44 protein-coding genes and 1 pseudogene (1 of these 45 running past the window's edge) are annotated in these 57,671 nt (G+C 72.3%); 25 read left to right on the forward strand and 20 right to left on the reverse strand.

The window, feature by feature from the left end; all coding sequences use genetic code 11:
• A partial coding sequence (locus tag FLX08_RS07830; protein ID WP_208761317.1) for a sugar ABC transporter substrate-binding protein occupies positions 1–861 on the reverse strand: 861 nt, incomplete at its 3' end.
• Positions 862–1,246: 385 nt separating this feature from the next.
• Entirely contained in the window at positions 1,247–1,825 is a 579-nt protein-coding gene (locus FLX08_RS07835; protein WP_208761318.1) for a TetR/AcrR family transcriptional regulator, read from the reverse strand.
• A gap of 215 nt (positions 1,826–2,040) precedes the next feature.
• On the opposite strand from FLX08_RS07835, the gene FLX08_RS07840 reads away from it, so the two are divergent.
• Together FLX08_RS07840 and FLX08_RS07845 are read left to right on the forward strand one after the other, a co-directional pair.
• Positions 2,041–3,474, forward strand: a complete 1,434-nt coding sequence (locus FLX08_RS07840) for an MFS transporter (RefSeq protein WP_142617549.1) — start codon at positions 2,041–2,043, stop codon at positions 3,472–3,474.
• 27 nt (positions 3,475–3,501) lie between these two features.
• The gene (locus tag FLX08_RS07845) at positions 3,502–4,404 is read left to right on the forward strand and encodes an oxidoreductase (protein WP_142617550.1); all 903 of its coding nucleotides are present in this window, start codon (positions 3,502–3,504) and stop codon (positions 4,402–4,404) included.
• A 14-nt stretch (positions 4,405–4,418) separates the two neighbouring features.
• Here the strand turns inward: FLX08_RS07845 and FLX08_RS07850 are convergent, their stop codons facing one another.
• From FLX08_RS07850 to FLX08_RS07880, 7 genes are all read right to left on the reverse strand, one after another.
• Positions 4,419–6,113 carry an AMP-binding protein gene (locus FLX08_RS07850; protein WP_142617551.1) on the reverse strand — a complete coding sequence of 565 codons (1,695 nt, stop codon included), beginning with the start codon at positions 6,111–6,113 and terminating at the stop codon, positions 4,419–4,421.
• 59 nt (positions 6,114–6,172) lie between these two features.
• The gene (locus FLX08_RS07855; protein WP_142617552.1) at positions 6,173–7,438 is read right to left on the reverse strand and encodes a TIGR02679 family protein; all 1,266 of its coding nucleotides are present in this window, start codon (positions 7,436–7,438) and stop codon (positions 6,173–6,175) included.
• Complete coding sequence (locus FLX08_RS07860) at positions 7,435–11,883, reverse strand: SbcC/MukB-like Walker B domain-containing protein (protein ID WP_142617553.1); 4,449 nt, start codon at positions 11,881–11,883, stop codon at positions 7,435–7,437. Before FLX08_RS07860 ends, FLX08_RS07855 begins: the two co-directional genes overlap by 4 nt.
• Positions 11,880–13,430, reverse strand: coding sequence for a DUF2398 family protein (locus FLX08_RS07865; RefSeq protein WP_244312479.1), 1,551 nt, complete (start codon positions 13,428–13,430; stop codon positions 11,880–11,882). The genes FLX08_RS07860 and FLX08_RS07865 overlap by 4 nt, the downstream gene beginning before the upstream one ends.
• The gene (locus FLX08_RS07870) at positions 13,427–15,058 is read right to left on the reverse strand and encodes a TIGR02677 family protein (RefSeq protein WP_142617554.1); all 1,632 of its coding nucleotides are present in this window, start codon (positions 15,056–15,058) and stop codon (positions 13,427–13,429) included. Before FLX08_RS07870 ends, FLX08_RS07865 begins: the two co-directional genes overlap by 4 nt.
• Positions 15,059–15,309: 251 nt before the next feature.
• Entirely contained in the window at positions 15,310–16,170 is an 861-nt protein-coding gene (locus FLX08_RS07875) for a haloalkane dehalogenase (protein ID WP_142617555.1), read from the reverse strand.
• Positions 16,171–16,237: 67 nt separating this feature from the next.
• Entirely contained in the window at positions 16,238–17,053 is an 816-nt protein-coding gene (locus FLX08_RS07880; RefSeq protein ID WP_142617556.1) for an SDR family oxidoreductase, read from the reverse strand.
• Between the two features lie 191 nt (positions 17,054–17,244).
• On the opposite strand from FLX08_RS07880, the gene FLX08_RS07885 reads away from it, so the two are divergent.
• The 6 genes from FLX08_RS07885 (at position 17,245) to FLX08_RS07910 (ending at position 25,174) form a co-directional block, all read left to right on the forward strand.
• Positions 17,245–18,150 carry an ABC transporter ATP-binding protein gene (locus FLX08_RS07885; protein ID WP_142617557.1) on the forward strand — a complete coding sequence of 302 codons (906 nt, stop codon included), beginning with the start codon at positions 17,245–17,247 and terminating at the stop codon, positions 18,148–18,150.
• Between the two features lies 1 nt (position 18,151).
• Positions 18,152–18,892 carry an ABC transporter permease gene (locus FLX08_RS07890; protein WP_142617558.1) on the forward strand — a complete coding sequence of 247 codons (741 nt, stop codon included), beginning with the start codon at positions 18,152–18,154 and terminating at the stop codon, positions 18,890–18,892.
• Complete coding sequence (locus FLX08_RS07895; RefSeq protein WP_142617559.1) at positions 18,889–20,115, forward strand: sensor histidine kinase; 1,227 nt, start codon at positions 18,889–18,891, stop codon at positions 20,113–20,115. Before FLX08_RS07890 ends, FLX08_RS07895 begins: the two co-directional genes overlap by 4 nt.
• On the forward strand, positions 20,108–20,767 hold the full coding sequence (locus FLX08_RS07900; protein ID WP_142617560.1) for a response regulator: 660 nt from the start codon (positions 20,108–20,110) through the stop codon (positions 20,765–20,767). The genes FLX08_RS07895 and FLX08_RS07900 overlap by 8 nt, the downstream gene beginning before the upstream one ends.
• 307 nt (positions 20,768–21,074) lie before the next feature.
• Entirely contained in the window at positions 21,075–22,532 is a 1,458-nt protein-coding gene (locus FLX08_RS07905; RefSeq protein WP_167530311.1) for a family 43 glycosylhydrolase, read from the forward strand.
• Between the two features lie 188 nt (positions 22,533–22,720).
• Positions 22,721–25,174, forward strand: coding sequence for an N-acetylmuramoyl-L-alanine amidase (locus FLX08_RS07910; RefSeq protein WP_142617561.1), 2,454 nt, complete (start codon positions 22,721–22,723; stop codon positions 25,172–25,174).
• A gap of 195 nt (positions 25,175–25,369) precedes the next feature.
• On the opposite strand, the gene FLX08_RS07915 is transcribed toward FLX08_RS07910, so the two are convergent.
• The 5 genes from FLX08_RS07915 to FLX08_RS07935 form a co-directional block, all read right to left on the reverse strand.
• The gene (locus FLX08_RS07915; RefSeq protein ID WP_142617562.1) at positions 25,370–28,021 is read right to left on the reverse strand and encodes a DUF7824 domain-containing protein; all 2,652 of its coding nucleotides are present in this window, start codon (positions 28,019–28,021) and stop codon (positions 25,370–25,372) included.
• Positions 28,018–30,678, reverse strand: coding sequence for a DUF7824 domain-containing protein (locus tag FLX08_RS07920; RefSeq protein ID WP_142617563.1), 2,661 nt, complete (start codon positions 30,676–30,678; stop codon positions 28,018–28,020). The genes FLX08_RS07915 and FLX08_RS07920 overlap by 4 nt, the downstream gene beginning before the upstream one ends.
• Positions 30,675–32,030 carry an SWIM zinc finger family protein gene (locus tag FLX08_RS07925; RefSeq protein WP_142617564.1) on the reverse strand — a complete coding sequence of 452 codons (1,356 nt, stop codon included), beginning with the start codon at positions 32,028–32,030 and terminating at the stop codon, positions 30,675–30,677. The genes FLX08_RS07920 and FLX08_RS07925 overlap by 4 nt, the downstream gene beginning before the upstream one ends.
• Positions 32,031–32,208: 178 nt before the next feature.
• Positions 32,209–32,862 carry a hypothetical protein gene (locus FLX08_RS07930; RefSeq protein WP_142617565.1) on the reverse strand — a complete coding sequence of 218 codons (654 nt, stop codon included), beginning with the start codon at positions 32,860–32,862 and terminating at the stop codon, positions 32,209–32,211.
• A gap of 142 nt (positions 32,863–33,004) precedes the next feature.
• Positions 33,005–33,628 (reverse strand): DUF6461 domain-containing protein, encoded by a 624-nt coding sequence (locus FLX08_RS07935; RefSeq protein ID WP_142617566.1) that lies wholly within the window; start codon positions 33,626–33,628, stop codon positions 33,005–33,007.
• Positions 33,629–33,799: 171 nt separating this feature from the next.
• Here FLX08_RS07935 and FLX08_RS07940 point away from each other — a divergent pair, with 171 nt between their 5' ends.
• From FLX08_RS07940 to FLX08_RS07950, 3 genes are all read left to right on the forward strand, one after another.
• The gene (locus tag FLX08_RS07940; RefSeq protein ID WP_142617567.1) at positions 33,800–35,080 is read left to right on the forward strand and encodes a M3 family oligoendopeptidase; all 1,281 of its coding nucleotides are present in this window, start codon (positions 33,800–33,802) and stop codon (positions 35,078–35,080) included.
• Positions 35,081–35,197: 117 nt separating this feature from the next.
• Positions 35,198–35,704, forward strand: coding sequence for a hypothetical protein (locus FLX08_RS07945; RefSeq protein ID WP_142617568.1), 507 nt, complete (start codon positions 35,198–35,200; stop codon positions 35,702–35,704).
• A 112-nt stretch (positions 35,705–35,816) separates the two neighbouring features.
• The gene (locus tag FLX08_RS07950) at positions 35,817–36,044 is read left to right on the forward strand and encodes a hypothetical protein (protein ID WP_142617569.1); all 228 of its coding nucleotides are present in this window, start codon (positions 35,817–35,819) and stop codon (positions 36,042–36,044) included.
• Between the two features lie 186 nt (positions 36,045–36,230).
• Here FLX08_RS07950 and FLX08_RS07955 read toward each other — a convergent pair whose 3' ends face one another.
• Complete coding sequence (locus FLX08_RS07955) at positions 36,231–37,268, reverse strand: glycoside hydrolase family 11 protein (RefSeq protein ID WP_142617570.1); 1,038 nt, start codon at positions 37,266–37,268, stop codon at positions 36,231–36,233.
• Positions 37,269–37,635: 367 nt separating this feature from the next.
• On the reverse strand, positions 37,636–38,034 hold the full coding sequence (locus tag FLX08_RS07960; protein ID WP_142617571.1) for an ACT domain-containing protein: 399 nt from the start codon (positions 38,032–38,034) through the stop codon (positions 37,636–37,638).
• A 657-nt stretch (positions 38,035–38,691) separates the two neighbouring features.
• Between FLX08_RS07960 and FLX08_RS07965 the strand changes: the two genes are divergently transcribed.
• The gene (locus FLX08_RS07965; RefSeq protein WP_142617572.1) at positions 38,692–40,251 is read left to right on the forward strand and encodes an alpha-L-arabinofuranosidase B; all 1,560 of its coding nucleotides are present in this window, start codon (positions 38,692–38,694) and stop codon (positions 40,249–40,251) included.
• 148 nt (positions 40,252–40,399) lie between these two features.
• Here FLX08_RS07965 and FLX08_RS07970 read toward each other — a convergent pair whose 3' ends face one another.
• Positions 40,400–41,497 (reverse strand): hypothetical protein, encoded by a 1,098-nt coding sequence (locus tag FLX08_RS07970; protein WP_142617573.1) that lies wholly within the window; start codon positions 41,495–41,497, stop codon positions 40,400–40,402.
• Complete coding sequence (locus FLX08_RS07975; RefSeq protein WP_244312480.1) at positions 41,494–41,880, reverse strand: PadR family transcriptional regulator; 387 nt, start codon at positions 41,878–41,880, stop codon at positions 41,494–41,496. Before FLX08_RS07975 ends, FLX08_RS07970 begins: the two co-directional genes overlap by 4 nt.
• Before the next feature lie 116 nt (positions 41,881–41,996).
• On the opposite strand from FLX08_RS07975, the gene FLX08_RS07980 reads away from it, so the two are divergent.
• From FLX08_RS07980 to FLX08_RS08000, 5 genes and pseudogenes are all read left to right on the forward strand, one after another.
• A complete protein-coding gene (locus tag FLX08_RS07980) occupies positions 41,997–42,566 on the forward strand; it encodes a TetR/AcrR family transcriptional regulator (protein ID WP_142617574.1) in 570 nt (189 codons plus the stop codon).
• 30 nt (positions 42,567–42,596) lie between these two features.
• Positions 42,597–43,586: pseudogene (locus tag FLX08_RS07985) on the forward strand (GDSL-type esterase/lipase family protein); the annotation flags it as partial.
• A 231-nt stretch (positions 43,587–43,817) separates the two neighbouring features.
• The gene (locus tag FLX08_RS07990) at positions 43,818–45,167 is read left to right on the forward strand and encodes a TrkH family potassium uptake protein (RefSeq protein ID WP_142617576.1); all 1,350 of its coding nucleotides are present in this window, start codon (positions 43,818–43,820) and stop codon (positions 45,165–45,167) included.
• A 1-nt stretch (position 45,168) separates the two neighbouring features.
• Positions 45,169–45,822, forward strand: coding sequence for a potassium channel family protein (locus FLX08_RS07995; protein WP_240971594.1), 654 nt, complete (start codon positions 45,169–45,171; stop codon positions 45,820–45,822).
• Positions 45,823–46,051: 229 nt separating this feature from the next.
• A complete protein-coding gene (locus FLX08_RS08000; RefSeq protein ID WP_142617577.1) occupies positions 46,052–47,092 on the forward strand; it encodes a PP2C family protein-serine/threonine phosphatase in 1,041 nt (346 codons plus the stop codon).
• Between the two features lie 109 nt (positions 47,093–47,201).
• Here the strand turns inward: FLX08_RS08000 and FLX08_RS40460 are convergent, their stop codons facing one another.
• Positions 47,202–47,384 (reverse strand): hypothetical protein, encoded by a 183-nt coding sequence (locus FLX08_RS40460; RefSeq protein WP_167530312.1) that lies wholly within the window; start codon positions 47,382–47,384, stop codon positions 47,202–47,204.
• On the opposite strand from FLX08_RS40460, the gene FLX08_RS08005 reads away from it, so the two are divergent.
• The 6 genes from FLX08_RS08005 (at position 47,377) to FLX08_RS08030 (ending at position 54,433) form a co-directional block, all read left to right on the forward strand.
• Positions 47,377–48,330, forward strand: a complete 954-nt coding sequence (locus FLX08_RS08005; RefSeq protein ID WP_167530313.1) for an MFS transporter — start codon at positions 47,377–47,379, stop codon at positions 48,328–48,330. The two genes, FLX08_RS40460 and FLX08_RS08005, sit on opposite strands and share 8 nt — an antisense overlap.
• A 52-nt stretch (positions 48,331–48,382) precedes the next feature.
• A complete protein-coding gene (locus FLX08_RS08010) occupies positions 48,383–50,149 on the forward strand; it encodes a thiamine pyrophosphate-dependent enzyme (protein WP_142617579.1) in 1,767 nt (588 codons plus the stop codon).
• Positions 50,150–50,370: 221 nt separating this feature from the next.
• On the forward strand, positions 50,371–51,624 hold the full coding sequence (locus tag FLX08_RS08015; protein WP_142617580.1) for an MFS transporter: 1,254 nt from the start codon (positions 50,371–50,373) through the stop codon (positions 51,622–51,624).
• A gap of 102 nt (positions 51,625–51,726) precedes the next feature.
• Complete coding sequence (locus FLX08_RS08020) at positions 51,727–52,614, forward strand: NAD(P)-dependent oxidoreductase (protein WP_142617581.1); 888 nt, start codon at positions 51,727–51,729, stop codon at positions 52,612–52,614.
• The gene (locus tag FLX08_RS08025) at positions 52,611–53,378 is read left to right on the forward strand and encodes an SDR family NAD(P)-dependent oxidoreductase (protein ID WP_142617582.1); all 768 of its coding nucleotides are present in this window, start codon (positions 52,611–52,613) and stop codon (positions 53,376–53,378) included. The genes FLX08_RS08020 and FLX08_RS08025 overlap by 4 nt, the downstream gene beginning before the upstream one ends.
• Positions 53,379–53,485: 107 nt before the next feature.
• A complete protein-coding gene (locus FLX08_RS08030) occupies positions 53,486–54,433 on the forward strand; it encodes a WD40 repeat domain-containing protein (RefSeq protein WP_142617583.1) in 948 nt (315 codons plus the stop codon).
• A 189-nt stretch (positions 54,434–54,622) separates the two neighbouring features.
• Here the strand turns inward: FLX08_RS08030 and FLX08_RS08035 are convergent, their stop codons facing one another.
• Positions 54,623–55,480 (reverse strand): AraC family transcriptional regulator, encoded by an 858-nt coding sequence (locus FLX08_RS08035; protein WP_244312481.1) that lies wholly within the window; start codon positions 55,478–55,480, stop codon positions 54,623–54,625.
• A gap of 116 nt (positions 55,481–55,596) precedes the next feature.
• Here FLX08_RS08035 and FLX08_RS08040 point away from each other — a divergent pair, with 116 nt between their 5' ends.
• Positions 55,597–56,655 (forward strand): LacI family DNA-binding transcriptional regulator, encoded by a 1,059-nt coding sequence (locus tag FLX08_RS08040; RefSeq protein ID WP_208761320.1) that lies wholly within the window; start codon positions 55,597–55,599, stop codon positions 56,653–56,655.
• Between the two features lie 284 nt (positions 56,656–56,939).
• Positions 56,940–57,671 carry the 5' end (the start) of an alpha-galactosidase gene (locus tag FLX08_RS08045; RefSeq protein ID WP_208761321.1) on the forward strand. It continues 1,503 nt past the right edge of the window, so 732 of the gene's 2,235 nt are visible here — the first part of the coding sequence; it begins with the start codon at positions 56,940–56,942; its stop codon lies off the right edge, out of view.

Here is a 57,671-nt window from a genome sequence, read left to right on the forward strand (position 1 = left end):
GCCCGTCTTCTTCGCGTTGGCGAGCTGCCAGGTGCCGTTCTCGCCGAAGGCGAAGTCTCCGGTCGCGAACTCCTGCCAGCTCGTGGTCTGCGTGTTGTTGATGACCGAGTTGGGCGCATAGCCCTTCTTGAGCCAGTCGGCCCACAGGGCCACCGCCGAGACACCCTCGGGTGAGTCCAGTTTCGTGAGATTCGCTCCGGAGCCCCAGAACCAGGGCAGGAACTGGAAGCTGCCCTCCTCGGTGCCGATCGCCGAGAACGTGATGCCCTTCTTGCCCGCCGCCTTCACCTTCTCCAGCGCCGCCGTCAGCGACGCCCAGTCCTTCACCGCGTCGGCGTCCACCCCGGCCTTCTTCAGCACCTCCTTGTTGTAGTAGAGCGCGAGCGTGTTGGCCCCGATCGGGATGCCGTACGTCTTGCCGCCGAGCTGACCGGCCGCGAGCAGGTTCGGCGCGATGGATGCGACGTCGAGCTTGTTCTCCTCGGTCGTCGTCAGCACCCCGGCCTCGGCCAGCGTCGAGACCACCGGGTTGTCCACGATCAGCACGTCCGGCGAGTTGCCCTGCTGGGCCGCCAGCAGCGCCTTGTTCGTCAGGTCGGTGGTGTCGTAGCCGGTCCGCTCGACCGTGACTCCCGCCTGGGTGCCGCACGTGTCCAGCAGCTTCACCCAGTCGGAACTCTTGTCGTACTGGGGGTAGGGGTCCCAGATCGTGTAGGTCCCGCCCCCGGCGGCCTGGCTCGCACCCGCCGAGGAGGCGCCGGTGCCGTCGGGCTGTGACGAGCAGGCGGCCAGCCCGGTTGCGGCCACGAGGACCGCCGCACCCATCCCGGCCGCACGCCGGCCGCTTGACCCTGGTCTCATGCGTGACCTCCTAGCGTTACGCGCCTGTTTCCGATCGGAGTCGAATCGGTTCGGCGAATCGGTTCGCCGACGATAGGCCCGGCCCGGCACACGCGTCAATGGGGTACGCGGCCCGATTTGCGAAGACGCCCGCCTGGAGGGGGCGCGCCGACGCGATGACGATGGTGTGCCGGAACGGTTTCCGGTCCTTTGACCGTTGGCGACAGCGCGCTTATCGTCCGGTCGAATCGATTCGCCGAATCGATTCGATGCCCCGATGTGAGCGCGCCCTCGGTCTTCTCGACCCGAACCGCGCAGGTCGACCCAGCGTGGACTCGCCGTCGCCGGGCCGGACACCTCAGCCGGGCGGCGCCGACGACCTCGCCCGGCATTTTCGCTCAAGAATTCAGGCCGGGCGGGCCCGGAGGCCGTCGAGGGCCATGCCCAGCACCCGCTCACGCTGGTCGTCGTCGACGAACCCGCCGCCGGTGATGCCGGAGATCATCCGCAGGACGTCGTCGAAGGTCACGTCGCCGCGGATCACCCCGGCCTCCCGCGCCCGGTCGAACAACGGCTGCCCCGCCTCGTACATCGCGGCGCGGCACGACCGCATCATCTCCGAGTCGCGGTTGAGCGCCTCGTGGATGGCCCGCTTGGTGGCCACGTAGTCCACGAACCGGCGCAGCCAGGCGGCCAGCGCCTCCCACGGCGGCAGGTCGGCGACCTGCCGCGCGGCGTCGCACAGCTCGTCGATCTCGTCCAGGTAGACGCTGTCGAACAGGTCCTGCCGCGTGGGGAAGTTGCGGTAGAGCGTGCCGATGCCGACGCCGGCGCGCCGGGCGATGTCCTCCAGCGAGGCATCCGTGCCGCGCTCCGCGAACGCCTCCCGCGCGGCGGCGAGCAGCGCGTCGAAATTGCGCCGCGCGTCGGCGCGCTGGGGGCGTCGCACCCTCGTCCGGGGGCCTTCGGCCGCCTTGTCCTTCACCGGTCTCCTCCCGAGGTTGAACCGGAGGCTTACCTCCGCTAATGTGGAGGCACGCCTCGACTTTAGCAGGCGGGCATTCGCGTTCGCGTCTCCCCTGCCCGCGCCCCCCTGATCGTCGCCCCCCTGATCGTTCGCTTTGTCATGCGCCGTCCCCGCAACCGGGCGGCGTCACCGGCGCGCCTCGTCGCACCGGTCCCTCCTGTCGAAGGATCTCGATGTCACGCACCACCTCGCCGCAACGGCTGACCTTCCTCGCGCTGGGAGCCGCCGTGGCCTCGTTCTCCCTGCTGCAGTCCCTGGTCAGCCCCGTGCTGTCCACCATCCAGCACGACCTCCACACCAGCCAGAGCGCGGTGACCTGGGTGCTCACCGCCTGGCTGCTGTCCGCGTCCGTCGCCACGCCGCTGCTGGGCCGCATCGCCGACATGATCGGAAAAGACCGCACGCTGCTCGTCGGGCTGGCCGCCATCGCGCTCGGCTGTGTCGTGGCCGCCATCGCCCCCAACGTCGGGGTGCTGATCGTCGCCCGGATCATCCAGGGCTTCGGCGGGGCCGTGTTCCCCGTGTCGTTCGGGATCGTGCGCGACGAGTTCCCCGCCACCCGGGTGCCCTCGATCGTCGGCATCCTGTCGGCCGTCATCGCGGTCGGCGGCGGCGTCGGGATCGTGCTCGCCGGCCCGATCGTCGACGCCCTCGGCTGGCGCTGGCTGTTCTGGATCCCGGCGATCGTCGTGGTCGCCACCGCGTTCCTGGCGTACCGCAACGTGCCCCGGTCGCCGGTGCGCACCCCCGGCCGGGTCAACTGGGCGGCCGCGGCGCTGCTGTCCGGATGGCTGGTGGCGCTGCTGGTCCCGCTGAGCGAAGGATCCGCCTGGGGCTGGGGTTCGGCCGCCGTCGTCGTGCCGCTCACGGGCGCCGCGGTGCTGTTCGCCGCGTGGATCGCGGTCGAGCTGCGCTCCCGCGACCCGCTGATCGACATGCGCATGATGCGGCTTCCGGCCGTGTGGACGACCAACCTGGTGGCGCTGCTGTTCGGCGCCGGCATGTTCGCCTCGTACGCCTTCCTGCCGCAGTTCATGCAGATTCCGGCGGCCGTGACCGGCTACGGATTCGGATCGAGCGTGACCGAGGCAGGGCTGCTGATGCTGCCCATGCTCGTCACGATGGCCGTCGCCGGCACGGTGAGCGGCCCGCTCTCCCGCGTCGCCGGGGTCAAGGCCCAGCTCGTGTGGGGATGCGCGCTCGGCGCGCTGTCGAGCGGCGGCATCGCCCTCTGGCACGACCGGCCCTGGCAGCTCGCCGTCGCGACCGCCGTGTTCGGGCTCGGTCTCGGCCTGGCCTACGCCTCGATGACCAACCTGATCGTGCAGAGCGTGCCGGCCGGCCAGACCGCCGTCGCCGGCGGGATGAACACCAACATCCGCACCATCGGCGGCTCCATCGGCACCGCCGCGATCAGTGCCCTCGTCACCGGCCACCTGCGCCCCGACGGCCTGCCGTACGAGTCGGGCTTCACCACCGCCTTCCTGGTGATGGCCCTGACCCTGGCGGCCACCGTCGCCGTGGCGCTGCTGGTGCCGGGGGCGCGCCGCCGTACGGCGCTCGCCGCCGAGGCGGCCGAGCGGGTCCCTGCGCGCGCGGCGCACTGAAGATCACCCGAAAAAGAGGAAACAATCATGCAGAGGACATGGCTCGTCACCGGCGCCTCCCGGGGCCTGGGACACGCGCTCGCTCACGAGGTGCTCGAACGCGGCGACCGTCTCGTGGCCACCGCCCGCCGGCCGGAACGGCTGGACGACCTCGTCCGGGCCCACGGCGACCGGGTGCGCGCCGTCGCGCTCGACGTCACCGACGCCGCGGCGGCGCAGCGCGCCGTACGGCTGGCCGTCGAGGAGTTCGGCTCGCTGGACGTGCTGGTGAACAACGCGGGGTACGCGAACTCCTCGCCCATCGAGGAGACCTCCGACGAGGACTTCCGGGCGCAGTTCGAGACCAACCTGTTCGGCGTCGTCACCATGACCAGGGCCGCGCTGCCGGTGATGCGCGCGCAGCGGTCCGGTCACATCCTGCAGATCGGCTCGGTCGGCGGCCGGGTCGGGGGCACGCCGGGGCTCGGCGCCTACCAGTCGGCCAAGTTCGCCGTCGAGGGGTTCTCCGAGGTGCTGAACAGCGAGGTCCGCCCGCTGGGGATCTCCGTGGTCATCGTCGAGCCCGGCGGGTTCCGTACGGACTGGGGCGGCTCGTCGATGCGCATCCCGCCGGTGGGACCCGACTACGAGCAGACCGTCGGCCGGGTCAACGCCTACCGGCGCGAGGTGGACGGCGCCCAGCCGGGCGATCCCCGGCGCGCGGCCAGGGTGATCGCCGGGCTGGTCGACGTGGACGAGCCGCCGCTGCGGCTGCTGCTCGGCTCCGACGCGCTGCGCCTGGCCGAGCAGGCGTCTCGCGCCCGCTCGGCCGAGGCGGAGCGCTGGGCCGCCGTCAGCCGTTCGACCGACTTCGACGGCGTCGTGGGGCTGACCGAGGAGCCGGTCGCCCGCCTGCTGGGTCACGGGCCCTCAGCACACAGGGGGCACTGAGGCCTCCGGCCGGGTCAGGACCGCAACTCGGGGAACTGGTCGTCCCGCCACTCCCCGGACAGCTCGGTGCCGGCCTGCGCGGCGTCGCTCTCCCTGGCCCGCAGCTCGACCCGGCGGATCTTCCCCGAGATGGTCTTGGGCAGCTCGGCGAACTCCAGCCGGCGCACCCGCTGGTAGGGCGCGAGCCTCTCACGGGCGTGCCGCAGGATGGCCCCGGCGGTCTCCCGGTTCGGCTCCCAGCCCGCGGCCGGCACCACGTACGCCTTGGGCACGGCGAGCCGGATCGGGTCGGGAGCGGGCACGACCGCCGCCTCCGCGACGGCGGGGTGCTCGATGAGCACGCTCTCCAGCTCGAACGGCGAGATCTTGTAGTCGGACGCCTTGAACACGTCGTCGGTGCGTCCCACGAAGGTGATCGAGCCGTCGGCGTCCCGGACCGCGACGTCGCCGGTGTGGTAGAGGCCCCCGGACATGGCCCCTTCCTCACCGTCCAGGTAGCCGGTCATCAGGTTGACCGGCCGCGCGGCGAGATCGAGGCAGATCTCGCCCTCGTCCGCCGGCCGGCCGGTCACCGGATCGACCACGACGACCGGGACGCCGGGAAGGGGGCGGCCCATCGAGCCGGCCTTCACGGGGGCGCCGGGCGTGTTGGCGATCAGCGCCGTCGTCTCGGTCTGGCCGTACCCGTCGCGGACCGTCAGCCCCCACGCCCGCTCCACCTGGGCGATGACCTCCGGGTTCAGCGGCTCGCCCGCGGCGACCGCCTCACGCAGGCTGCCCGGCCCGTCGCCGAGGTCGGCCTGGATGAGCATCCGCCAGACCGTGGGCGGCGCGCAGAACGTGGTGACCCCCGCCCGGCGGATCTGCCCCAGCAGGGCGGCGGCGTCGAAGCGGGAGTAGTTGTGCACGAACACCGTCGCCTCGGCGTTCCACGGCGCGAAGAAGCAGCTCCAGGCGTGCTTGGCCCAGCCGGGCGAGCTGATGTTGAGGTGCACGTCGCCCGGCCGCACCCCGGCGAAGTACATCGTCGTCAGGTGCCCGACCGGATAGGACACCTGCGTGTGCCGCACGAGCTTGGGCCGGCTCGTCGTCCCCGAGGTGAAGTAGAGCAGCAGCGGATCGCCGGGCGAGGTTCGGGCCTCGAACGGCTCCGGCTCGGGCATCGCGTAGGCGTCGCCATAGCGGAGCCACCCGGCCGCCTCCCCCACGCAGACGCGGCCGAACTCTCCCGGCACGCCGTCGAACTTGTGCGTGTCGGCCGCGTTGGCGATGACGTGCCGGACCCGCCCCCGCTCCACGCGGTCGGCGAGGTCCGCCGTGCCCAGGGCGGTGGTCGCCGGCATGATCACCGCGCCGAGCTTCATCACCGCCAGCATCGACTCCCACAGCTCGACCTGGTTGCCGAGCATCAGCAGCACGTGGTCGCCCGCGCCCACCCCCTGGGCGGCCAGCCAGGCCGCCACCTGGTCGGACCGGCGGGCCATCTCGTCGAAGGAGTAGCGCCGCTCGGAGCCGTCCTCCTCCACGATCCACAGCGCCGTACGCGGGTTTCCCCGGGCGATCGCGTCGAACCAGTCCGTGGCCCAGTTGAACCTGTCGCCGAAGACGGGCCAGGCGAACTCGCGTGCCGCCCGCTCGGGGTCCTCTCTCAAGGAGAGCAGCAGGTCACGGGCTTCCCGGAAGACATGGGTGCTGGTCGTCTCGCTCACGGTGACTCCTTCGTCGCGCAGGCCACGGAGGTCAACGTACGACCGTGCCTCGCGCCGTGTCACCCCCGAAGATCCGCCAGCAGGGAGTCGGCGACGGCCTCCTCGTAGACCGCGATCCCCTTCTCGCGCATCGCGTCCGCGAGGGCGGGATCCCAGGGTGCCGGCACCGGCCGCCCGGTGAGCCGCAGGTGCTCGTCACCCTCGGGGAGATCGCCCAGGTTCGCGAGACCCGCGAGGTAATCGGCGCCGGTCATGCGCCAGATCTCCGCACCGTAGCGCCGTGCTACAGCACCGGCCATGTCCACTCCCGGCCAGTCGAAATCGCCGTGATAACGCAGACGGGCCCCGCCCCGTACGGCTGTCGCCGCCAGCCGATGGAAAGCCGTCGAAGGGCGTCCCTCGGTGCAGACGAGGGGCGGGCAGTCCGGCCCGAGTTCCGCCGCCGCGCGCCGCAGCACGGCCGGGTTCTCACACACGTGCACCACAGGGGCGCGCAGGGCGATGGAGAAGGTGCCGAGCTGGTGGAGCGTGACCTGGAACGGCGTGCCGAAGCGGGCGGCGCCCGTCAGCCACTCACCCAGCCCCTCCCCCTCCGCAGGCAGGTTCAGGACGAGGATCCGGCTGGCGAGGTCGTCGGCGACCACCTCGTAGCGGTCCCACAGATCCCGGCGCTCCTCCGCCGTGCTCGGGGCCGGAACGCCCGCGCGGATCGCCAGGGCCCGCAGCACCAGCGTGGACAGAGTGGCCGGATGGTCGAGGGTCTTGGGATGGCCCGTGATCGTGGCGGCCAGCCCGGCGAGGGTGATCTCCGCGTCGTCCTCGGGTCGCGTCGTCAGGAACTGCAAAACGCGGGCGGCCCTGGCGAGCGCCCCGGCCGTGCGCGGGCGGCCGGCGAGCCGGCTCGCGGTGCCGTCGCGGCTCACCGCGTCGAGCCACTCGCGGTACCACTCCGCGGTCTCATGCAGCGGGCTCTCCTTCGCGGGCCGCACGGCCTCGTCGCGGGCGGCGCGTGCGCGGGCCGCCTCGCGGGGCCGGTTCCGCAGCGGCCCGCCGAGCGCCTCAAGCAGGTCGACCAGGCCAAGGTCGGTCCCGGCGCGTACGACGGCGTCGAGCTCGCGCAGCGTGACGCCGATGCGCTTGACGCCCGGTTCGCGGTAGCCGACGAGGCCGATGAGGGCCGCGCGCTCCGCCTCGTCGGGATTGTTCACGCCGATCGAAGCGTCCAGGCTGCCGCCGTTGCCTTCCAGGCGGCGCCGCGCGGCCTGGAGCAGGCGGCGATACTCCGGCCCCCGGTAGCGCTCCACCGCTTTCGCGGCCACGGTCATGCGCCGGCCTCCACCTCGTCGGGTTCCTCGTCGCCGTGGGCGGCGAGGAGGGTGCCCTCGGTCAGGGCGGGGGCGCGACGGCTCGGCCGGAAGCCGAGCAGCGTCTCGGCAAGTTCCTCGTTGCCGGAGAAGCCGGCGTCGGCGTCGATGGTCTGGGCGCCGTCCCAGAGCATCAGCATCGCCGACACCGCGTGGGCGCTCTTGTCGTGGTGCATGTCGTAGTGCGCGGCCATCGGCACGGTGTCGAAGTGGATCCACAGGTCGTGGCCGGTCATGAACAGATCGAGGCCGAACTTCACGGTCAGGCCCAGCAGCTCGGGCTTGTAGCGGTCGTCGATGCCGGCGAACGCCTCGTCCAATGCGATCATGCGCGGGCACGTGGGCTTGGCGGACGAATAGAGGGCGTTGGCCGCGGCGAACAGCGGGAGATGGATGGCCGCCGACTTCTCGCCGCCGGACATCTCCTCGTGCTTGGCCCGGGTGAGCTTGACCTCCTTCTCCCCCGGCACGGCCAGCACCAGCTCGAAGCCATACCAGGTGCGGTAGTCGAGCACCTCGGCCAGCGCCTGCCTGTACGTGGCACGCGGATGGGTGGCCCGGTAGTCGCGGATCATCTCCCGCAGCAGGCCGCGCAGCTCGGCCAGCCCTGCCGCGCCGAGCCCCTGCGCGTCCCTGTCGAGGAGCCGTGACACCGCGACCTGCCGGTCGTTCAGCCGGTCGGAGCGGCCCCATCGGATGCCGATCCTGGTGCCGGACGACATGGGCCGTGACCGGGTGTCCTCGTTCATCCCGCGCACCAGGTCGCGTGCGGTGCGGACCCGGTCGTGCACCTGCTGGGCGAGCGTGGTCAGCAACTCGTCCTCCAGCACGGTCCGCTCCCGCTCCTCCAGCAGCATCCCCTGCTCCTGGACGCGGTCGGCGACGCGCCGGGCGAACGCGGCGACCGGGTTGCGGCCGCCCTCGTCGCTGACGTAGACCATGACGACCCCGGCGGGGTCGTGTTCCAGGCGGTAGTCCTCGGCGCAGCCGTCGAGCGCGTCCTGGAAGGTCCGCAGCGAGGCCGACAGGCGGCTCGCGGTGTTCTTGAGCGCGCTCTCCCCGGGCACGCGGACGTCGGCCATCTCCGCGGCGAAGGCGTCGAGCAGCGCGGCCACGTCTCCCGGCAGCACCCGGCCCACCAAAGCGGCGGGGTCCGGCGGCAGGCTGTCTCGTTCTCCGGCCCCCTCCCCGGCCGTCTCCCCGGCGGCGGAGCGGGCGGACAGCTCGGCGGCCACCGACGCGGCCGCCTCCGCCGGTTCCGGCCAGCCGACGTGGGCGGGCCACGGCGCGGTGGCGGTGACGCCGAGCAGCGGGCGCAGCTCCGGATGCGCGTACGGCCCGAACGCCGCGACGTGCTCGAAGAGATGACCGAGCGCCTGGCCGAGGGACGCCTGCCCGTGTTTGAGGTCGTTCTGCGCGACGATGAACGCCTCGTTCTCCCGCGTGGCGGTGGCGGCGTGCTCCTCGCACCGCCGGCGGACCTCGGCGAGGCGGCGCTCGGCCTCGCCGATCTGGGCGAGCACCTCGCGGAGCGGCGCGTCGAGGGCCTCCTCGCCCGCTCTGAGCTCCTCGGCGTCGGCCCGGTGCTCCCGCTCCTTGTCCTCCAGGACGCGGGAGTCCGCGTCGTGCCGCTCACGCTGCCGGGCGATGGCGGCCTGCCGCGAGGCGAGGTCCCGCTCCTCGGCCGCGGCCCGCTCGCGGCCGTCGTGCAGCCGCTGCGCCGTCGTGAGGAAGTCGTCCACGGCCCGCGCGACCGCGTCGACCTCCCGTTCCGCGACGGGCATGCTCCGTTCCGCGGCGACCTGCCGAAGCCGCCTGCGTGCCGCGTCGACCTGCGCCACCGTCGCGTCGAGGTCGCGGCGGCGGTCCGCGAGCACCGACCTCGCCTGAGCCAGCAGCGCGGACTCGCGGGAGACGCGGGTGACCGCCGCGACGACCTCCGTGACGGACGGCAGCTCCCGCCGGGCCCGGGCGAAGTCCTCCAGGCGGCGGTTCGCGCGGGCCAGGTCGCGCTCGGCGTCCTCGTGCGCCCGGGTCGTCTCGCCGATCGCCTCGTCATACTCGGCGAGCCTGGCCGCGCGGCGGTTGGCCCGGTTCGTGGCGCCGATGTATTCGGGTGACGACTTGGGCCGGGCGCCGAGGAGGAGACCGAGGCCGAACTGGGCCTGGACGCTCACCGTCGGCGCCGGTCCGCCCTGCCGATCTCCCCGCCGATCCCCCTGCTCATCCCCCTGCCGATCCGCGTGGGGCGTGATCGCGTCGGCGACCGCGACCGACCGCAGCACGTCCGCGACGACCGCCGCCGGCACGAGGTCCTGCTCCTCCGGCACGAGGACGTCGGCGAGCGTAGGGCCGGACGGGCGGCTCTCCTCGGGAAGCGGGAGCAGGTAGCCGTCGGATTCCAGGACCGCGACGGCGTCGAGTGTGCGCCGCGCCTCCGGGTGCACCCAGGCGGTCAGCAGCCCCGCGCCGTACAGTGCGCCTTCGAGGCCGGCCGCCTCCTTCTCGTCGAGGCCGTCGGCGAACCGGACGAGCCGCCACAGCGGCGCCCCCGGGCGTCCGTCGCGGTCCGCCGTCCTGCGGTCGTCGTGCGGCGGCGCCTCGTCGCGTTCGGCCGCGATCTCCTCGCGCTCGCGGCGCAGGCGGACGAGGTCGGCGGCGAGGTCGCGCACCCGGGCGGACAGGCGTTCGGCGGACCTGGCCGCCTCGGTCCGCCGTTCCTCGGTCCGCACGCTGTGGACCTCGGCCAGGGACGGCGCCCCGGGGACTCCCGCCTGGGCGAGGGCCTCCGCCAGCGCCGCCACGTCGGCGGGCCCGGCCACCGCCTCGTCTCCCGGAAACTCGTTGTCCGGGGACTCGTTGTCCGGGGACTCGTCTCCCGGGGACTCGTCAGCCAGGCCATCTGCCGGGCGGGCCCAGCGGGCGGCCCAGGCGTCGAGCGCCTCCCGCGCCCCGTCGCGCGCCGTCACCAGCGCGGCGTCGGCGGCCTCGCACCGCGACTCCCGTTCCTCGACGTCCTTGTCCGCCTTGTCCCTGTCGGCCTCCGCCCGCAGGCGGTCCCGCTCCGCGCCCGACACCCTGGCGATCTCGTCGCGCACCTTCGCGACGTCGTCCCTGCGGGCGGTGGCGCGTGCCCGCGCCGTCGTGAGCAGGTCCGCCCCGGTGTCGGCCGGGCCGTCTCCGTCGTGGGAGACACCGGCCCGCTCCGCCGCGTCGGCGAGCTCGGTGGCGTGCCGGACGATCGCCGCCCGTGCGCCCTCCAGCCGCTCCGCGAGCTCGCCCGCCTCGCCTTCGAGGGCGGCCAGGTGCTCGGCGCCGTCCGCCAGCCGGGCACGCTCCCGCTCGATCTCCTCGCCCGTCTTGACGATCTGACGGCGGCGCAGCTCCAGCTCGCCCCGCGCCCGGTAGGCGTCGTCCGCGCGCAACGCGGCGAGGCGGCGCTCCAGCCCTTCCCGTTCGGCCTCGGCCGCGCCGGCCGCCACCGCTGCGGCCTCGCGTGCGGCCGCCGCCCTCGTGCGCGCCTCCTCGGCGCGCACGAGCGTGCGGGCGTGCTCCACCGCGCCGTCCATCTCGCTCTGGATGCGGGCCAGCCGGGCCTTCGCATGGGTGCGCAGGTAGGCCACGTAGTCGGTCAGGAACGCGCGCACGGCCGCGTCGGCGACCGCGAAGTCGTCGAACTGCTTCTGGACCGCCGCGAGGTTCTCGAAGTCGCGGGCCGCCTGGTCGACGAGCTCCTCGTCGACAGGGCTGAGACCCGAGGTGAGCGTTCCCGAGACCTTGTCGGGATCGAGGTCCTTCGCCAGCAGCGGACGGCGCAGCGCCAGCAGCAGATCAAGGAGCTGCGTGTAGCGCTCCCTGCCCAGCCCGAACAGCCGGGCGTCCACCGCGTCCCGATACTGGGTGGCGGTCTCGCTGTGGGCGTCCGGGCCGAGGACGGCCTTGAGCTGCCGCTCGGTGAGCGGCCGGGAGTCGGGGGCGAGCAGCCCGAAGTCGACGCCGAGGCGCTTGTCGGTGACGAAGAACGAGGTCCGCACCCCGTCCCTGTGCCGGTGCGCGCGGATGCCGATGATGAGGGTGACGGTCTCGTCGGTCGCGGCGGGCTCCGCCCCGATCTCCCGCGGGGCGAACTCCATCCAGACGTAGCCGTATTCGGCCTCCTGCCCCCGGTAGAGCAGGTTGGACTTCATCGTGCGGTTCTCGCCGCTGAACGGGTCGAGCCTCCGGGCGTCCGCCACACCGTCGAGGATGAACGGGAAGAGCACCTCCAGCGCCTTGGTCTTGCCCGAGCCGTTGTGCCCGCGCAGCACCAGGCGCCCGTCGGCGAAGGCGAACTCCTCGTCCACGTAGTCCCAGACGTTGATCACACCGGCCCTGCTGGGCTGGAACCGGTCGCTCGGCGGCGTCATCGCCCCTCCTCCTGCGTGAACGAAACCTCCTGGCCGGACGGACCCTGCTGCCCGGACGGACCCTGCTGCCCGGACGAACCCCGCTGCCCGGACGAACCCTGCTGCCCGGACGAACCCTGCCACCCGGAAGGGCCCTGCTGCCCTGGGGTCTCCTGCTGCGCTGGGCTGTCCTGCTGCGCCGCCGGCTCCGGCAGCGCCACCAGCGCCAGCTGGCCGCCCGACGTCCGGGTGGGAAGGGCGGCCCGGATGTTGCGATACCGCAGCGCGGCGGGCAGGACGAGCACACCTCCCGGCACCGGCCTGAGCAGCATCAGATCCGCGAGGAACCCGATGACGGCGTCGAGCAGCCCCCGGGGATCCTGCTGCCAGGCGGAGGTGAACGAGGCCGCCCCGAACTCGTCGTACAGCTCCGTCGTCATCGCCTCCAGGCGACTGCGCGGCACGAACGGCGCCTCGGCGGGCGCGGGCCGGTCGCCGGGCGACGGCGGCTCGGCCTCTGACGGGGACCAGGCCAGCTCGGCGACGACTCCGTCGCGGGGCAGGCCCGCGTCCATCCGCGCCACGAGACCGGCCTGGTCGTCGGCGAGCGCGGGAACGGGCAGCGGCTCCGGCACGTGCTCGGGGTCCTCCAGCAGGTCGGCGATCTTCGCCAGCAGCAGCCCCGCCGCCCGGCTCACCGCGTTGCCCCGGCCCGGGAACGGCCGGTCGGTGAAGACGCCGCCCGGGTCGGCGAGCATGACGCCCTCCGCGCGCCGCTCCAGGACCAGGCCGGTGAACCGGACGAGGTCCTCGGCGAGGCCCGGGGCACGCAGCGCGTCGGCCACCTCGGGCTCGACGTCCGCGTAGTAGACCACGGGGAACTCGGCGAGCAGCCGCCGCGCCCTGCGGGCCGGGTTCGCGTGCGGCGGCTCGTGCACCAGACCGGCCGCGCTGGTGAGGTGCTGGACCGGCCGGGCCGGCTTGAACAGCACCGCGCAGATGTCGTGGTCGATGTCGTAGAGCGCGTCGCCGCGCTCGGTGTCGCGCGCCCACCACTCCAGGCTGCCGTCGGACAGCCGGAGCGCGCCGCGGTCCACCAGCCAGCCCAGCACGTCGACGACGGCGGCCTTGTGCGACCCGATCCCGGGGTCGAAGCCGAGGCCGTCGATGGAGTTGGCCAGCGGCGTGAAGACCCGCACCAGGTCGGCCAGGCTGATCTCGATGCGGGAACGCTGGAACGACCCGAGCACAAGGCACAAATAGGCCAGCCGGCGGCGGTCGAACGGCTTGCCCTTGCGGGAGAAGATCGAGCGCTGCGTCTCGTCCAGGACGTCGAGATGGCGGACCAGCCGCACGTGGTGGGTGGTGGCGATCAGCGTGTAGCCGAGCAGCTCGCGGAAGTCGCGCGTCATCTCGTCGGCCCAGCGCAGCACCTGGTCGAGCACACCGGGACGCGGCCGGTCCTTGGTGATCAGGTCGCAGGTCAGCACGCGGCGGACCGCCTGCTGGTAGGAGCCGAGGTCGGCGACCGACACGCCCGCGGCGACCCGGGTGCGAGGCGTCGTCACCGGGCACCCCCTGCTTCCAAACCCCGTGCTCCCGAACCCGCCGCTCCCGAACCCGCCGCTCCCGAACCCGCTGCCGAATCCGCCGCCCTCGAACCGACCGCTCCCGAGCCCCCCACCGGCGTCCGCCCGGCCAGCTCGACCCGGAACCCGGGCAGGTGGAGGAGTCCCTGCGCGGTGCGCACGGCACTCCCGGTGTCGCACGGCACGAGCCGCACCATCAGGGCGTCGTTGGCGCCGGAGCCTCTCCTCAGGCGGCCGGCGACGACCGTCCGGCCCTCCAAGGCCCGTGTCATCAGCTTCAGCAGCACCCGGGTCTCGGCCTCGTCGAGCACCCGCCCGTGCGCGCCCAGCTCGGTCAGGTGGCCGGCGGCCTCGCGCTCGGCCGCGCGTTCCGCGGCCTGCTCGCGGCGCAGCGCCGCCCGCGCGCCCGGGTTGCCGCGCACCGGCGTGGGCACGCCGGGCGTGGGCGCCTTGCCGCTGCGGAAGAGCGTGACCGACACCTCCACTCCGGGCGCGTCCCACCAGGTGGACCTGGGCGAGATCTGTTCGGTGTCCTCGTGGGCCGTGCCGAGGTGCCGCGCGCTCCGCAGGTTGAACGCCGCGCCCATGAGCGCGTGGGCGGCGCCCTCGTCCGGGGCGTTCCAGACCCACTCGGCCAGGTGCCGCAGCTGGGTGGCCCGGTTGACGCCGCCGCGCTGCGCCTCCGAGATCTGCCGCAGCAGCGCGATCACCCCCGACACCGCGATGCGCGTCGCGTTGCGCAGCTCCGCCGCGCGGGACTCCTCCGGCCCCTCCGGGGCGAACCACGCCCGCAGGACCGACCAGCGGCGGCGCCAGTCCTCCAGCCGTTCGTGGCGGTCCATGAAGGGCCGCTCGTCGGCGGCCGCCGCCCGGTCGAGCAGGGAGACCAGGCCGCTCGCCTCGACGTCGCGTACGGCCGTGGCCAGGCGGGGCAGGTAGCGGTCGAGCTCCGCCATGAACTCGGACATGTGCGTCAGCAGCGCGTTCTTGTAGCGCAGGAACGTCTCCGGGGAGGCGTCGGTGGACCGGATGATCTCGCCCAGCGTCACGTGGAAGTGCGCGGAGCGGCGCCCCATGTCCTCCATCACCGAGTCGAGCCGCGACAGCCGCCGGTAGACCTGCTCGCCCTCCCCCGCGCGGTTGGCCGCCGCGAGCGCCTTGAGGTCCTCCAGGATGTCGGAGAAGACCAGCCGCGACAGGTTGGCGTCCTGGATGCGGGCCGCGAGCAGCCCCTCGACCGAGGTGTACGCCCAGTAGCCGAGCTCGCTGAACTGGTAGACCGACTGCCTGTTGCGGTAGCGGACGAGGTTGCCGGCCCGGGACGCGTCGTCGAACCGGTGCAGCACCCCGTCCGCGTGCAGGGCGTCGAGCCGGTCGCGCAGGTTGCCGTCGAACGTGGGGACCTCGTCGTGGAGCCGGGCCAGCTCGTTCAGGGCCGCCTGCACCTGCCCGGCGTCCACCTGCACCTGGTGCACCTCGCGCAGCCGGTCCATCGCCCGCAGGACCCAGAGATAGGCCACATGGTCGTCGCGCCTGGTGAAGTTGAACAGCCTGAACCGATCGCTGATCGCCAGCGAGTCGAGGTCCAACGCCCTGCGGTCCGCCATCCGGTCCCCCGATCCGTGTCACCGATCCGTCTCCGCACCCACCCGTTCGCGGAGTCCCGCCCACCAGGAGAGACGGGCGGGGCTCCGCGTGCCGAGAAGACCGTATTGGAGGGCACCGACAGTTGCGACTCGCGCGGGGCGGGGACCCACGCCAGGCGTCCCCGCTGTGGCCGCCGGTTGACACGGTCGTCTGCCGGGAGCCGAGCGGCCCGACCGGGCCGGACCGGGCCGGACCGGCGCCGCCGCCGGTGTCACCGGAGCCCGTGCGCCTCCGCCCAGTCCGCGACGGCCGCGGCGATCAGCTCCGGGTGGTCTTCCGGGGTGTGGTGCCCGGCGACCTCGTCGAAGCGCCGGATCTCCAGGCCGGCGAAGGTGGCCGCACACCAGTCGATCATGTCCTGGTGCACCATCGTGCCGGGCCCGGGCGCGAAGGCGAGCAGCAGCTTCGGCACCTGCGGGCTCGCGGCCAGCCACGCGTCGTACGCCTCCACGCGTGCCACCACGTCGGCGGGCTCGCCGCCCAGCGGCATCGAGCGCGCCCACCGCAGCAGCGGCAGGCGGCTCTCCCGCGTCGGGTACGGCTTGCGATAGACGGCCAGGTCGCTCGGGTCCAGGGGAGCCGCGACGGTGCCCGGCAGTCCCTGTTCGATGAAGGCGTCGTCGTCGAGGATCATCTTCTCCCCGACGCCCTCGGTCTTGATCGCCGCGAACAGCTCCCGGCCGCCTTCGGGGAACTCCTCCCAGGTCATCGGCTTGACGATGGTCTCGGTGACGGCGATGCCCCGCACCCGGTCCGGATGCCGGGCGGCCCAGTCGAAGGCCAGCGCGCCGCCCCAGTCATGGCCGACGAGGACGACGTCGTCCAGGCCGAGCGCGTCGAACCAGGCGTCCAGATAGCGGGCGTGGTCCGCGAAGGTGTACGCGATGCCGGGCTTGCCGGACTCGCCCATGCCGATCAGGTCGGGGGCCAGCCGGCGACCCCCGCCGATGGCGGGGATGACATGCCTCCACAGGTGGGACGAGGTGGGGTTGCCGTGCAGGAAGACCATCGGCGCCCCGGTGCCGGTGTCGCGGTAGTGGATGGTGGAGCCGAGAACGTGCTGAACCGGCACGACAGGTCCTTTCAAAGGTTGAGTTCAGGATTCGATCGCCCGCCGTTCCGATCGGGCTCGGCCGGGCTCATCGGAAGGCGGCGGCGTTGCGGCCGGCCCAGTCGGCGAACGACCGGGGAGCACGGCCGATGACGCGCTCGACGTCGGGGCTGACCCGCCGCTCCGCGTCCGCCGGCTCCCCCAGGATGGCGAGGGTCCCCTCCACCACCTGCTCGGGCATGAACCGGAGCATCTGCACCCGGGCCTCCTCCCTGGTCTGCTCGGCGAACCGCACCGGCGCGCCGATCGCGGCGCCGATCGCCGCCGCGCGTTCCCGCGGCGTGGTCGGCGCGGGGCCGGTCAGCTCGTAGACGCGGCCGGTGTGCCCGTCCTCGCGCAGGACGGTCGCGGCGACCTCCGCGATGTCGGCCGGGTCGACGGTCGGCAGGCCGACGTCGCCGAACGGAGCGGCGGCCGTACGGCTCCCGCGCACGGACTCCGCCCAGGCGTAGGCGTTGGAGTGGAAGCCGCCGGGCCGCAGGATCGTCCACTCCAGGCCGGACCGGCGCACCGCGTCCTCGAAGGCGACGGGGTGGCGGTAGAACTCCGGCCTGGTGCCCGCTCCCTGCGAGGACAGCAGGACGACACGCCCGACGCCGCCCGCCCGGGCCGCGTCGAGGATCGCCTGCGGGTCCTGACCGGCCACCAGCAGGAACAGCGCGTCGGCGCCGTCGAAGGCGTCCTTCAGCCCGGCGGGGTCGTCGAGATCGCCCCGCACGTGCCGTACGCCCTCGGGCAGGTCGGCGGTGCGACGGGAGACGGCGGTGACCCGCTCGCCCGCGGCGGCGAGCAGAGCGACGACCTGGCCGCCGACGTTTCCGGTGGCACCAGTCACCACGATCATGATTGCTCCTCAGTTAGTTAGTTAGCTGACTGACTGAGAAGAACCGTAGCGGCCCGGGAGACTCCTTGTCCACTCCTCAGTAAGTGGACCGACTCACACATGGTCGTACGCCGGTATCAACCGATCGGCCGATGCGGACTCCAGCGCGGCGGACGATGCCCGAGGAAGGCGCGGCGGGCGATCCTCAAGGCATGGCGATCATCGAGGTGGACCGGCTGAGGAAGTCCTACGGCGGCCGGACCGTGGTCGACGGCGTGTCCTTCGCCGTCGAGGAAGGCGAGATCTTCGGCCTGCTCGGCCCCAACGGGGCGGGCAAGACCACGACCGTCGAGTGCATCGAGGGGCTGCGCACGCCCGACGGCGGGCGCGTCCGGCTGGCCGGCCTGGACCCCGTGGCCGACCGGAAGCGGGTCACCCCGATCCTCGGCGTCCAGCTGCAGCACAGCGACCTGCAGGGCAAGCTCACCGTACGCGAGGCCCTGGAGCTCTACAGCGCCTTCTATCCGCGCCCGGCGGACTGGCGGAGCCTCGTCGAGCGGCTCGGCCTGACCGACCGGCTGGGCGTGCGCTTCGAGAAGCTGTCCGGCGGTCAGAAGCAACGCCTGTTCATCGCCCTCGCGCTCATCGGCCGCCCGAAGGTGGTGGTGCTCGACGAGCTGACCACCGGGCTGGACCCGCAGGCGCGGCGCGACACCTGGCACCTCGTCGGCGGCTTCCGCGACGAGGGCGTGACCGTCGTCCTCGTGACGCACTTCATGGAGGAGGCGCAGCACCTGTGCGACCGTGTGGCCCTCCTCCGCTCGGGCACGCTGGCGGCCCTGGACACGCCCGCAGGGCTCGTCGAGAGCACCGGGGGCGCCACGGTCGTCTCCTTCACCCCCTCGCGGAGGCTGGACGACCCCGAGCTGGCCCCACTGCCCGCGATCCGCTCCGTACGACGCCTGGACGGGGACCGGCTGGTCGTCACCGGCACCGACGAGACCGTCGATGCGCTGATGTCCATGCTCGCGCTCAACGGCATCGCCGCGCGCAACCTGCGGGTCGAGAGCGCCTCCCTCGACGACGCCTACCTCGACCTCACCGCCAAGGAGCTGTGACATGTCCGCGTCCATCGCCGTTCTGAAGGCCGAGGCCCGGCTGTTTCGCCGCGAACCCGGCAGCGTGTTCTGGATCCTCGCCTTTCCCCTCCTGCTCCTGGTGATCCTCGGCCTGATCCCGTCGTTCCGGGAGCCGGGACCGGCCTCCGGCGGTGCGCGGCCGATCGATCTGTACCTCCCGGTGGCCGTGCTGCTCGGCGTGATCCTGGCCGGGCTGACCTCGCTGCCGCCGGCGCTCACCGCGTATCGCGAGAAGGGCATCCTGCGCCGCATGTCCACCACACCGGTGCGGCCGGCCGCGCTCCTGGCCGCCCAGGTGATCGTGCACGGCGCCGCCGCGCTGGCCGGGGGAATCGTCATCATCGCCGTGGGCCGCCTGCTGTACGGCGTCCCCCTGCCCGCCAACCCGGCCGCGTACGCGTTGACGCTGGTCCTGGGCACGCTCGGCGCGCTGGTGGGCGGGGCGCTCATCGCCGCGCTGTCACGCAGCGCCAAGGCCTCCACCACGACGGCGACGCTCGCCTTCTTCCCGGTGGCGTTCACCGCCGGCGTGTACGCCCCGGTCCGGTCGATGCCGGAGGTCCTGCGCCGGGTGGTGGAGTTCACGCCTTTCGGCGCCGCATCCCAGGCTCTCGACCAGGCCTCCGCCGGAAGCTGGCCTGCCCTGCCGCTCCTTGCGATCATGCTGGTGTGGATCACAGTGCTGGCGGGCGCGTCCGTCCGGTGGTTTCGCTGGGAATGACCCAGTCGGAGGCCGTCAGGCCGTGGCGCCACCGGTTCGCGACCACCGGACCGTACGTCCTGCTGGGCCTCGGCGCGGCGCTGTCCGCCGCCAGCGCGAAGGCGGCGATGGACATCGGCGAGCGATACGCCGCCGCCGTCCTGGCCGTGGCCGCGCTGGCACTCCAGATCTGGTGGAGCGTCGACGGCAGGCGGCGGGCCGCACGCGGCACGGCGCACCGTCTCTACTACCTTCTGCGATGGGCGCTCGGCTTCGCTCTCTCCTGGTGCAACCCGATCTTCGCCGTCTACGCGGTGCTCGGCTATTACGACGCCGACCTGCTGCTGCCCCGCCGCCTGGTGCGCCCCGCGCTGTTCGCCACGGCGATCACCATGGCCGGCTCCAACATCGGCGGCCTGCCCCCGGCCGACGGCGTGTACTGGCTGGCGTTCGTCGCGCTGCTGGCCCTGCACTCCGGCATCGCCATCGGGTTCGACCACATCGCGGTCAAGGAGAGCGAGCACGCCGCCGAGCTCCGGGCCGCGAACGACCGCCTGGCCCGGGCGCTGCGGGAGAACGCCGGCCTGCACGCCCAGCTCCTCCTCCAGGCCAGGGAGGCCGGCGTCGCCGACGAACGCGGGCGACTGGCCGCGGAGATCCACGACACCCTCGCCCAAGGGCTGACCGGCATCATCACCCAGCTCCAGGCGGCGGCCGACAGCACCGATCTCGCCGCCACCCGCGACCACGTCGAACGCGCCCGCGCCCTGGCCAGGCACAGCCTCCGCGAGGCGCGCCGTTCGGTGCAGAATCTCGGCCCCGGGCAGCTGGAACACGACCCCCTGCCCACCGCCCTGGAGAAGATCGTCGCGGCCTGGTCGGCGCAGACCGGGGTCCGCGCCGAGATCACCGTCACCGGGACCGTCGAACCGCTGCATCACGAGATCGAGGCCACGCTGCTCCGCATCGCCCAGGAGGCCCTCACCAACGTCGGCCGGCACGCCGGGGCGCAGCGCACCGGAGTCACCCTCTCCTACATGGGCGACGAGGTGACCCTGGACATCCGCGACGACGGGATCGGCTTCGACCCGGGCGGCCTTCCGCCGCGCGGCGCCACCGGAGGCTTCGGCCTCGGCGGCATGCGGGCCCGCGCCGAGCGGGTCGCCGGGACCCTCGACCTCGAGTCGGAGCCGGGGCTCGGCACCGCCCTGTCCGCGCGGGTACCGTTGGTGCGCCATGAGTGAACCCGCCGCGCCCCCCGGCTCGTCTCCGCCGCCCGTCACCCTGGTCATCGCCGACGACCATCCCGTCGTACGGCACGGCCTGCGCAGCATCTTCGAGGCGTCGTCCGGCTTCGCCGTACTGGGCGAGGCGGCCGACGGGGCCGAGGCCGTCGAGCTGGTCGCCCGCCTCGACCCCGACGTGGTCCTGATGGACCTGCGCATGCCCGGCTGCGGCGGGGTGGAGGCGATCGCGGAGCTGTCCCGCCGCGGTGCGCGGGCCAGGGTGCTCGTGCTCACCACGTACGACACCGACGCCGACACCCTTCCGGCGATCGAGGCCGGCGCGACCGGCTATCTGCTCAAGGACGCTCCGCGCGACGACCTCTTCGGCGCGGTGCGGGCCGCCGCCGAGGGCCGGACCGTGCTGTCCCCCGACATCGCCGCCCGGCTCGTCTCCCGGGTGCGGTCGCCCGCGAACCACAGCCTCAGCAGCCGCGAACGCGACGTGCTGCGCCTGGTCGCCGAGGGCTCGTCCAACCGGGAGATCGCCGCGGCCCTGTTCGTCAGCGAGGCCACCGTCAAGACCCACCTGACCCACATCTACGGCAAGCTCGGCGCCAAGGACCGCGCGGCCGCCGTCGCCATCGCCTACAACCGGGGCATCCTCGGCTGATCGAAGCCGTGCCTGACCCGGGCCGGATCCGGCCGGAAGAAAGTTTCACCGCCGTCGTCCGCATTCCCCGCGCCGTCTGACCGGACCCTTGACGACCCGGATACCGGTGCTGACACTGAGCGGCGAATACTGAGCGACGAATACTGAGCGGCGGTCTCCGGTCAACGACAGCGTGATCGAGGGGCACTTCCGGACCGCGCTTGTCAGCGGCGATTGTCAGCGGCGATTGTTAGCGGCGATTGTTAGCGCTCACATCGATACCCCCTATCGACACCCCTACCGTCCGTCCCGACGAGAGGCACCCTCCATGGACACCTCCGTACGCTCTCCCGCGTGGCCGCGCCGCGTCCTCGCGATGGCGATCCTGGCGCTGCTCGCGATCTGTCCGTCCCTCGTGGCCGCCGGCCCCGCGCACGCGGCGTCCATCGACACGAGCGCGTCGTACGTGCTGGTCAACCGCAACAGCGGCAAGGCCCTCGACGTCTACGGCAAAGCGACGAACGACGGCGCGCCCCTGGTGCAGTGGGCCCGCAACGACGGCGTGAACCAGCAGTGGCAGTTCGTCGACTCCGGCGGCGGCTACTACCGGCTCATGTCCCGCCACAGCGGCAAGGTCGTCGACATCTCCGGCCGCTCCACCGCCGACGGCGCCGACGTGATCCAATACACCGACAAGAACGGCACCAACCAGCAGTTCCGGGTCGTCGACACCGACAGCGGCTACGTCAAGCTGATCAACCGCAACAGCGGCAAGGCCCTCGAAGTGTGGGAGTGGTCCACCGCCGACGGCGGCCGCATCTCGCAGTACGCCGACCTCAACGGCGCCAACCAGCAGTGGCAGCTCGTCAGGCTCGGCGGATCGGGCACGCCGACGCCGCCCGTCTCCTACCCCGACCCGGGCTACGTCACGGGTGACGTCAACGCGCACGACCCCGAGGTGACCAAGAAGCCGGACGGCACCTACCTGCTCGCCTACACCGGCAACGGCATCCAGCTCAAGACCTCCACCGACCGCATCACCTGGCGCAACGCGGGCGCGGCGTTCCCCGGCGGGGCCTCCTGGGCGCACGCCTACACCAACGGCGGCAACGACCTGTGGGCGCCGGACATCACCTACGTCAACGGCCGCTACTACATGTACTACTCGGCCTCGACGTTCGGCTCCAACCACTCGGCCATCTTCCTGGCCACCAGCACCACCGGCGCTTCGGGGTCGTGGACCAACCAGGGCCTGGTCATCGAGTCGAACACCTCCGACAACTGGAACGCCATCGACCCCAACCTCGTCATCGACGACCAGGGCCGCTGGTGGCTCGACTTCGGCTCGTTCTGGTCGGGGATCAAGATGGTCCAGCTCGACCCGGCCACCGGCAAGCGGCTGGACGGCACGATCCGCAGCATCTCGGGCCGCAACGGCGGCGCGATCGAGGCGCCGTTCGTCTACCGGCACGGCGGCTACTACTACCAGTTCGTCTCCTTCGACCTGTGCTGCAGGGGCGCGTCCAGCACCTACCGCATCATGGTGGGCCGCTCCACCTCGATCACCGGCCCGTACGCCGACCGGAACGGGACGGCGATGACGTCGGGGGGCGGCACCCAGGTGCTGGCCGGGCACGGGAGCATCCACGGCCCCGGCCACCAGGCCGTCCTCGCCGACGACGACGGAGACGTCCTCTTCTACCACTGGTACGCCGACGACGGCTCCTCCCGCCTCGGCATCAACAAGCTCGGCTGGGACAGCGCCGGCTGGCCCTACGTCTACTGACGGCCGGGAGGACGCGATGACCCGGACGTGATCGACAGGCGAGGATTTTCATCTGACTCGGCCTGTCTGGCGAAAAGTTACGATCTCGACGAGATTTGCGTGGCGCTCTGGCGTACGGCGGCGCGCAGAGGTGTGATTGCCCCGGCCTGATCACCCCCCACAGGCATCCGAGAAGGGGTCGCACAACGTTGAGAACTCCACATCGAGGCGTCGCCGTCGCGGTCGCCGCGGCGGCGGCGCTGTTCCCCGCCGCGCCGTCCGCCCTGGCCTCCACCTCCACGGCCGGGCCGCGGGTCTCCTGCACGGCGACGCTGTCGGCACCGACGCGCGACGCCGCCTTCGGCGAGGCGGCCACGGCGACGGGCGCGCCGGAACCGCTGCTGAAGGCCGTGGCCTACATGCTGTCCCGCTGGGACGACCACCAGGGCAAGCCGAGCTCCGACGGCGGCTACGGCGTGTTCGACCTCGGCGACCGGGCGCCCGAGGCGTGGGACGGCGCGGACAAGGGACGCGCGGCCGGAGCCACGAGCCAGATCGCGGCGGCGTCCGAGCTGACCGGGCTGACGGCCGACGCGCTGCGCCGGGACCCGAACGCCAACATCTGCGGCGGGGCCGCGCTGCTGGCGTCCTACCACGACGGCGGCGACGGCCTGGGCTCCTGGCGGGACGCGGTGGCGCGGTTCGGCGTGAAGAACGACTTCGTCCGGCAGGTCTACCAGACCCTGCGCAGCGGCCAGAGCCGCGTCACCGCCGACGGGCAGCGGGTCACCCTCGCCGCCGACGAGTCGGTCGCCCTGCCCGCCGCGCGGCTCGCCGCCGGCGCCGGTGTCGACTGCCCGGCCGGGCTCGACTGCGAGTGGCTGGAGGCGCCGTACGCCAAGGGCTCCCCCACCCTGCCGGACGGCACGACCGACTATGGCAACCACGACCTCGCCGATCGCACCGGGCCGGGCGGGCCGAAGATCGACTACATCGTCATCCACGACACCGAGGGCTATTTCGACCCCTCCGTGCGGCTGGCCCAGGATCCGACGTACCTCGCCTGGAACTACACGATCCGGTCCTCCGACGGCCACATCGCCCAGCACCTCGACGCCAAGGACGTCGGCTGGCACGCCGGCAACTGGTATGTGAACATGCACTCCATCGGCATCGAGCACGAGGGCTTCGCCGGGACCGCCACGTGGTTCACCGAGTCGATGTACCAGACCTCGGCCGCGCTGGTGAAGCACCTCGCGCAGAAGTACGGCGTCCCGCTCGACCGGGCGCACGTCATCGGCCACGACCAGGTGCCCGGCACCGTCCTCGGCGCCACCAAGAGCATGCACTGGGACCCGGGGCCCTACTGGGACTGGGACCACTACTTCGACCTGCTGGGCGCCCCCATCGGCGGCGGCCTGAAGACCACCGCCGACGTCGCCCCGGGCGACGTGGTGGAGGTCCGCACCGGCTACCAGGACAACCCCCAGCCGGTGACCGGCTGCGCCGCCGCGTCCCCGCCCTCCCCCGACTGCGTCCCGGGCGCCGGCACCAACTTCCTGCCGCTCTACCAGTCGCCCTCCGAGAGCGCGCCGCTCGCCGCCGACCCTGGCTGGAAGCCCGGCTCCGCCGCGGGCACGACGTACGCGAGCGACATCAGCGCCCGCGTCGTCTCCGGCCACAAGCTCGTCGTCGCCCAGGTGCAGGGCGACTGGCTCGGCGTGTGGTGGGCCGGCTCCCTCGCCTGGCTGCACAACCCCGCCGACCGTCCCGTCGTGGTCCGCACGCAGGCGAAGACGGTCACCGTGAAGTCCGCGACCACCCCCGCCGCCGTCTATGGCCGGGCGTATCCCGAGGCGTCCGCCTACACCGGCACCGGCATCCCGGTCCAGGCGCTGTCGCCGCTGGAGTACAAGATCCCGGCCGGGCAGACGTACGCCGTGAGCGACGACGACGTGGTCACCGACTACTACCGGGCGACCACGTTCGACGGGTCGGGCCCCGGCGACCGCACCGACCTCAAGGGCCAGGACCGGTACTACCAGCTCTGGTACGCCCACCGGCAGGTCTTCGTCCGTACGGCCGAGGTGGACCTGCACGACGCGCAGCCGTCGCCGGTGGCCAGCACCGCGCCGCCGGTGATCAGCGGATCCGTCAAGGTCGGCGGTGAGCTCACCGCCACCCCCGGCACCTGGTCGCGGCAGGTGGCGGGCTTCACCTACCAGTGGTACGCGAACGACGCGGCGGTCCCCGGGGCCACCGGGCCGACGTACCGGCCGGGCGTCCAGGACCTCGGCAAGAGGGTGCTCGTCGAGGTGACCGTCGACGACCCGTACTTCACGGCAACGTCGGCACGCTCGGCGGCGACCGCGCCGGTGGCGCCGGGAACGTTCACCTCGGCCGAACCGCCCACCGTGAGCGGCACACCGAAGATCGGCCGCACGCTGACCGCCTCCCCCGGCACCTGGACGCCCTCGCCCGACAAGGTCGCCTACCAGTGGCTGCGTGACGGCGTCCCGGTCAAGGGCGCCACGGACCGCACCTATCACCTCGAAGGCCACGACCGCGGCGCCCGCCTCGCCGTACGGGTGACCGTGTCGGCGAAGGCCTACGCGAAGGCCACCGCCACCTCGGCGGCGACCCGGCCGGTGACCACCCACTGAAAGCACGGCAGGCCGGGGAGGGCTCTCCTCCCCGGCCCCGCCGTCAGGCGTGCCGCGGGTAGGCCGACACTGCCTGAACCCCAGAGAGAGGCCAGCACGCCGAGGAGCTACCCCCCGAGTTCCGTCGCAAAGTCCTGGACCTGCTGAAGGCCGCAGCCGGCCTGCTGCCTCCGGCCGAGAACATCCGCCCACGGTTCATGACGTCTCCTTCTTCGGGGTGATCAGCTCATGGAGGCGCCGGGCCTGTCTGACGAAGGCGCTGCCACCGGTCCGCTGCGCGACCGCGGCCAGCCGTGGGATCCGCAGGCGGGCGCCGGTGAGGGAGGCGGCGGTCGCGGCGACGACGAGCAGGTCGGTCATGCCGGTGCGGGGTCGCTCCCGCGCTTGGGGGAGGAGCTCGGTGAGCATGCGCGCGGCGGCGTCCCACACCTGGATGTGCGCACCGGTGGCCAGGGCGTCCGCGAGCGCGGTGACGGCGCGGCCGAGCCTGACCATGCCCGCCGCGACGAGCACGGACAGGAATCCCCCGAAGTCGTCACCGTTCAGGTCGCCGCGGGCGGCGTGCACCAGCAGCGCGTCAACAGCGATTCCCCGCGCGCCGTCGTCCTCACAGCCGAGACCATGGGCGAGCGCGGCGGCGGTCACCTCGCCGACCGGTCCTTGTCCGCAGGCCAGCCGATACAGCGGTGCCAGGTCGGCCCGGCGGGATGTGATCAGCGGGGGCAGCCGCGGCAGGATCCAGGCGGTGATCACCTCCCGATGGGACGGCATGAGCAGTGGCCACCAGTCCATCCTCTGGGAGGCGAGGTTCACGGCGCCGGCGGGATCGAGGACGCACATGCGCCGGACGAGGTCCGGCAGGTCCTCCTCGCGAGGCCGCACGGCGGGGAAGATCCGCGTCACGGTCGTGGCGGAGCCCTCATAGGAGGGCAGCCGCACGACCCGGTGGCCGATCACCGGGTCGGCGAGCCCGCCCCGCCGCAGCCACGCCGCCAGCTCCCGGCCCGCGGCCGATGTCAGCGTCCCGGCTCGGGCGACCGCCGCCGGGGGGATCGTCCGCGGCAGCCGCAGGAGCGCCTGCTGGAAGTCGGCATCCAGGTGCTCGGCGCAGGCCGCTTCCAGCCGCTCCATACGCTCGACCAGCGTCATCGGGTCGATGTGCCCGGACGTGACGGTGGGTGTGGCCAGCAGCACGGGCACATCCCCGGTCTCGAGCTCGCGGACGATCTCCCGCAGGCGTGTCACGACGAGGACGTCGGGAGCCGGGTCCCAGTCGCGGAACGGGTAGAACTGCACCAGGCCGCGGAGCCTTCTGCCGGCCTCGGGGGCCACCGCGGCGAGCACGGCGCGCATCGTCAGCAGATGCGGGTCGTCGTTCATCCCGCCGAAGCCGTGGGCGGCAGACTCGACGTCGAACAGGAACGGCCGGCTCGCGCGGAGCACCGGCTCGACGACCGCGCGGACCGCCTCGCGGTCGCGGTGGACGAGCGTCACCAGCCCGGCGAGCAGCCGCTCGACCATCAGAGGGTCCCGCGCGGTGACGGCCAGTTCGGCCAGTTCCTCGGGCGACTCCACGACGGGGACCGGCTCGACCTCTTCGGCAGGCGGGGCGGGCAGGGCGGCCGGCGCGAGGGCCGGCCGGTCGTCCAGGCGGAAGACCGGGGCCAGCCGGTCCCGCAGGTCGGAGGGAAGGGCGTCCGCCGCCGCGCGAACGGCGGCATGACCGTCTTCGCCGGAGTGGCCGGCCATCCGTGACGCCGCGTCGACGGCGCGTTCGGCGATGTCGCGGTGAGCGCTGCCGAAGGCCGCGGCGAACGCTCGCAGAGCGGCGCCGGTCCGCTCCCTGCTGCCGCGGGTGCCGGCCTGCGCCCAGGTGAGGGCCGCCCGGACGATTGTCTTCTCCGGACGGAACATCAGCGTCTCGGTCGCTTCGGCGAACAGCTCGTCCGAAAGCAGCCCGGCGTCGTCCGCGCGCCGCAGCTCGCTCACCGCGAGCTGAACGACCGTTCCCGGGGCGGTGGGCACCAGCCGCGCTAGATCCCTGACGGGGATCTCCTCCGGGCTCGGCCGCAGGGCGGCGTAGAGGTCGGTGAACGGCCGGGTCTCGCCGTCGAAGAACGCGCCCGCGCAGCCCTCCAGCAACGTGCCGCGCTCCAGGACGCCGTCGCTTGCCCGGCGCGCCACGGCGGCGGCCCCTGCGGGGACCAGGTCTCCCGTTCCGCGCAGCTGCGCCGCCAGGCCCCGGCTGCGCAGCAGGCTTCCGGCCAGGTGGCGGGTCAGCCGCTCATCGGTGACACCACCACCGGAGCCCGCCACGGCATGCAGCCAGCCGAGCACGAAGGCGGGATCGCCGGGCGGCTCGAGGCCGGTCTCCTCCACCAGGCGGGCGGCCGGAAACCACGCCGACAGCCGGTGCGCCCGTCCCCCATCGGCCTCGTCCCTCCACCCCTGCTCGTCCGCCAGCCGGCGGACGAGTTCCGCCCGCCACTGCGGCGACCGGCCGCGCACCACCCTGGCGATGCGGCGCGCGTCGTCCTCGTACCCGTCGAACAACCACAGGTCGGGGGAAGTCAGCCAGTGTGCGACCTCCACCGCGTCGTCGAAACAGGCCGCGCCGGCCACTCGCAGCGCGGGCGCCTGCGGGTCGTGCGGCGGGCCGGCCCACCAGCCTCTCCCGAGCCCGCCCTGTGCGGCGAATTCCCGCAGGCTCCCCGCGAGCGCGCGCCTTGCCGCGTCATCCGCCCGCTCGAGCAGATCGGCGGCGCCTTCGGCGTCTGCGGCCCTGATGCGCTCCGGCAACCCGCCCGGCTGCCCGGCTCGCTTCACGATCGCCGCCCAGAAGCTCATCGGCTCACCTGCTGCTGAAGGCGGCGGGCCTCCTGGACCAGCCGGCTGGATCCCCCGCGCGCCGCCACCTCGGCCAGCCCGGGAATGCCGGCGCGTTCCCCGCTGAGGGTGGCCGCCTTGACCGCGACCGCGAGCAACTCCCCCAGCCCGGCACGTGGCTTGTCCCCTGCGCGGGGAAGCAGGGGCGGCAGTGCCGTGAGGAGAACGCGCCACACAGCCACGTGGGCGCCCGCCGTCGTCGCCTCGTCCAGGGCGGCGGTGATCCGGTTGAGCTTGACCAGGCCGGCGTCGACCAGCCGTGCGACGGCCTGGCCGAGATCGGCGGCGGGCAACTGCCCGCGGGCCGTCAGGGTGACGAGAGCCTCGACGGTCGCGCCCCGATCGGCGGGGTGCTTGTTTCCCATCCCCACGGCGAGCGCGCTCGCGGTGGCCGCTCCGACCGGCCCGTCACCGTGAACCAGCGCGACGAGGACCTCGCCCCCGCCTCGGGGGCCGTCGATGTCGAGGGTCAGGGTCTCCAGCAGGTGGGCGGCGACGACCTCCCGGTGAGAGGGCATGGCGGCCGGCCACCACACCGTTTCCCTGCCGTACGCGGCCGGCGCCGGCCCCGTGCAGAGCTCGGCGACGGGCCCGGGCACACCGTCCGGGGGCACGATCCGGGCGTACATCTCCCGCACGCCGATGTAGTGGTGCGCGCCGGAGTTCCAGTGCGCGTCCGGCCGCTGCGCCGTCTTCATCCCGACGGTCACCTCGGGGTCGGGCAGCCCGCCCCGCCGCAGCCACTCCGCCAGCGTCCGGCCCGCCCGCGAGGTCAGCCCCTCGGCTCGTACGGCGGCCCGCGGGTCGATCTCGCGCGGCAGCCGCAGCAGCGCCTGGTGGAAGTCGGCCGGCAGCGGCTCGGCGCCCTCCAGCCGTTCCATCCGCTCGATCAACGTCGCTGTGTCGACGTGGCCGGTGGGAGAGGTCGGCGTGGCCAGCAGCACCGGCACGCTGCGGCCCGCCTCCAGCATCTCGACGACTTCGCGCAGCCGACGCTGGATCAGCAGCTGGATCGCCGGCTCGTTGTAGAGGTGGCTGCGGTGGTAGTCCGCCAGCAGGGCCGACAGCTTCCTGCTGTCGGCGGGCGCGACGACCGCCAGTGCGCACCGCATCAGCAGCGTGTGCGTATCCCGTCCGAAGTCGCTGATGCCGTACACGTAGATGGCGGGGTCGAACGGCTGCCGCCAGCGCTTGTGCCACCAGGGCCGCAGTGCCCGCGTCACGGTGTCCCGGTCGCGGTGGGTCAGCTGGACCAGCGCGGCCAGGATGCGTTCGAACCGCGGCGGCTCCGTCGGCCGGCGCAGCGCCTCGATCTCCCAGGCCAGGTCCTCCGGCGAGGCGAGCACGGGCGGCAGGGCGGGCAGCGGGTTCACCGTCAGGGCGGCCGGCGCTACCGCCGGCGGCTCTGCGGCCTCCACCGGACCCGCGACGGCCGCGATCTTCTCGCGCAGGTCCGCGGGCAGCCGGGAGGCCGCCGTACGGACCGTGTCCAGGGCCGGGCCGGACGCGTGCGGAGCGAACCTGACCGCCAGCCGCACGGCCCGGTCCCACAGTGCGCCCGTATCCTGGCCGAACACGGCCGCCAGCGCCGGCAGGGCGCCGTCGGCCCTCGACGGCGCTGCGCCCGCGATCCAGCGCACCGCGGCCGTGACGTACTTCTTCTCCGGCCGGAAGGCCAGCGCCGCGACCGCCTCGGCGAACGGCTCGTCGCCCAGCAGGCCCGCCTCGTCGAGCCGGCCCAGCTCCTCCAGCGCGAGCTGGACGAACGGCGACGGGGCCGACGGCAGCAGCCGGACGAACTCGACGGCGGGGATCTCTCCCGGCTCGGGCCGCAAACCACGCCACAGCGTCACGAACGGGGCGATCTCGTCAGCCTCCCCGCCCGCCAGGAACCGTTCCACGCACCCGCTGACGAGCACCTGCCGCGGCACCCGGCCCTGTTCTGCCAGCGCGAGCAGCGCGGCGACGACACCTCTGTCGCGGTTCCACTCGAGGTCCCGGGTCAACGCCTGGGCGACGCCCGCGGCCCGGAACACCCGGGGAAGCAGATGCCCGAGCAGCGGGTCTCCGGCGAGCGTGTCGCGCGTGCCCCGGTACATCGAGTGCCGCCTGACCAGCCGCCACAGCCAGCCGGTGGTGAACGCGTCGTTGTCCGGCGGCTCGACGCCCGTCTCCAGCACCAGGCCCGCGGCCAGCTCCCATCCCGGCACACCGTTCTCCATCAGCCGTGACGCCGACCTCGACGGCAGCCGCAACCGCTCCACCAGGCGAACGGCCAGGTCCTCGCGCCATACGGCCGGCCGGTCCCCGATCAGGGCCAGGATCCGGGCGGCGTCGGCCTCGGGCTCACGCACCCAGCGCAGATCTCGCCGGTTCAGCCACGCTGCGACCTGCGCGGCCCCGCTCAGGCACGCCGCCCCCACGAGGCGCAACGCGTCCGCACGGTCCTGGACCCAGCGCCGGCCCTCCCACCCCTGGGCCGGCCGCTCGGACAGGTATTCCGGCAGCCGATCGGCGACCGCCCGCCGCCCGTGCTCGTCGAGCGTCGTCAGGAACGGCGCCAGCTTCCTGCCGTCGCCCGCGTCGATGCGGGCGGCCACCTCCTTCCACGAGCTCATCGCGTCCCGCCCTGCGGGCCCGCCTGGGCCTGGTCGCGCACCTGCTGGGCGGCCAGCACGTGCTTGCACGGGCCACGGCTGCCCCGGAAGTCGGCGTACCAGGGGCACGTGCAGACCGGGCCGTCCGGGGTCAGCCGCACCCGCCGCTCCCCCACCACGGCGATGTCGGATGCGGTGAAGCGAACGGCCCCTCGCTTCACCAGATCCCGTGCCGCCTTCAGCCGGGGATTCATCGCCGCCACCCGGCCGGGGTCGTACGGCAGCTCCCGGTGGAAGTGCGCCGCCTCCGCCACGTCGTAGCCGACCCGGCCCGCCGTGCCGAGCTGTGTCAGCGCGGCACGGATCCGGTCCCTGGGCAGCCCGCACCGTTCCGCCAGCAGATCGGCGTCCAGGCGCGGCTCGAACGCCAGCATCGCACCGACCAGGTCGGCGTCCTCCTCCGCATGCGCGGTGGCCAGGTCGTCCAGCACCGCGCCCTCCCCCGAGAACCCCCTGCGCGGCTCCGGCGACAGGGTCAGCACGTAGCGCATGCCGGGCAGCTCCAGCTCCCAGGCGCTCGCGACCGCCAGCCCGTGCGCCGGAACAGCGGGGCCGTACACCCGCAGGCCATCGGCGAAGCGCAGCAGAGGCAGCAGAGTGGCCAGCCGCTCGGGGCCGGGCAGGCAGACCGCGCCCGCCGCAGGCCGGGCCGACAGCCGCAGCGACCTGCCGGCGGGCACCGCCCACAGGACCCCGCGCCTGGGCAGCGATCGCAGGAACCGCACCGCCTCCGGCCCGGGCAACTCCGCGCGCAGGTCGAATCCCGAGGCGATGACCTGCACCTCGGCGAAGCCGCGCACCCACCGCGTCGGCAGCGGCACCTTCTTCTCCACCGCCGCGCCGTCGAGCGTGGTCGCCACCAGTTCCTCGGCGCCGACCCGCAGGTGCAGAGGATCGTTCCCGCCGACCCGGACCAGTGCCCGCCGCAGCGGGTCGTTGACGTCCACGTTGGTGGTGCCGAGCTCGACGACCTCGCCGTCGAGGGCCTGCTGCAGGACATCCAGCCGCGCGTAGACGCCGCCACAGGCGGAAAAGGACTCGAAGCGCAACCGGTCGCCGTTGCACGTCACCACCGGATCACGAACGATCCCCGTGGGCCGTGCGTCGTAGTAACGGGCCCTGGCCACGTCGGCGACCCCGAGCAGCCCGGCAGCCGCCGGCGCCGCCCGGGTCAGCAGGCCACTGAAGAACGCGGGGTGGAAGGCAGGCCCGCTGGGGGTCACGCCCCCGGAGGTGGACAGGTCGAGCAGACCTGAGGACAGGTCAAGGTCGGAGGAACGCACATAGGAGTACGCCAGCACCGCATCAGCCATGACCCGGGACGCTACAGATCATGACCGACATTCCGCCGACGCCTGCCCCGCCTGGTGCGGTCGGACGCCGATGTACTGCCCGCTTCGTTGATCTTGTCGTCCCTGTGGCGCCGCTCCCCGAGGGCCGGCACGCCGACGCTGCCGTCACTGCACCTCCACGCGATCCCCGGCCCCGCCGTCAGACGTGCCGGGGGTAGGCCGAGACGAGCTTCGCGGCCGCCTTCCGCGCCAGCTTCATGGTGTCCTTCCAGTGGCTCGCGCCGGCGCTGATCCCCTGGACGACGGCGACCGCCGATCGGTGCCGGATCACCACATAGTCGAAGTGGTACAGCTTGGTGCCCTGCCCTTCGTATACCGGGTTCGAGTCCTGGACCTCGAAGGCGTAGGCCGCCTGGCCCAGTTTGCCCGGGGCGCGCTTGACGATCTTCACCATGTTGCGCCGGTCGCCCGCGCCGTCGCAGGCCGTGGCGACCCGCTGGGCGGCGGAGGTCATCTTCTTGAGCGTGGCGGCGTCGCCCGTGTAGAGGCGCTCCCCTCCGGACACCCGCCCGAGGACAAAAGCGCTCTGCGCCGGCCGGTCGAACACGGCGTCGAACGCCCGCGCGGCGGTCAGGCAGTGGGCGTCGTCCACCTCCAGCCCGGTCAGGTCGAGCTGCTTCAGATCCATGGGAATCGCGCCCCCTTCCTTGCCGAGGTCCTTCGTCGTTACCAGCAGCTTCTTGAGTTGCGTACGGCTGAGCGGCCGGTCGGACGCCGCAGAGGCCGGGACCACGGCGGCGAGCGAGGCGGCGAGCGTCAGTGCGGTCACGGCGATCCGGGCGCGGTTCTTCATGCGGACGTCCTTGTCGGTCGGGGGGAAACCTTGATCACATACTGACACCGACCGGCCGCGGCCGGGCCGTTGTGGTGAAAAGTGACGTATGAATATCGCAAACACGGGGATCACCGGTCGTGAAACCCTGAGGCCTTTCCGCTCACCTCGATTCGGGAACGACTCCGCACAGGTAGGTGGACTTCTCCAGCAGTTGCGGCGTCATCGTGATCCCGGTGAGGCGCTCGGCGAAGAGGAACGCCGGTCCATTGCAGGGATCGGTGAGCGGTGGATAGACGGAGTCGATCCGCTCCATGGTCTCCACGAGTTCGTCCGGCATCTCCGCTGAGTAGCTTTCATGAGGCCGGAACATGAACCGGATCCGCCCGCCGTCGATCCAGTGGGAATAACCTTCCTGGTACGCGAACTCGAACCGGATCTTTCCGTCGTCGATCCAGGAGAAGTAGTCCATGCCGTCGACGTCGAGGTAGAAGTGGGAGACGAGGCGGGTGCCCGCCGACAGCGGCATGGCGATCTCTTCGGTGACGCCGAGCCCGCCGTTGGCCTCGACGAGGAGTGCCCAGTCTCCGACGGCGACGGCGCCGATGGTTCGCCACCGGATCAGCTCGTCGAGCGTCAGGTGAGAACAGTCCTCAACCCGCACGCCGAGCCGGGTCATCAGTTCCTCAGGCGCCAGGCCACGGACGTAGGTGAAGCAGTAGGCATCCGCCAGTCCGGGGAAGCGCTCAGGGGAGAACCAGGAGTAGTCGTCAGGAGTCGCGAACATTCCGTCATACTCGCAGCACCCGCCGACAGAATTTCCTCCTGTGCAGCGGGCCTTCGCTCGCGAGTCGCAGCGCAAGGACCGCCGCGCTTTCTCATGGGATTTCCCGGCATACTGTCGTGCGCAGCGCATTGCCAAGAACCGCTTTCCCTGCCCGCACTTCAGGAGCCGACGATGGATGACGAGATTCAGCTGATCAGTGACGGTGATGGCCTGGCGGTCATCGGCAATCCGGCGGCTGTGGACCGTTTCCTCACTTCCGAGGGACTGCCGTCGAAGGACCTCGGACTGAAACGGCTCAGATCCGCTCTCGGCGCCGGCGTCGAAGCCGCACAGGTGGGGTCCGAGATTGCCGCCAACGCGGGCCGCTGGGTGAAGCTGACCGAGAAGTCCGCGCAGGCGATGAGAAAGTACACCCTGATGAAAGGGTCGAACCGGGACGTCAGCCGGACCGTGCTGACGGAGAACGGCAAGATCAAGGGACTCATGGAGATAGTGAAGCCCGGATCGTTCCTGACCAACCCGGCGGTCCTGGCCGGCGCCGCGGGGCTCATGGCGCAGCTCGCGATGCAACAGACCATGGAGGAGATCACCGACTATCTCGCCGCCATCGACGAGAAGGTCGACGACGTGCTCCGCGGTCAGAAGGACGCCGTGGTGGCGGACATGATCGGAGTGGACCTCCTGATCGAGGAGGCCATGACCATCCGGGAGCAGGTGGGCCGGGTCTCCGAGGTCACGTGGTCGAAGATGCAGGCCACGCCGGTGACGATCGCACGGACCCAGGCGTACGCGTTGCGTCAGCTCGACGCGATCGCCGAGAAGATGGACCACAAGGCCAAGATCGGCGATCTCGCCAAGACGTCCAAGGAGGCCGAGGTCAAGGTCCAGGAGTGGCTCGCCGTTCTGGCCCGCTGCTTCCAGCTGCAGGACGCGATCGCCGTGCTCGAACTCGACCGGGTGCTGGAGGCGTCTCCGGAGGAGCTGGACGAGCATCGCCTCGCGCTTCGAGCCGCACGGCGGAACCGGCTGGAACTCATCTCCCGGAGCACCGAGCGCCTGCTGGCCCGCATGCAGGCGGCCGCCGCCGCGGCCAACACGAAGGTGCTGCTGCACCCGGCCATAGTCAGGGCCCTGGTGCATTCGAGCAACCATGTCGCGACCACCGTCGTCGACTTCCACGGACGGCTCGGGATCGAGCGCGATCGGCAGTCGCTGGAGGCGAGGCGATGGGCGGACGCGGCCGCGGAGGTGCGCGACAAGGTGCTCGAGACGGGAGCGGAGGGCCTCGACGTCGCCGTACAGCTCGGGACGGAGACGTTCGGCCGGGCCAGATCGGTGATGGGCAGGCTCTCCAGCGAGATCGCCGAGCGGGCGCTCCGCCAGCTCGGGGACGCGGAAGGCGCACCGAAGCGGCCCGAGGGGTCCGGGCCTGCGGAGGAAAAGACACCATGATCGCGCGGTCAGGACCCACACAGGTGGAGAGAGCTTCCACCGGAGGGAAGAAAACCACCTCAGCCGAGGTCGGCCACGTTTGGCGCGCGCATGACTACTCCAGGTAACCTCCTGGCCATGACGACGATCAATCGGGGGACGCTCCTGGAGCTGGTCCGCAACCGGCCCCTGCTCGCGGCGGAGCTCCTCGGGGACGCCTTCGCCGCCGGCGACACAGAGCCGGCCGGCGAAAAGGCACTTCTGCGGCGATTTCCCCGGCAGGACCACATGAGCGCGGACGGGCCCGTCCTCGCCGCCCGCTATCGCGAGATCGTGACCGACGCGCGCAGGGCCCGCGCGCAACGGGCGGAAGCGGTGCTGGCGGGGCTGATCGCGTTCCTGCGCGCCCGCGTCCGTGAGGATCTGGACCAGGCGCGCAAGACCGCGGACGCCGGGGAGCCCGGCTCGCACAAACTGGAGCGGGACCTGGCCGCGAAGCGGAGCCGCCTGGATTACCTGGAATCGGTGCTCGTCAAGGACCTCTACCTGGCGATCGAGGAGCACGCCCAGGCGGAGCATCTGCTGAGGCTGGAGGGATCCGCGTACAACTGGCACGCCGACTATCAGGAAGCGTGGCGGCCATGACGGGCGGCCGGTCTCCTGTTCCGCCCGCCAATCGGGGGAGCGTGGAAAGGCGGCGGCCCCAAGACCGGGGGTTGGTTGTGACCAGTTCCCCGAGCAGCACATACTTGAAGGGATGAAGCCTGCCAGCGGCGCGTCCCGCCGTCACCTGCCCACCAGTCCCTTCAAGCCCCCGCCCCCCGCTCCGCCTGTCGAGCAGTTCAGTGTGAACGACCAGGTCAGCCATGATTCGTACGGTCTCGGCGTGGTCGTGGAAGTAGAGGAGGGGGTGGCTGTGGTCGTCGATTTCCGATCGCAGCAGGAACGAATCCTGACCCCTTACAAGAAGCTCCACAAACTCTGAGACAGATGCGCCGCGGGCGAAGCGCGTCGCGCGAGCACGGCTCGTCGCGGCACGCCGCCGGGCGCCCACGCGGCCATCCCAGGCCTGCTGGAGAACGCGCCCGCAGCCGAGCGCCGGCAGCACAGTGGCGCGGCGGCCGTCGGCCGCCGCGCCACGAGGTGCGAAGGTGCGAGTGCGGGTGCGGGATCAGCCCGCGCTACAGGAGACCGTCGGCCAGGTCCAGTTGCCGTTGTGCTGGATGGTCACCCCGAAGTTGTTGCCGTTGCCGTTCGGCTTGGCGACCATCACCTGCGAGCTGGGCCAGGTGGCGCTGGTGTTCCAGGTGGAGATGATCTTCGCCGGGGACGGGACGTTCATCGTCACGGTCCAGTTGTTCGAACCGCTGACCGACACGTTGAGGTTGTAGCGGTCGCTCCACGACTGGCCGGCGGACAGCGTCGCGGTGCAGCCACCGCCACCGCCACCACCGCCACCGCCACCGCCACCGCCACCGCCACCGCCGCCACCGCCACCGCCACCACCGCCACCGTCGGAGGAGCCGCCGATGGTGATGTTGGAGCTGCCGCTGCTCTGGTAGCCCTCAGTGGCGAGGATCTGGTAGTCGTGACTGCCGAGGGACATGCCGTTGCGGGCCCACGCGTCGAAGTGGTTGCCGATGGTGATGGTGCCGCCGGTCCTCTTCTGCTGCCGGACGCTCCAGTACTGGTTGAACGTCCTGGTGCCCTCGATGGACGGCTGGTTGTAACGCGTCGTCTGGTAGATGTCGTACGTGCCGCCGTCGGAGGTGACGGTGCCCTTGTACGTCCCCGTGGGCCGGTAGGTGCCCCAGTTCTCGACGATGTAGTACTCCACCAGCGGGTTTCTCGTCCACCCGTACAACGCCAGGTAGGCGTTGCCCGAGGGGTTGAAGCTGCCCGAGTAGGTCACCGTACGGCGCCCGCCGGTGCTCCAGCCCTTGCCGGCGACGAAGTTGCCGGTGTTGCGCCAGGAGGTGCTGTAGTTTCCGCCGGAGCCCAGCTCCATGGAGACCGTGCCCTGGCTGTCGGTCCAGAACGAATAGAAGTATCCGTTGTTGGTGCCGGTCTGGTTCGTCGTCACGGCCGCCTCGGCGACACCGGGCAGCAACGCCACGGCCGCGGCCAGCGCCACGGCGCAGACACGGGCGATGAGCGCCCTGACGCGGCCGGGTCTATGGCCTAACGATTGGGCGGGGGCGTCGATCATGCGTGCTTCCTCCTACTGAAGCCTGACGGGGGGTCAGACGGCGTACGGCGACTCGGCGGGGCGCGTAAGCGGGCGGGTGATGGCGGCCATCCCACGACGGTGCCGTACGCCTACGCTTCCGAAAACTATCGGAGCTTTGACGAAAGTATCGGAGCTTTGACGAAAGTATCGGATCGAGGTCGCACAGTTGTCAACGATTCCCGTAACGCCGCCGAAACCTTAGAATGACGGGAATCGCCATCAGACCTGGTGAGAGGCGTCCGCCTGTTCGGTAAGAATTTCGGCGACGCGGTCAGGACGCTGGTCAACGCCCTTGAAAGTTTCATACCCGCAGGTCGGGCCACATAGGCGCGGGCGGCGTGCGGCGTCAGGCGGAGCGGCGCGCGAGGTCCTCCAGCAGGGCCACCGCCTCGGCGGCGCGCTCGTACGGCACGAAGAGATGGTCGTGGTGGAAACCCGCGACGACGTTGCAGCTCAGGCCGGCGGCGGCGAGCTCCCGCGCGACGGCAGCGGTCAGGCCGACCGCCTCAAGCGCCGAGTGGACGCGCAGCGTGATCCAGCCCGCCACGTACTCGTACGCCAGTCCGGCGGCGTCGGCCTCCTGCTGGGACAGGACCAGTGTCAGGCCCTCCTCCTCGGCGACCGTGACGACGGGCCGGGCACCGGCGGGGATCCGGCCGTCCACGGTGGTGAACACGTAGCGGCCCGGGTCCAGCCGCGGCCGCATGCCGCTCAGCAGCATGCGCAGGTCGGTCTCGCCGGTCACACCGAGCACCATACAAGCGGCCTACACGTCGCCCGTGTAGAACCCCACGGGCCAAGGGCCAAGCCATGCCGGGGCGATCTCACCGCCGTGCGGCGACGCATGGCCAAGCCGGGCCCGCCGCGGATTGACACCCGCGAGGCGGCCGGATGATCGTGATCCCGAATGTTATCCATAACATTCGCACCCCGCCATTCGGGCCGGAAACGACAGGATGAGGCGCCGCCGGGCGGCGGATAGGGCGGGCGCCTGACCGTCACTGTGGGCCATTCCGGCGCGCCGGTCAAGACCGGAAAAGGGCCGAGTCGCGGCGCGCGCCCGTCGGTCCTGAAACTTTCACGGCTTTCCCGCACGGCCGGCCGGACCGGCGATGGACCTGGCATCGGGAAACGCCCATTGAGCAGGGGAAACGTGCCAGAGTTCGCCTCCGGACGGGTCACGGTCTCGCACTCTGGGGAGTCGGCCCTCGACAACACCCGCGTGTCGCGGAAAAACGCCCCTTCGGCCGAATCAGGGCCTTGACGGAGACGAGCCGGAAGCCAAAACTGAGCGCACCGACCCCCGTGCACGACTGTGAGACGGCGGGCTCACAGCTGCAATTGTTAGCGCTAACACTTCGTCGGCACGAGACTCCTCACCAGGAAGGCACGGAAAGCCATCATGATTTTCCGATTAGGGCATCTGAAGAGGACGGCGCTGTCCGCGGGCGCGGCGATCACGCTCGCCGCCGGCCTGCTGGCCGGCCTCTCCGCACCGTCGGAGGCCGCCACGCAGGGGCCGTGTGACATCTACGCCGCGGGCGGCACGCCGTGTGTTGCGGCGCATAGCACGACGCGCGCTCTCTACGGCGGCTACAACGGCCCGCTGTACCAGGTGCGCCGTTCCTCGGACAACGCCACCCGGGACATCGGGGTGCTCAGCGCGGGCGGCGTGGCCGACGCCGCCACGCAGGACTCGTTCTGCTCCGGCACCACCTGCGTGATCACGATCATCTACGACCAGTCGGGCCGCAACAACCGGCTCACCCAGGCGCCTCCCGGCGGGTTCTCCGGCCCGGCCGCGGGCGGCTACGACAACCTCGCCATCGCGACCGCCGCGCCGGTCACCGTCGGCGGCCACAAGGCGTACGGCGTCTACGTGGCCCCCGGCACCGGCTATCGCAACAACAACACCAACGGTGTGGCCAGGGGCGACCAGCCGGAGGGCATGTACGCCGTCTTCGACGGCACCCACTACAACAACGGCTGCTGCTTCGACTACGGCAACGCCGAGACCAACAGCCGCGACAACGGCAACGGCACGATGGAGGCCATCTACTTCGGCAACAACAACTACTGGGGCTACGGCGCGGGCAACGGCCCCTGGATCATGGCCGACCTGGAGAACGGCCTGTTCTCCGGTGTCAACCAGCACTACAACGCCGGCAACCCGAGCATCAGCCACCGGTTCCTGACCGCCATCGTCAAGGGTGAGCCCAGCCACTGGGCCATCCGCGGCGCCAACGCCCAGTCGGGCGGCCTGTCGACCTTCTACAACGGGGCGCGGCCCAACGTCGCGGGCTACAACCCGATGAAGAAGGAAGGCGCCATCATCCTCGGCATCGGCGGCGACAACAGCGTCGGCGCCAGGGGCACCTTCTACGAGGGCGTGATGACGTCCGGTTATCCGTCCGACGCCACCGAGAACGCGGTGCAGGCCAACATCGTCGCCGCCGGATACGGCACGACGTCGGGCGGCGTCCAGAACGGCACGCTCACCCCCGGCTCGGCGATCTCGCTGCGCGCGACCACACCGGGCTACACCGACCGCTACGTCCGGCACCAGAACGACAACGTCATCACGTCCGTGATCACCTCGTCCAGCTCCACGCTGGACAAGAACGACGCCACCTGGATCGTGCGCAGCGGGCTGGCCAACAGTTCGTGCGTGTCGTTCGAGTCGAGGAACTACCCCGGCGACTACCTGCGGCACAGCTACTACCAGCTCTACCGGCAGCGCGACGACGGCAGCTCGCTGTTCGCCCAGGACGCCACCTTCTGCCCGCAGGCGGGCAAGAACGGCCAGGGGACGTCGTTCGCCTCCTACAACTTCCCGGCCCGGTTCCTGCGCCACTACAACAACACCGTCTACATCGCGAGCAACGGCGGATCGAACGCCTTCGACAACGCCAACCAGTGGAGCAACGACGTGAGCTGGGTCGTCTCCCAGCCCTGGGCCTAGCTCCCGGCTCCTCCGCACGACCGATGCCGCTCCCGGCCCCGGGGGCGGCATCACCGTTGTCCGACGAAAGGATCCTCGGTGTGACGCGTTCCGCCCCGGCATAGCCGTCGCGGCCCCCGGTGTGCGGCCCTCCCCCGGCCGCTCCGGCTCACGGGGCGCGCAGCGCGGTGAGGCCGGGGTCCGCCGCCCGCAGCGCCCGTACGCCGATGACGACGAGGGCGATCCCGCTCGCCACGAGCACAGCCAGTTGCAGGGTCGCGGTGAGGAAGGTGACGCCGGTCATGCCCGGCATCGTGCCTGCCCGGGCGAGCACGGCGGGCACGGCCAGGATCGCCGCCGCGAGTGCCACGGGCCCGGCGGACCGCCCCGGTGTCCGGTGCCGGAGCGCGCACCACACCGCGACCGCCGCCAGCGACACGGACGCGAGGCCCGTCGTGTCGGCCCACATCCAGGCCGCCACGAGAAGCTCCTCGGAGGGAATCCCGGCCCGTGTCGCCGCCCGTGTCGCCGCCCCCAGCACCCCGACGACCAGGGAGAGCAGGAGGCCCGCGGCGACCGGGAGCGCGAGCAGGAGCCGGGCCCGCCGCGCGGGCAGGCGGGGCGGCGGGGCGGCGCGATGGAACCCGGTCAAAAGCGCCAGCGCCGGGACCACGGCCGGCAGGAGCGAGCAGGCCCAGCGCACCGCGTTCTCCCACTCCGTCATCGGCGGCGGCACCAGCACGCAGGGCACGACGAGGGCCGCGACGGCCGCCGCTTTGGCCGTGCGGGCACGGCCTCGCGCGAGCGCGCCGAGGCTCACCGCCCACAGCAGGGGCGTCAGGTCGGCCAGCACGAGCCGCGCGCGGTCGGGGGATTCGGGATCGCCGATGCCCATGACGCCGTCGGGCAGGGCGTCCGCGGGGATGCCGTACGTCAGCACCGCCTGCCCGGCGTACAGGCCGGCGATCGTCGTCCAGAAGACGAGGCCGAGCAGGGCGGCCAGGCGGACCGTCTCGCCCCACAGGTAGGCCCCGGGCGGGGACCCCGGGCCGCCCAGCCGCAGCCGCAGCGCGAGCGCGGCCACGCTGGCGATCTCCAGGAGGCGCGGGCGCTGGTCGTCGTGCCCGGCCGGCGCGCGCCGGGCGCCGTCCATGAAGGCCGCGACCATCTCCTCCTCGCGCTCGGCCCGATAGGACGCCGGCAGCAGCCGCAGCCACCGCCGGTAGCGCTCCTCGAGCAGGCCGCGTTCGTCGTCGCGCTCACTCATGCCGGCCCTCCCGCCTGCCCGAGCCCCTGCCCGAGGCCCTGTCCGAGCCCCTGCCTGAGCCCCTGCCTGAGTCGCAGCCGTTCGACGGCGCGGCGCGCGTTGTCGGCCAGCCGTACGGCCTCCTCCTCCAGCGCCCGCGCCCCCTCGTCGGTCAGCCGGTAGTAGCGGCGCAGCCGTCCCTGCCGCACCTCCTCGCGGTCCGCCTCCACCCACCCGTCGGCGGCGAGCCGGTCGAGCACGCCGTACAGGGTGCCGATCTTGAGGTGGACCCGCCCTCCGGAGAGCCGCTCGACCTCCTGCGCGATGCCGTAGCCGTGCCGTGGCTCGTCGACGAGTGCGGTGAGAACGAGGAACGCCGGTTCCGTCATCGCCCGTGTTGTCACGGCCCCAGAATATATCGGAAGCCATGATATTCAAGTGGACCACACATCCGTGCGCGATTTGCCTATATGTATTAGGCAATTACATAATCCTTGAAGGCAACGTAGGGGGAGGGTTGATGGCGCGTGCGGGTCTGACCACGGAACGCCTGATCAGGGCGGGGGCGGAACTGGCCGACGAGGTCGGCTTCGAGCATGTGACGATCTCGGCGCTGGCCCGGCGGTTCGGCGTCAAGGTCGCGAGTCTGTACTCACATGTGAAGAGCTCACATGACCTCAAGACCGGGATCGCCCTGCTGGCGCTGGAGGAGCTCGCCGACCGGGTCGCCGACGCGCTGGCCGGGCGCGCCGGCAGGGACGCCCTGGCCGCCTTCGCCGCCGCCTACCGCGACTACGCCCGGGAGCATCCCGGCCGCTACGCCGCCGCCCGGTTCAGGCTCGACCCCGAGGCGGCGGCCGCGAGCGCCGGTGGCAGGCACGCCCAGATGACCCGGGCCATCCTGCGCGGGTACGACATCGCGGAGCCGGACCAGACGCACGCGGTGCGGATGCTGGGCAGCGTCTTCCACGGCTACGTCGACCTGGAGATGAGCGGAGGCTTCAGCCACACCGCCGTCGACCCGGACGAATCCTGGTCCTGGATCGTGGACTCCCTCGACACCCTGCTGCGCGACCGGACCACGCCCTGATCACGAACAGGCTGAGGCGATGAGCAGTTCCGGACCCGGGCGACCACCGTCGAGCTCGACGCGCTGCCCACCAAGAGGGCCTACCTGGGCCTGCCCGCCCCGGCGGACGGCGCCTACGACCTGCTCGTCGACGGCCGCCTCACGGCCCAGGCCACCGTGAGCGGCGGCAACGTCCGGGTCATCGACATGGCCACCCAGTCGGTCGAGCTCAGGGAAGGACCTCCGGGCACCGCCCGGTTCGCCGATCTGCCCGCGCGTGACAAGAACGTCGAGATCTGGCTTCCGCATACGGAGATCACCGAGCTGATCGCCCTGCGCACCGACGCCCCGATCGAGCCGGCGCCGGACGGCGGGCGCAGGGTGTGGCTGCACCACGGCAGCTCCATCAGCCACGGCTCGAACGCCGCCCACCCCACCGCCATCTGGCCCGCCCTCGCCGCCGCCGCGGGCGGAGTGGAGCTGATCAACCTGGGGTTCGGCGGAAGCGCGATGCTCGACCCGTTCACCGCCCGCACGATGCGGGACACCCCCGCCGACCTGATCAGCGTCAAGATCGGCATCAACATCGTCAACGGCGACGTGATGCGCCTGCGCGCGTTCACCCCCGCGGTCCACGGCTTCCTCGACACGATCCGCGAGGGACACCCGGCCACGCCGCTGCTGGTCGTGTCCTCCGTCCTGTGCCCGGTGCAGGAGGACACCCCCGGCCCGCTCGCACCCGACTTCCAGGGCGGGACCGTGCGGTTCACCGCCACAGGCGACCCGGCCGAGCGCGCCGCCGGGCGGCTGACGCTCAACGTCGTCCGCGACGAGCTCGCCCGGATCGTGGTGCAGCGCGCGGCCGACGACCCGCACCTGCACTACCTCGACGGCCGCGACCTTTACGGCGAGGCCGACTACGCGGAACTGCCGCTGCCCGACGAGGTGCATCCCGGCCCGGCGGGACATCGCCGCATCGGCGACAACTTCGCCCGGCTCGTGTTCGGCGCAGGCGGCCCGTTCGCGGTCACGGCCGGCTGATCGGTATTCCCGCCGGCGGTGAGGCCCTGATGTGCCCGGGCGGAAATGTGCTGTTACGGTAGGCCGCGGTGTGCCGGGAAGTCAGGTCGGCGCCGTCGTCCCGTTGCCCCCAACGGAGGTCTCGGTGGTATCGCAGTCGGCCCGCCGCCTCGGCGACGAGCGCGGGACCCCAGCCTGGCGTGGCCGCCCGCGCGTACGCGTACGGGGCCGCGACGGCGGAGAGCCGCGCGCATGAAACTGTTCTGGGCCATGGTGGCGCGCTTCCACCAGCCGGCGCAGGTGATCACGACGGTGTTCGGGGTGACGATCATCCTGGGCACCGTCCTGCTGTCCAGTCCGCTCGCCACGGCCTCCGGGGCGCCCGCGGACTGGCTCACCGCCCTGTTCACCGCGACGTCGGCGGTGTGCGTGAACGGGCTGACCGTCGTCGACACGGCCACGCACTGGTCGGCGTTCGGCGAGGTGGTCATCGCCGTCCTGATCCAGGTGGGCGGTCTCGGCATCATGACCCTGGCGACCGTCTTCACCCTGCTCGTCTCCCGCAGGCTGGGCCTGCGTGCCCGGTTGTCCGCGCAGGCCGAGACCCGGGTGCTCAACGGCAGCGACCTGCGGCGCGTCGTGGGCAAGGTGGTGCTGTTCAACCTGACATGCGAGGCGGTCGTGGGCACCGTCCTCACGCTCAGGTTCGTGCTCGGCTATGGCGAGCCCGTCGGGCGCGGCCTCTACCTGGGCCTGTTCCACGCGGTCTCGTCGTTCAACAACGCCGGTTTCGCGCTGTGGCCCGACAGCCTGGTGAGGTTCGCCGCCGATCCCTGGGTCTGCCTGACCGTCGCGGCGGCGGTGATCGTGGGCGGGCTCGGCTATCCCGTCGTGTTCGAGCTGCGCCGGTCCTGGCGCCGGCCCAGCCGCTGGTCGCTGCTGACCCGCATCACGCTCACGGTCACCGCCGTCCTGCTGGCGGGCGGCACCCTGGTCTTCCTCGTCACGGAGTGGACCAACCCCCGCACGCTCGGGCCGATGGACGAGCACGGCAAGCTGCTCGCCGCGTTCTTCACCGCCGTCATGCCGCGCAGCGCCGGATTCAACAGCCTCGACATCACGCAGATGCACCCCTCGAGCTGGCTCGTCACCGAGCTGCTGATGTTCGTCGGCGGCGGCAGCGCGGGCACCGCGGGCGGCATCAAGGTCACCACGCTGGGCCTGCTCACGTTCATCGTCTGGGCGGAGCTGCGCGGCGAGAGCCGGGTGAACATCGGCCACCGCCGCCTCACCGAGGCGGCGCAGCGGCAGGCGGTCTCGCTGACCGTGCTGAGCGTCGCCCTGGTCGCGCTCTTCACCTACGTCCTGCTGGTGCTGTCGCCGCAGTCCCTCGACCACGTGCTGTTCGAGGTCGTCTCCGCCTTCGGCACGACCGGGCTGTCCGTCGGCGTCGCCTCCGCCGCCTCCCCCGCCGCGCAGGTGCTGCTCACGCTGCTGATGTTCGTCGGCCGGATCGGCCCTCTCACGCTGGGCTCCGCCCTGGCGCTGAAGGATCGCGGCCGGCGCTATGAATTACCGGAGGAGGAGGTCATCGTTGGCTGACATGAGAAACGACCCCGTGGCCGTGATCGGTCTCGGCCGCTTCGGCACCGCGCTCGCCCTGGAGCTGGTGCGGCGCGGCACCGAGGTGCTCGCCATCGACCACCGCCCCAAGGTGGTGCAGAGCCTCGCGGGCCAGATCACGCACATCGCCACCGCGGACGCCACCGACCCCGAGGCGTTGCGCCAGCTCGGCCTGCCGGACTTCTACCGCGCGGTGTGCGCCATCGGCAGCGACCTGGAGGCGAGCATCCTCACCTCGTCGCTGCTGGTCGAGATGGAGATCGACGACATCTGGGCCAAGGCCGTGAGCCGGCAGCACGGCCGCATCCTCAGCCGGATCGGCGTCCAGCACGTGGTCTTCCCCGAGCACGACATGGGTGAGCGCGTGGCCCACCTGGTGAGCGGGCGGCTGCTCGACTACATGGAGGTCGACGAGAACTTCGCCCTGGTCAAGACCCTTCCGCCCAAGGAGTACGTCGGAGTGCCCCTCGGCGAGTCGAGCCTGCGCCGCAAATACGGGGTGACGGTGGTGGCGGTCAAGCGGCCGGACGAGGAGTTCACCTACGCCACCGCCGAGACCGAGCTCGGCTATGGCGACGTCATCATCGTGTCCGGCCGTACGGACCAGGTCGAACGCTTCGCGGAGCTGCCGTGACAGCGTGCGGGGAAGGCCGGATGTCCTGCTTTACCGGCCACGGCGTCACGAATTCGAGTAACGTCACTACTCGTAGTGATCAGGTGGGGCCCGCCGCGACTTGACCGTCCGGCCCGAAATGGTGCCATCCGTCGCGGGCATAGGGGAGTGCCGTGTTCACTACGCGGGAAAGAGTAAAGCCACCAAAGGAATCATGTGCTGACGTGTGGGGGCCGGCTATGGAGTCGCGATGAGTTCCCAGAGCATCTTGCGTGCGTTGCCGTTCATCGCGATTCTCCTGGTCGTCGTCGTCGACCTGATCACCGGGCCGGGGGTGGGTTTCCTTCCGCTCCTCACGCTGGGCCCGGCCTTCGCGTCGGTCGCGGGCAGCGTGCGCCGCACGGCCATGGTGGGGCTGCTGGCCCTCGCCATCTGCGTCCCCCTCGCCGTGTACGACGGCCTGCTCGGCCGGACGAGCAACAATCTCACCCTCACCGCGATCGTTGGCGTCACCGGCGCGAGCATGCTGGCCAGCCGCCTGCGCAACCGGCGCGAGCGCGAGCTGGCCAACGTCCGCTTGGTCGCCGAGGCGGCCCAGCGGGTGCTCCTGCGCCCGGTCCCCCGCCGCGCGAGCGACCTGCGGATCGCGCTCTCCTACACCTCCGCCGCGGCGGAGGCCCAGATCGGCGGCGACCTCTACGAGGTGGTGACCACCCCGGAGGGCGTACGGATCCTCATCGGCGACGTGCAGGGCAAGGGCCTGGAGGCGGTCGAGACCGCGGCGTGGGTGCTCGGCGCGTTCCGCGAGGCGGCCTACGACCAGTCCGAGCTCGCCGGTGTGGTCGAGCGGGTGGAGACCAGCCTGGCCCGGCACCTGAGCGGCGAGAAGTTCGTCACCGCCATACTCGCCGAAGTGCACGAGGGGGAGATCTCGCTGCTCAACTGCGGCCACCCCGCCCCGCTCGTGCTGCGGCGCGACGGCGGCGTCCACTTCGCGGAGCCGCAGGAGGAGGCCCTCCCGCTCGGGCTCGGCGGGCTCGGCTCGCCCCGGCCCAAGCCCCACCGGGTGCCGTTCGAGGAGGGCGACCAGATCCTCTTCTACACCGACGGCGTGATCGAGTGCCGCGACCGGCAGGGCCGCTTCTACCCGCTGACGGAGCGGGCCCATCTGCTGCGCGGCACCGATCCCCAGGTGGCGCTCGACGGGCTGCGCGCCGACCTGCTGCGCCACGCCGGCGGCCCCTTCCCCGACGACGCCGCCATGCTCCTGCTCCGCCGCCATCCCGGATGAGCCGGCACTCCGCGGGTCTGCTCCTCTGACCACTACCGGGCCGGGCGCTCCTGCGCGTTGGCCGTCTCGCGCTCGGTCATGGCGACCGAGCGGCGGAGAAAGTCGTGGATCACGCGAGCTGCTCGTCGCTGTAGTCCTCCAGCAGCTCGTCGAGCCTCCTGACGCCGGCCTCCATCGAGCCGTTGATGGGTCCAAATTCTCGCGCGTCCGGTCCCGAGGCAGGGTCGAGCGCCAGACGGTGGCCGGCCCTCCTGGTCGTCCTCCTCGCCGCCTTCATGGACCTGGTGGACACCACCATCGTCACGGTGGGCCTGCCCGAGATACGGAAGGACCTGTGGGCTACCGACGCCGGCCTGCAGTGGGTGGCGGCCGGCTATGCCCTGGCCTTCGCGCTCATGCTCATCACCGGCGGCCGCCTCGGCGACGTCTTCGGCCGCAGGAAGACCTTTCTCGCCGGCATCGTGGGCTTCACCATCGCCTCGGCGCCGGCGGGGGCCGCGCAGGGCCCCGAGACCCTGATCGGCGCGCGCGTCCTGCAGGGCGCGCCGGCTGCGGTGATGATTGCGCAGGTCCTGACCTACATCCAGGTCGGTTTCAGCGCCGCGGAGCGTCCCCGGGCACTCGGCCTGTACGGCATGGTCCTGGCCCTCGCCGGTGTCAGCGGGCCGCTGCTGGGAGGTCTGCTCATCGACGCCGGCCTCTTCGGCTGGGACTGGCGCACCATCTTCCTGATCGACTCCGTCTTCCTCCGCTCGAGCGAGCAGGCCCTGTGGGTCATCGTCGGCCTGCTGAGGGTGAGCTTCGTGGCGAGCTTCCTGCTGCCGTCCGGCCCCGTGCGGCCCGGGCGGGCCGGGCAGGCGGCCGGGACCGGTCGTGATGCGGCGGTCTGCCGCACGCCAAACCCCCGTGACCCGCGGCGTCGTTTACGCGTACGGGTGCCGGGAAGGGCCCCTCGGGCGAGCCGTTCGATGCCGGAGCCGATCATGAAGGTGTCGATGATGAAGGTGCCGATGATGAACGTGCCGATGATGAACGTGCAGAGCACCGTGGTGAAGCGCGCGGGCGACATCCTGACGTCGGCGATCGGCAGCGTCGTGGGCGCCGTGGCCGACCCGAAGGGCGCCCTCAAGCAGGTCAAGTCGGTCATGTCGTCGCCGAAGCCTCTCGCCGTCGCCGCCGGTCTCGTCGCGGCGTACGCCCTCGGCTGGTGGCGCGGCCACCGGGCCGGCTCCCGCTGAACGGGACCGTTGCGGAACCCGCCCGTACGGTCGAATGCAATCGGAGGCGGACATGACCGAGATCGTGGGTGAGAGCCTGGCCCGGCGGCTGGTGGAGTGGGGGGTCGACACGATCTTCGGGCTCCCCGGCGACGGGATCAACGGCCTGATGGAGGGGTTCCGCCGGCACCGCGAGAAGCTGCGCTTCATCCTGGTGCATCACGAGGAAGCCGCCGCGTTCATGGCGACCGGCTACGCGAAGGCGACCGGCCGGCTCGGCGTGTGCGCCGCGACCTCGGGGCCGGGCGCCATCCACCTGCTGAACGGCCTGTACGACGCCAAGCTCGACCACGTGCCCGTGCTGGCCCTGACCGGCATGCAGGAGACCTCGGTGCTGGGCACCCACTATCAGCAGGAGGTCCACCTCGACCGCCTCTATCAGGACGTCGCCGCCTACAACCTGATGGTGACCAACCCGCAGCAGATGCCCGGCGTGGTCGACCTCGCGGTGCGCACCGCGCTGACCAGGCGGACGGTGTCGCACCTGACCTTCCCCAACGACATCCAGGTGGCGCCCGCGAGCGAGGACCCTTACCGGCACGTCAGCCCCGGCACCCCGCCCGCGAGCCTGACGACCTGCTCGCTCCCGCCGCTGCGGCCCGTCGAGGAGGACCTGGCGCGGGCGGCCGAGGTGCTGAACCAGGGTGAGCGGATCGCCATGCTGGTCGGCGTCGGCGCGCGGCACGCCCGCGAGGAGGTGCTGGCGGTCGCCGACAGGCTGGGCAGCCCGATCGTGAAGACCCTCCCCGGGAAGGTCGTGGTGCCGGACGACCACCCGCTCACCACCGGCGGGCTCGGCCTGCTCGGCACCGCGCCGAGCGAGGAGCTCATGGAGGAGTGCGACACGCTGCTGATGGTCGGCACGTCCTTCCCCTACGGGAAATACCTGCCGCCCGAGGGGCAGGCCCGGGTGGTGCAGATCGACGCAGACCCCTCCCTGCTGGGCATCCGGCGGCCGACCGAGGCCCCGGTCGCCGCCGACGCGAAGCTCGCGCTGCGGGCGCTGCTGCCGATGCTCGCCCCGGCGAAGGACCGGTCGTTCCTGGAGAAGTACCAGCGCAAGATGGACGCCTGGCGGCGCGACATGAGGGCGCTGCAGGATCCCGGCCGCGATCCGATCGCGCCGCAGTACCTCATGGGCTGCGTCGACGAGGCGGCCTCCGGCGACGCCATCCTGACCTGTGACTCCGGGACCATCGCGACGTGGGCCGCGCGGCACTGGACGATCCGCGGCGGGCGGGAGTTCTACCTGTCGGGCAACCTCGCCACGATGGCCCCGGGCCTGCCGTACGCCATCGGGATGCAGCACGCCTTCCCCGGCCGCCAGGTGATCGCGTTCGTGGGCGACGGCGGGTTCGCCATGCTCATGGCCGACTTCCTCACGGCCGTACGGCACGACCTGCCCATCAAGGTCGTGATCAACAACAACAACGGCTACGGGCAGATCCTCTGGGAGCAGATCATTCTCGGCTACCCCGAGTATGCCGTGCGGCACCGGCCGCCCGAGGCCGACTTCTCCGCCTGGGCCCGCGCCTGCGGCGCGTACGGGGCGAAGATCAAGGACCCGATGGACCTGCCGAGGGCGATCCGGGACGCGCTGGCGCACGACGGGCCGGCGCTGGTGGACTGCGACGTCAATCCCAACGAGCCGCCGATGCCGGGCAAGGTCAGGTATGAGCAGGCCAAGCACTTCACCGAGGCGTTCCTGCGCGGCCAGCCGCACAAGGCGGGCGTGCTCGCCACGGTCGCCCGCGACAAGATCAACGAGCTGCTGTCCTGACGGTCGTGCCTCCGGCCGGAGCCGGCCGGGCGAGCGGGCGCGGGGGCCGCTCGCGGGGTCCTCGCATCCGCGATGTGCAGGCAACGTCGGCATGGAACCCGGTGACGGCCGGCTCGGCGTGACGTAGCTCACATCCCCAACATTTCGAGATTTTTGGAACTAAATGCGGGGCCCGGCGGTTACAACCGTTCGATCTATTTCGAACGATAGCCGGAGCCACGATGACAAGTCGCCTGCACGAACGACAGCACGCCCTCGACACCCCGGCGGTGAGACGCCGCGGCCTCGCGGCCCTGCCGCGCGCGGCGGCCTTCTGGCTGGTGGCGGGCACCACCGCCATCCTGCTGTCCGCTTCGAGCGCGCCGAGCCCCCTCTATCCCGTGTATCAGGCCGAGTTCGGCTTCAGCGCCCTCACGCTGACGGCGATCTTCGCCGTCTACGTGCTCGCACTGCTGGTCAGCCTGCTCACGGTGGGGCGGCTGTCCGACTTCCTCGGCCGCCGCCCGGTCCTCGCCGTGGCGCTGGTCGCCGAGGCGGCCGCGATGGCCGTCTTCCTCGGCGCGAACGGCGTCGCCGCCCTTGTCGCCGCCCGTGTCATCCAGGGCCTCGCGACCGGCGCCGCGATCGGTGTGGTCGGTGCGTACCTGCTCGACCTGCAACCCGCCGACGGGTCGCGGCTGGGATCGCTCGTCAACGGCGCCGCCACCACCGCGGGCCTGAGCATCGGCACGGTCGGGAGCGGGGTGCTGATCGAGTACGCGCCGCACCCCACCCGGCTGATCTTCGTGATTCTCACGGCGGCGTTCGTCGTCCTCGCGATCGTGACGGCGGTGCTGCCCGAGACCGTCGAGCGGGCTCCCGGCGCCGCCGCCGCGCTGCGCCCGAAGGTGCTCGTCCCCGCGCCGGCCAGGCGCGCGTTCCTGCGCGCGGTCCCGGTCATGCTCTCCACCTGGATGCTCGGCGGACTGATCTTCTCCGTCGGGGCGTCGCTGCTCGCCGCGGTGCTCGACGAGCACAACCACGCGGCGATCGGCCTCGTCCTCGGCGCGCTCGCCGCGGTCTCGGCGCTCGTGTCGGTGCTGCTCAGGAACCGCGCGCCGGAGCGCCTCCAGCGCGAGGGAACGCTGCTGCTCCTCCTCGGGACGATCCTGCTGATCGTCGCCGTGGCATCGGCTTCGCTGCCCCTCTTCGTCGTGGCGGCGCTCGTCGCGGGCGCCGGGTGGGGGCCGGCGTACCTGGGCGCCTTCCGGACGGTCAGCCAGCTCGCGGAGCCGCACGAGCGGGCCGCGCTGATCTCGGCGATCTACGTGGTGAGCTACCTGGCGTTCAGCATTCCGGCCTTGATCGCCGGGATCGCCATCGCCACGCAGGGCCTGCGGGGGACCTCACTGGTCTATGGCGCCGTGGTCGCCGTCGTGGCCGCCGGCACCCTCGTCTACGAGGCGCTGGGCCGGCGCGAGGCGCTCGCCTCGTGACGGCGGCGGCACAATCGTTCAAGACCGCCGCCGCGCCGTCGGCTACAACGGTCCCCGGCGTGCCGCCGCCGCGGCACGGGACGTGAGCGGGGAGGCGAACGGATGGACGTGGGCTTCGTCGGTCTCGGGATCATGGGGCAGCCCATGGCGCTCAACCTGGTCCGGGCCGGAACCCCCCTCGTGGTGTGGAACCGTACGGCCGCCAGGACCGAGCCGCTGCGCGCCGCGGGCGCGCAGGTGGCGGGCAGCGCGGCCGAGGTGTTCCGGCGGGTGCGGGTGGTGATCCTCATGCTGGCCGACGAGGCCGCGATCGACGCGGTGCTGGAGCGGGGCACGCCCGCCTTCGCCCGCAACGTCGCGGACCGGGTCGTGGTGCACATGGGCACGACCTCCCCCGTCTACTCGGCCGGCCTGGAGGCCGACGTGCTGGCGGCCGGAGGCCGCTACGTCGAGGCGCCGATCTCCGGTTCCCGCGTGCCCGCCGAGCAGGGGCGGCTGGTGGCGATGCTCGCCGGCCGCCCTGACGCCGTTGAGGAGGTCCGCCCGCTGCTGACGCCGATGTGCGTCAAGACGGTGGTGTGCGGGCCCGCGCCCAAGGCGCTGCTGACGAAGCTCGCGGTCAACATCTTCCTGATCACGACGGTCACCGGCCTCGCGGAGTCGCTGCACTTCGGCGAGCGTCAGGGCCTCGACATCGAGCTGCTCGTGGACGTGCTCAACTCGGGCCAGATGGCGAGCGACATCTCGCGGGTGAAGGCGGTCAAGCTGGCCGGGCGCGACTTCGCCGCCCAGGCCGCCATCGCCGACGTGCTGAAGAACAACCGGCTCATCGCCGAGGCGGCCCGGCGGGCCGGCCTCGCCTCACCGCTGCTGGACGTCTGCCATACGCTCTTCGGCGAGACCCTCGCGCTGGGCCACGCCGACCAGGACATGGCCGCCGTCGTCCACGCGATCGAGGCCAGGACGGACGGGGAAGGAGCACGCCGATGACCTCTCACCCGGTCGTCATCGTCACCGGAGGGACGCGCGGGATCGGCCGGAGCACGGTGCGTCGCCTGTGCGCGGACGGGTTCGGCGTCGTCTTCACCCACTCCGGCTCCGACGTGGACGCCAAGGCGCTGGAGGACGAGCTCGGCCGCTCCGGCGCCCTCGTCCGCGGCGTACGGCTCGACGTGACCGGGGAGGACGCGCCGGAGCGGCTGTTCGAGCTGGCCGAGGCGACCGGAGAGGTCACCGGCCTGGTCAACAACGCGGGGGTGACCAGCAGGATCGGGCCGTTCACCGGTCTGACCGACGCCGACCTGCGGCGGGTCGTCGATGTGAACCTGGTGGCGCCCGTGCGGCTGTGCCGGGAGGCGGCGCGGCGCTGGACCGCGGGCGCGTCCGAGCCGGCGACCGCGTCGTCGTCCGGGCGGGTGATCGTGAACGTCTCCTCGGTCGCGTCGCGCACCGGCTCGCCGCACGAGTACGTTGCGTACGCCGCGACCAAGGCTGCGGTCGAGACGCTGACCGTGGGCCTGGCCCGCGAGCTCGCCCCGGCCGGCATCCGGGTCAACGCCGTCGCGCCGGGGACGATCGACACCACGATCCACGCGCGCTCCGGGGAGCCGGGACGGGCGGAGCGGGTGGCGGCCCGCATCCCGATGGGGCGTCCCGGCAGGCCCGAGGAGATCGCCGAGGCGGTCGCCTGGCTGCTGTCGGAGCGGGCGTCGTACGTCACCGGCGCCGTGCTCAACGTCGACGGCGGGCTCTGACAGCGGGATCTGACAGCGGGCTCTGACGGCGTCCTGATTACCGGGCTCGCCAGCCGGACCGGACGCGATCACGGTCCTTGATGTCGGCATCGTGCGAAGATGTCGGGATGCTGTCTCGAATAGCGCCGGCCGCCGTGGTGGCCGGCGCGACGTTCATGATCATCCCCCAGGCCGAGGCCGCGACGGCCCCGCCCGTGATCCGTTATGCGGGTCTCGGGTCCTGCCTCCAGTCCGACGGCGGCCGGCATCCCTGCGGCCCGTTGAAGCTCTGGCTGAGCAACGGCCGCGTCGTCCCGCTCCCCAGTGCCCGCAGGACCGTGGCGGCCGGCGAGTACGTCGTCGCCGGCGTCGTCGCCGTCTCCCAGGACGGCGCCCATGCCGCGTACTTCGCGGGGAAGGACGGCGTGCTCACGATCTGGGCGGCCGCGACCGGCAAGGTGCGCGAGGTGCCCACCGTGACGTGGCCGGACGACCTCCGGATGGACGCGCTCACCCTCTCCCCTGGTGGCCGGTTCCTCGGCATGCGCGGCGTGAACGCCTCCGAGTGGGAGGTGAATCGCGTCGCGGACACGACCACGGGAAAGGTGTTCACCCTGCCGAGGGGATACCAGACCTGGGACTTCAGCCCGGACGGGAAGCGCATGATGGCGGGCGACAACCGGAGGGCGGTGCTCTACGCGACCGGCACGTGGTCGGTGAAGTTGCGGCGGTCCGTCTACATGCGGGGTGATCTCGGCCCCGACGGCGTCACCGTGGCCGCCCCGAAGTGGACGAAGACCGGCGGTTCGGTGAAGAACGTGGTCCTCACCCGCAATCTGGCCACCGCGAAGAAGAGCAGCATCCCCATCCGGCTCCGCAAGGGCGAGACCGCCCTGACGGCACGCTGGGACAGAGCGGGCCACCTCGACGTGCTGACCCGCTCCGATCGTCAGGTGGGCGGCGACCTGCGCAGGACGCACACCTGGTATCGGGTGAACCGCACCACGCACCAGCTGCGCAGGCTCGACTCCTTCGTCATCCCGTCCTCGGTGGGAGGCTACGTCCTCGCCCAGTGACGGCCCGGAAGGGCGCAGCGCGTCGGGCGCGAGCAGCGCCGCGGCCGCGCTCCACACGGCCATCACCGCGAGGGGCGCGGCACACGCGACGGCGATCGTCCTCCGCGCGGGGCGACAGCGGCGGGCGAGCGTGAACGCGAGCACGAAGGCGAGGAACGCCCCCCAGCCGATGGAGTGCGACGCCGGTCGTCAGGCGAGCGCGGCGGTCCACTTCGCGGGCGTGAGGCCGTAGGCCCGTTTGAACATGCGCGACATGTGGGCCTGGTCGGCGAAGCCGGCGAGCTGGGCCGCCTCGGCCAGGGGCACGCCGCCGCGCAGCAGCCGGCGGGCCAGGTCGAGTTGCCGCATGGTGCGGAAGCGGGTCGGGCTGGTGCCGAACGCCTCGCGGAACTGCCGCGCGACCGTCCACCGGTCGAGGCCCGAGACCTGCTCGAACTCCGCGAGCGTGTGCCGCGTCGTCGGGTCGTCCGCGATCAGGTCGCGCACCCGGGCCAGCGCCTCCAGCGGGAGCGGAGCCCGCCTGCCCGGCCTCGCGGAGGAGTGGTGCACGAGCGTGCGGACCACCCGGAGTGTGAGCGTCAGCCGTTCGGCCTCGTCCAGCGGCTCGTCGATGTCGCGCAGCCACGCGGCGAGCGCGGGGTCGGCGTCGCGCCGCGCGATCACGGGATCGGCGACGAACGGCAGCGGCGCCCCGCCGAGCGCCTCCTGCACGAGGGAGGGATCGAGGTAGATGATCCGGTAGCCGAATCCCTCGTCGGTGCCCGCCACACCGTCGTGCGGCTCGTCGGGGTGCAGGACGTGCCACTCCCCCGGCAGGCAGTGCCGCTGCTCACCGCGATAGCGGAACGTCTGCACGCCCCGCAGCGTCATCCCGATCGCGTACGTGTCGTGGCGGTGCGTGGAGAAGCCCTCGCCGGCGAGCGACGCCTCCAGCCGCTCGATGCCCGCCGCGCCGGAGCCGAACCGCAGCCGGTGGCCGGGCCCGGTCCCGCCCTCCGGCAGATGCCGGCGCAGGCCCGCGCCGGCGTCCGGTGACTCGTGCCGCACGCGCCGAGACTACCGGCGTCCGCGGCCGTCGTCGGGTCCTGGGGACGGCCTTTGGGCGCGGGAGACGGCGGACGGCGGTTTTGACCCCGGCTCGCCCCACCGATCACGATGGGGGCGTGAACGAAACCCCTGTTGAGGTGCCCGCGCCGCGTCACGGCCGGGAGCCGGCGCCGAGCATCCGGGACGTCGCGGCGGCGGCGGGCGTGTCCCGGCAGACGGTGTCCCGGGTGCTCAACGCCTCGCCCAAGGTGAGCGCCGAGACGCGGCGGACCGTCATGGAGGTCATCGAACGGCTGCGCTATCGGCCCAACCGGGTGGCCCGGGCGCTGGGGACGGGACGGGCGCGGGGCGTGACCGTGGTCACCTCCGACACCATGCTGTACGGCTACGCCTCGACGCTGCAGGGCATCGAGGAGGCGGCCCGGGTCGAGGGCCTGGCCGTCGGGGTGCGGGTGGTCGAGTCCGACCGGGAGAGCGACGTCCGCAACGCCGCCGACTACGTCAGCGACCCGAGCGCCGGGGGTGTGATCGTGATCGCGTTCGACGCGGCCGGCATCGCGGTGCTGCGTGCGCTCCCCGAGTCGCTGCCCGCCGCGGCCGCGATCGAGCCCGGCGTGCCCGTGGTGGGCCGCCCGGCGATCTGCCTCGACGAGCAGCAGGCGTCGGCCGAGGCGACGCGCCACCTGCTGGCCCTGGGGCACCGGACCGTCCACCACGTGGCCATCCCGTCGGAGTCGGAGCACAACGGACGTCTCGCGGGCTGGCGTCGCGCGCTGGACGAGGCCGGGGCGGCCGTTCCGCCGGTGGTCCCGGCGGGCTGGGACGTGCGGTCGGCGTACGAGGCGGGGCGGGTGCTGGCCGCGGACTCCGGCGTGACCGCGATCCTGTGCGGCAACGACGACATCGCGCTCGCGGTGCGCCGCGCCCTGTTCGAGGCGGGCAAGGACGTGCCGGGTGACGTGAGCATCGTGGGCTTCGACGGGGTGCCCGGCTCGGCGTACTGGACGCCGGCGCTCACGACGGTGGAGATGGATTTCGCCGGGCTGGGCCGCGCCACGGTGGCGGCGGTGCTGGCCGAGCTCGCCGGGGAGCCGCAGCCGGCCGTGTCGCTGACGCCGCCGCGACTGGTGGTGCGCGAGTCGACGGCGCCCCCGCGCGCTCACGGGGCGCGGTAACCCAGAACCACGCGCCGCCGCGGCCGCGCTGACGGTCGCTTCGGGCACGGAGCCGGATGTTGTTAACAAGCCGGATGTTGTTAACAAGAACGTAACGGGCCCTTCCCCTCGCCGATGTGACCGGTCACACTCGCATTCGTACGGATGTGACCGGTCACACGCATGCAGGGGAAGGGTCCGGGCTCGCCCGCCGCCCGCGGCCGTTCTCCCCGCAAGGGCCTCCGTCACGGCCCGCACGCCGTCATGACCTCCGGAGAACCCGGCGCGATCGTCAGGAGACGCAGTTGAACGCACGGCACACCGAGACCAGCCTGGTGTGGGGGCACTCGGCGTTGCGGGTGGTGATCGCCATATCACCCGACGGTGTGGTGAGCATCCGCGAGCTGGGCGCGGGCGACCCGGCGCCGAGGCCGCCCGCGCAGCCTCTCGTGGAGGTGCTGCTGGCCGGGCAGGGACGGGCGCGGGCCTCCCATCGCTTCTCCGACACCGCCGTCGGCCGCCGCTTCACCTACGTGGGGGCGGAGCAGGTCCGCGACGGGCGGTGGCACGAGCTGCGGATCACCCTGCGCGACGAGCAGACCGGCCTGGAGGCGCACACGCACCTGCGCTCGGCCGAGGGCGTGCCGGCCGTACGGACCTGGACGACGATCAGCAACCGGGGCGTCCGGGAGGCGGTCGTGCTGGGCGTGACCTCGTTCGCCGCCGGGTTCCCGGCCGGCTCGGCCGACGGGCTGGAGGTCCTACACGCCGACAGCGAGTGGCTGGGCGAGAGCCGCTGGCGCGTACGCCCGCTGCGCGCGGAGATGGCCGACCTCAACCTGCCGCTGCACGGCCAGGACGGCCGGGGCCGCCTGGCCGTCACCAGCACGGGCACCTGGTCGACCGGGCAGCACCTGCCCACGGCGGGCCTGCTCGACCCGCACTCCGGCCGGGCCTGGCTGTGGCAGGTCGAGCACAACGGCCCCTGGCGGTGGGAGGTCGGCGAGCGCAGGGACGGCGTCTACGTCGCACTGCTC

The organism is Microbispora hainanensis, from assembly GCF_006874475.1.
In the GTDB taxonomy this organism is placed as follows: Bacteria; Actinomycetota; Actinomycetes; order Streptosporangiales; family Streptosporangiaceae; genus Microbispora; species Microbispora hainanensis.

Excerpts from the sequence above, each read along its gene's own strand:
- FLX08_RS07840 (WP_142617549.1), top strand. The coding sequence starts at position 2,041 with ATGTCACGCACCACCTCGCCGCAACGGCTGACCTTCCTCGCGCTGGGA.
- FLX08_RS07845 (WP_142617550.1), top strand. The coding sequence starts at position 3,502 with ATGCAGAGGACATGGCTCGTCACCGGCGCCTCCCGGGGCCTGGGACAC.
- FLX08_RS07855 (WP_142617552.1), bottom strand. The coding sequence starts at position 7,438 with ATGACCGTGGCCGCGAAAGCGGTGGAGCGCTACCGGGGGCCGGAGTAT.
- FLX08_RS07860 (WP_142617553.1), bottom strand. The coding sequence starts at position 11,883 with ATGACGCCGCCGAGCGACCGGTTCCAGCCCAGCAGGGCCGGTGTGATC.
- FLX08_RS07870 (WP_142617554.1), bottom strand. The coding sequence starts at position 15,058 with ATGGCGGACCGCAGGGCGTTGGACCTCGACTCGCTGGCGATCAGCGAT.
- FLX08_RS07880 (WP_142617556.1), bottom strand. The coding sequence starts at position 17,053 with ATGATCGTGGTGACTGGTGCCACCGGAAACGTCGGCGGCCAGGTCGTC.
- FLX08_RS07885 (WP_142617557.1), top strand. The coding sequence starts at position 17,245 with ATGGCGATCATCGAGGTGGACCGGCTGAGGAAGTCCTACGGCGGCCGG.
- FLX08_RS07890 (WP_142617558.1), top strand. The coding sequence starts at position 18,152 with ATGTCCGCGTCCATCGCCGTTCTGAAGGCCGAGGCCCGGCTGTTTCGC.
- FLX08_RS07895 (WP_142617559.1), top strand. The coding sequence starts at position 18,889 with ATGACCCAGTCGGAGGCCGTCAGGCCGTGGCGCCACCGGTTCGCGACC.
- FLX08_RS07900 (WP_142617560.1), top strand. The coding sequence starts at position 20,108 with ATGAGTGAACCCGCCGCGCCCCCCGGCTCGTCTCCGCCGCCCGTCACC.
- FLX08_RS07905 (WP_167530311.1), top strand. The coding sequence starts at position 21,075 with ATGGACACCTCCGTACGCTCTCCCGCGTGGCCGCGCCGCGTCCTCGCG.
- FLX08_RS07915 (WP_142617562.1), bottom strand. The coding sequence starts at position 28,021 with ATGAGCTTCTGGGCGGCGATCGTGAAGCGAGCCGGGCAGCCGGGCGGG.
- FLX08_RS07920 (WP_142617563.1), bottom strand. The coding sequence starts at position 30,678 with ATGAGCTCGTGGAAGGAGGTGGCCGCCCGCATCGACGCGGGCGACGGC.
- FLX08_RS07925 (WP_142617564.1), bottom strand. The coding sequence starts at position 32,030 with ATGGCTGATGCGGTGCTGGCGTACTCCTATGTGCGTTCCTCCGACCTT.
- FLX08_RS07930 (WP_142617565.1), bottom strand. The coding sequence starts at position 32,862 with ATGAAGAACCGCGCCCGGATCGCCGTGACCGCACTGACGCTCGCCGCC.
- FLX08_RS07935 (WP_142617566.1), bottom strand. The coding sequence starts at position 33,628 with ATGTTCGCGACTCCTGACGACTACTCCTGGTTCTCCCCTGAGCGCTTC.
- FLX08_RS07940 (WP_142617567.1), top strand. The coding sequence starts at position 33,800 with ATGGATGACGAGATTCAGCTGATCAGTGACGGTGATGGCCTGGCGGTC.
- FLX08_RS07945 (WP_142617568.1), top strand. The coding sequence starts at position 35,198 with ATGACGACGATCAATCGGGGGACGCTCCTGGAGCTGGTCCGCAACCGG.
- FLX08_RS07950 (WP_142617569.1), top strand. The coding sequence starts at position 35,817 with ATGAAGCCTGCCAGCGGCGCGTCCCGCCGTCACCTGCCCACCAGTCCC.
- FLX08_RS07955 (WP_142617570.1), bottom strand. The coding sequence starts at position 37,268 with ATGATCGACGCCCCCGCCCAATCGTTAGGCCATAGACCCGGCCGCGTC.
- FLX08_RS07965 (WP_142617572.1), top strand. The coding sequence starts at position 38,692 with ATGATTTTCCGATTAGGGCATCTGAAGAGGACGGCGCTGTCCGCGGGC.
- FLX08_RS07970 (WP_142617573.1), bottom strand. The coding sequence starts at position 41,497 with ATGAGTGAGCGCGACGACGAACGCGGCCTGCTCGAGGAGCGCTACCGG.
- FLX08_RS07980 (WP_142617574.1), top strand. The coding sequence starts at position 41,997 with ATGGCGCGTGCGGGTCTGACCACGGAACGCCTGATCAGGGCGGGGGCG.
- FLX08_RS07990 (WP_142617576.1), top strand. The coding sequence starts at position 43,818 with ATGAAACTGTTCTGGGCCATGGTGGCGCGCTTCCACCAGCCGGCGCAG.
- FLX08_RS07995 (WP_240971594.1), top strand. The coding sequence starts at position 45,169 with ATGAGAAACGACCCCGTGGCCGTGATCGGTCTCGGCCGCTTCGGCACC.
- FLX08_RS08000 (WP_142617577.1), top strand. The coding sequence starts at position 46,052 with ATGAGTTCCCAGAGCATCTTGCGTGCGTTGCCGTTCATCGCGATTCTC.
- FLX08_RS08010 (WP_142617579.1), top strand. The coding sequence starts at position 48,383 with ATGACCGAGATCGTGGGTGAGAGCCTGGCCCGGCGGCTGGTGGAGTGG.
- FLX08_RS08015 (WP_142617580.1), top strand. The coding sequence starts at position 50,371 with ATGACAAGTCGCCTGCACGAACGACAGCACGCCCTCGACACCCCGGCG.
- FLX08_RS08020 (WP_142617581.1), top strand. The coding sequence starts at position 51,727 with ATGGACGTGGGCTTCGTCGGTCTCGGGATCATGGGGCAGCCCATGGCG.
- FLX08_RS08025 (WP_142617582.1), top strand. The coding sequence starts at position 52,611 with ATGACCTCTCACCCGGTCGTCATCGTCACCGGAGGGACGCGCGGGATC.
- FLX08_RS08030 (WP_142617583.1), top strand. The coding sequence starts at position 53,486 with ATGCTGTCTCGAATAGCGCCGGCCGCCGTGGTGGCCGGCGCGACGTTC.